This window comes from Hyphomonas johnsonii MHS-2 (assembly GCF_000685275.1).
In the GTDB taxonomy this organism is placed as follows: Bacteria; Pseudomonadota; Alphaproteobacteria; order Caulobacterales; family Hyphomonadaceae; genus Hyphomonas; species Hyphomonas johnsonii.
Window position 1 is genome coordinate 56,157 of sequence record NZ_ARYK01000009.1, and the last position, 57,671, is coordinate 113,827.

Consider the following 57,671-nt stretch of genomic DNA (forward strand, 5'->3'; position numbering starts at 1 on the left):
CCCCCGGCGCCGCCCAGCCCTGGGACGTCAAGGACGGCTGGCGCATGAATGCTTTACCCATGCACAAGGCTGCCGTGGCTGTCGGCGGCGATGCCGACTGGATCGACCCCGACGCCTTCGACCTGCCCGAAGACATCCCGCTGCCCTACGTTACCGACCTCTCCCCCCGCCGCTACGCCGTCACCACGGCAGGCGACAGCGTACTGGTCGAGGTGCCGGACTATGACGCCGATGTTGAAGCGCTGCTTGGCGGCGATGCCGTGAAGGCCCCGATGCCCGGCAAGATCATCGCGATGAACGTGAAAGCGGGCGATACGGTCACCCACGGCCAGACGCTCGCCGTCATGGAAGCCATGAAGATGGAACACTCACTGGCCGCGCCGCGCGACGGCGTGGTGAAATCCGTCTCCGGCACAGTCGGCGAACAGGTCGCCGATGGTGTGGTCCTGGTGCAGCTGGTGGAGGAGGCCTAAGCCGCCTTCAGCCGTTTGAACGCCCGCTCGCGCCCGATCAGCGGCATCAGGCTTGCCATGTCAGGCCCATGTTCCTGACCGGTCAGCGCCTTGCGCAGGGTCATGAAAAGGGCCTTGCCCTTGCGCCCCGTCGCGGCCTTCACGGCATTGGTCCACTCGCTCCAGGTCTCGGCGGTCAGGTCGCCGGCCGGCAACAGGTCAGCCGCCTGCAGCACGAAGTCCCTGTCCTCGGCATCGACCAGCGGTGGCACGTCACCGAACACGGTCCCGACCCAGGCCTTTACCTCCGGCAGCAGGGAACAGTTCTGGCGCACGACGGTCCAGAACGCCTCGTCGGCCGCTTTCGGGTCGATCGCCGTCAACCGGTCCTTCACCGCATCAAATGGCAAGCCGTGCAGAATGGTCGCGTTCAGCGACAGGAGGTCCGCCTCGTCAAACCGGGCTGGCGCCCGGCCGATCTTGGCGAAATCGAATTCCCTGGCCAGTTCGTCGAGGCTCGTGCGCGCCTCGACATTGTCCGACGTGCCGATCTTGGCCAGCAGGCTGGTAATCGCCATCGGCTCATAGCCCTGCGCGCGCAGTTCGCCCATCGACAGCGAGCCAAGCCGTTTCGACAGGCCCTGTCCGTCAGCGCCGATCAGCAGCGGCGTATGCGCCATCTGCGGCGCCGTACCGCCCAGCGCGTGGAAGATCTCGATCTGCGCGCCGGAATTGGTGACATGGTCCTCGCCGCGCACGACATGCGTGATACCGGCGTCAATATCGTCCACCACCGAAGGCAGCGTGTAGAGATAGCTGCCGTCCTCGCGGATCAGCACGGGGTCTGACAGGCTCGATGTGTCGATGCTCTGTGGCCCGCGCACCAGGTCGTCCCAGTCCACCCGGTTGCCGGACAGCTTGAAGCGCCAGTGCGGTTTCACGCCATCGGCTTCCAGCTTGGCTTTCTCGGCGTCGCTCAGGTCCAGCGAAGCGCGGTCATAGACGGGTGGACGCCCGCGCGAGAGGGCGATCTTGCGCTTGCGCTCCAACTCGTCGGCGCTCTCATAGGCTGCATAGAGCAGGCCCATCTCCTTCAGGCGAGCGGCGGCCTTGTCATATTCGGCAAACCGGTCCGACTGGCTGAACGTGTCGGCCCAGACAAGGCCCAGCCATGTCAGGTCCTCGCGCAGGCCGTCTTCATAGGCCTTGGTCGAGCGTTCGACGTCCGTATCGTCGATGCGCAGGATGAATTTCCCACCCTGCGCCTGCGCAAACAGCCAGTTGATCAGGGCCGTTCGCACGTTTCCGACGTGCAGGCGTCCTGTCGGCGATGGGGCAAAGCGGACAATTGGGTGGGTCATGGGCGTTGTTTTCCAGTCAGGTGAAGCCGCTTTCGACATCAAATTACTCAAAAAGCCAAGGCATAGGCGTCACAATCTTGCTATTGTTTATGCTAATCATGGGCCTCCAAGCGAGTCGCCCGAAGGAGCATGGACATGAAATTAGGCTGGTATGCTGCCGCTGCTGTATTGCTGGCCGCCTGTGGGCAGGCAAACAACGCGCCGCAGGAGAGCGATATTGTCGAAATAGACGACGCAACCCTCGACGAAGCGCCGGCGCTGGCCCGCGAATACGTCCCGCCCGACTATTCCAAGATCACGAGCTATGGCGACGACTGGTATCTCAGCCCCGGCTGGCCCGGCGAGTACCCGGCCGGTTTCGTGATCCTCGACGCTGACGTCACGGTCGACGGGCGCACAGCCCCCGACCACACCAAGCCGCAGGACAAGGCCTGCAGCCTGCCGCAATTTGCCAATTACCAGCTCTGGAACAACAAGCGTGTCGCGGCAGACGAACTGGAATTCTTCGTCGCGACGAAGACCTTTCCGGTCACCCTGACCCAGGATGCCAACGTGGAATATGTCAGCGACGCCGGCATGCAGGTGCTGGAAATGAAGCGCGGCGACCAGTTGACCTACCTTCGCTATCTCGGTGAGGGCTTCGCGATCCTGTCACGCGACGGCACTGAATATGACATCAACGAAGCCGAGCTGATGGATATTTCCGATATTCGCGACAGCAAGGGCGAGGAGGATGAGTGGATCCGCGTCACCTGCGGTGACGGCACGCGGGCCTGGCTGCTCTATGATGACGTGATCGCCGAGCCCGGCATCGTGCCTTCGCCGATCACCGGCTATGGCGATGCTGCCGACATCCTGCCCGATCAGGTCGAGGCGATCCGGGCCGAGGCTGAGGCCAATGCGGCTGCGGCGGCCGCCATGGCGGACGAGCCGTTCGAATAGGTTCAGGTGTGCGGCACCGGAACGCGCTCAATCGCAATGGCTGACAGCTGTGGCTGCAGCGCCAGCATCAGTGCGCTGGCCGCTAGGGTGTAGGCGCCCATGAACAGCAGCTGGAGCGGGAATCCAATCCCCAGGTCGATCAGGTATCCGGTGACCAGCGGGGAAACCGCCGACGCCCCCACGACGATGGCAAAGGTCAGCGCGCGAATTTCGCCCAGGAATTTCGGTCCGAACAGTTCCGGCCACAAGGCGCCGGCGATTGCCCCGTCAAACCCGGCGGTGATACCGATCAGGATCATCATCGGAAGCACGATCCAGAAGCCGTCCACCTGTGAAACGCCGATCAGGGCCAGCGCCATCGGGACCAGATAGACAGGCAGCAGACGGTGCGCGCTGAACCGGTCGATCAGGCCGCCGCAGAGCAGCGAAGAGGCGACCTGGACCAGTGCGAAAACCGAGAAGGTCGCCGCATAATTGGCCGAGTCCCAGTGCTTCACGTCCATCAGGTGCAATTGGTGGAACAGCAGGCTGGTCAGCATGAAGGACGGGCAGAGCACGCCCGCCAGCAAGATCCAGAAGGCTGGTGATCGCAGAACCTGTGCGCGTCGCCAGCTCCGCTTTTCGCTTTGCATGTCTGCGTCCGGCGTGCTCGCCACGCCTGACGGCACGCGTTCGTGCGACAACAGCACGAACAGGACCGGCACCGCCACCAGCAGCATCACGGCCGCTGCGAGAATCCACAGCTGGCGATACCCGAACATGGCCATCACCGTCACGGCCAGCGCTGGTGTCGACGCGATACCGGCGGCATAGCCGAGTGAGACGATGCTGATTGCCCGGCCACGCCTGGCTTCGAACCAGCGGCCCGTCGCTGTCATCGCCACCTGGCTCATCATGCCCTGTCCGAACAGGCGCAGCGCCAGGAAGGCAAAGAACAGCATCCACACCGCCTGCACCATGGCCATCAGCAGGCAGGCGGCGGCCAACCCGCATGCCGTGATGATGGCCGCCGTGCGGGTCGTCACCCGGTCCACGATACGCCCGAATTCCAAAAGGATGATCGCGCTCGCGGTTGTCGCCAGCGCATAGACGAGGCCGATGCCGCCATGATTGAGGCCGAACCGCTCCATCAGGTCGGTATTCGACAGCGAGATGAAATAGGTCTGGCCGAAGCTCGATGCCAGCGTCAGCAGGAACCCTGCCAGCAGCCACCGCGCTTCGACGCGCAGGAAATTGAACATGCTCAGGGCACCTTTGATCCGGTGAGTTATAGGCCGGTCAATCCATAGTAGTGAAGGGGGTGCGCTGAAACGGGGGCTTTCAGTCGTCCCGGAACCGGTTCGTGATCGGATAGCGCCGGTCGCGGCCGAAATTCTTGCCGCCGACTTTCACCCCTGGCGGCGCCTGACGCCGCTTGTATTCCGCGATGTAAAGCAGATGCTCGATGCGGCGCACGATTGTCGCGTCATGGCCCCGCGCCACGATGTCGTCGACATCCTCTTCCTGGTCCACGAGCCCACGCAATATGTCGTCCAGGACCTCGTACGGCGGCAGGTTGTCATCGTCGCGCTGGTCTTCGCGCAGTTCGGCCGAGGGGGGCTTGGTGATGATCCGTTCGGGTATGACCTCTCCACCCGGCCCCAGCGCGCCGCGCGGTATGGCCGTGTTGCGCCATTTCGCCAGCTCGAACACTTCGGTCTTGTAGAAATCCTTGAGCGCATTGTAGCCGCCGCACATGTCACCGTACAACGTTGCATAGCCGACCGCCATTTCGCTCTTGTTGCCCGTCGTCACCACCATGTGGCCGAACTTGTTGGACAGTGCCATCAGCGTCACCGCCCGCAGGCGCGACTGGATGTTCTCCTCGGTCGTGTCCGGCTGTGTCCTGGCGAACTGTTCGCTGAGCATTTCGTCCAGCGCATCGACACCTGGACGGATGTTGATGATGTCATACCTGCAGCCCAGCATCTTCGCGCAGGCCTTGGCATCGTCCAGGCTGTCACTGCTGGTGTATTTCGACGGCATCATCACGCACCACACGCGCTCTGCGCCCAGCGCGTCCACCGCCATCGCCGCCGTCAGCGCCGAGTCGATTCCGCCGCTCATGCCCAGCACCACGCCCGGGAACCGGTTCTTGTTGACATAGTCGCCCAGCGCCAGCACCGCCGCGCGATATTCCGCCTCCCAGCCCGTGGTCAGCGTGGCGACGGCATCAGAGCTGAAACGGTGCGTTTTCGCGTCATAGGTCACTAGCGCCGTGCCGGTCTCGAAGTCGCCCATCAGCTGGTGTTCGGTCCCGTCATGGTCGACCGCATAGCTCGATCCGTCGAAGACCAGTTCGTCCTGTCCGCCCACCTGGTTGACGAACAGGTAGGGCACGCCGGTCTTGCGCCAGGCCGAGAAGGTGGTGTGGCGTTCCGTCTGAACCGCGCGGCGCCAGGGTGAGCCATTCGGCACGATCAGCATCTCTGCCCCTGCTTCATGCAGTGCCGACGGCACGCGCGGGAACCAGATGTCCTCGCAGATCGCGACGCCGACGCGGATGCCGTTGAACGTGAACACCGGCATTTCGCCCGTGCCAGGGTCGAAGATCCGCTTTTCGTCGAACACGCCGTAATTTGGCAGTTCGCGCTTGTCATAGCGGCCGGCGATCTGCCCGTCCTGCAACAGGACGCAGGCATTGTGCAGCTTGCCGTCAGCGGCCCAGGGTGACCCGATCAGCACGGCCGGCCCGCCCGCCGTCTCTTCGCCCAGCAATTCCACTGCCGCCATGGACAGTTCAACCGCCGAGGGCTTCAGCACCAGGTCTTCCGCCGGATAGCCAAGGATGAACAGTTCGCTCAGGACCAGCAGGTCGGCCCCCGCTTCCCGCGCCTCGACATAGGCTTGCCGCGCCAGTGCCAGGTTACCCTTGATGTCGCCAACCACGGGGTTCAGCTGCGCCGCGAGAATTTTCAGGTCTTTGCTCATATTGAGCATTTAGGATGGCTCGCCCCTTATGTCATCCGCTTTGAGCCTGCGCCCGCCCTTCCGCATCCCGCAAACGTCGCGCATAGTCCGGGCGGAACAGGCAATTCGGCGCGCGGGTGAGCGGCATGCAGACCACAATTCGCTTCCTCTTCGTCGGCCTTTGCCTCGTGCTCGCCGCTTGCGTGTCGCCGCTGCAGCGCGATCTCAACCCGCCCGAAATGCAGGGCGTGCGCTGGGGCCTGCTCGTCACCGACATGGACGGAAACGAACTTGCCGCCATCAACCCGGACCAGCGCTTCCTGCCGGCTTCCAACACCAAACTGTTCACCACCGCGGCCGCCTTCCGCTGGCAGGCAGACCTCGCGGCCATGCAGCCCCGCCTCGCCACCCATGTCACCCTCGAACCTGCCACAGGCGACGCCCCGCCAAGCCTCGTTCTCCACGGCCGCGGCGACCCGCACCTCAGCGACAGCCCCGATTGCGAGACCCGCTGCCTCGCCACGCTCGCAGACGCGGTTGCGGCCACAGGCCTTGCCGCCATCACCCATGTCATCGGCGACGATACCTGGTTTCCTGACGAGCGCTGGGGCCCCGGCTGGAGCTGGGAAGACCTGCAAAGCGACTTCGGGACCGCCACCTCGGCCCTCAGTATCAATGCCAATGCGGTCACGCTCACCGTCACGCCTGGCGCGACGATCGGTGCCCCGGCAGACGTCGCCTGGGCGGACGCCGACGCAGCCTACATGATCATCAACCAGACCATCACGGCCCCGCTGGAGCCGGCAGGCGGGGATGCAGCGGACGACCCGGAAGACGATTTCGCCATCGTGCATCTTCCCGGCACGGCCACTGTGCGTGTCTCGGGCCATGTGCCGCCGGATGCGGGGCCCCGCACCTATCGCCTCGGCCTTGACGACCCCGCCCTTGCCGCCGCGACGCGCTTCAGCGCCCTGTTGCAGGCGCGCGGCATGCGCGTGGAGGGGGAGGCGCTCGCCCGGCACCGCTCGTCCACCGCCACACCCCCACCAGACGCGGCTCTCACCTCACTCGCCCCCGAAACCCTGCCGCTTGCCGCGCTGCCGCCGCTCTCCCTTGCCGATGCACTGACCGAAATCTCGAAGGACAGCCAGAATCTCTATGCCGAAATCCTGCTGCGTCACCTTGGGCGTATCAGCGAGGACGGGACGGCCAAGGCCGGGCTCGCCCGCGTCGAGGTGCTGCTGGCCGAGGCAGGCGCTGCCCCGAACGGGTACGATTTCTTCGACGGGTCCGGCCTGTCAGTCTACAACCGCGTCAGCCCGCGGACGATCGTTGCGCTGCTGCGCCATGCCGCCACGCAGGACTGGGGCGCGGCGTGGCGCGAGACCTTGCCCATTGGCGGCGTCGACGGTTCGCTGCGTCACCGCTTCCGGGGCACGCTCCTCGAAGGGAAGATTGTCGCCAAGACCGGCACCCTCAAGGGCACCAACGCCCTCTCCGGCTACATGACCGCAGCCAGCGGCCAGACCCTGGTCTTCTCGATCATCGCCAACGACCGGCCACTGGCGGTGCCGTCAGCCGTACTGGTCATGGATGCCGCGCTCGTGAGGATCGCGGAGAGGAACTGAACGTCTTCCCCACTCGCCTGGGAAGGGGGCGACAGGTCCGGACATGAAAAAGCCGGCGGATATCCGCCGGCCTTTGCATGTCTGGCTGGTCAGCCTCAGCTGGGCAGCTTGGCCTTGCGCAGGTAGGGCAGGACCGCATTGAACTTGCCGAACTTGGCCGCCGCGTCGGCGTCGTTGAGGCTCGGCGGAATGATCACGTCTTCGCCGACATTCCAGTTGGCCGGGGTGGCAACCGAATATTTTGCCGCCGTCTGCAATCCGTCGAGGGCCCGCACGACTTCAGCAAAGTTGCGGCCGACATTCATCGGGTAGGTCATCGACAGCTTCAGCTTCTTGTCCGGCCCGATGATGAAAACGACGCGCACGGTCTGGCTGTTCGCCGCCGTGGCATTGTCCGGCAGGTAGGCTTCAGCGGGCAGCATGTCGAGCGCCTTGGAAACTTCCAGGCCACGGTCAGCAATGATCGGGAATCCGGCCTTGGCCCCGGCGACCTTCTCGATGTCGCCCTTCCACTTCTTGTGCTCCTCAACGCCGTCGACGGAAATGCCGATCACCTTGGTGTTGCGCTTGGCCCATTCGTCGGCAAGTTGTGCGACAGCGCCGAATTCGGTGGTGCAGACAGGGGTGAAGTCCTTGGGGTGTGAAAACAGGATGGCCCAGTGGTCGCCAATGAAATCATGCAGCGCAAACGCGCCCTGGTCGGTCTCGACGGTGAGATTTGGAATGGTGTCGTTGAGGCGAAGTGCCATGGAATATTCCCTTCTTCAATTGATTGATCACCCGGTCGCTCCCTCTATTTAGGAACACCTCCGTCAAGTTGAAGTGCAGCAGACGGCGCGCGAGAGAGCAAATAGTCGCAGGCGCAAAGCATGCCATCCCGCACATCCTCCATGCAAGGGCGCGCGCGGTGAGCCATCATGTGGTGGCAGGTCTTTGGATCCGGCTTCCGCCGGGGACGCCGGCAATCAGATATCCAGGTCGTCCACGAAGGCGGCATTGTCCTGGATGAAGCGGAAGCGGAGTTCCGCCTTCTTGCCCATCAACGTGTTGATGAGGTCACCCGGCTTCAACTCCGTCAGTTCGTCGAGCGAATCCGGCAGCGTGATGCGGGCCAGCGTCCGGGTCGCCGGGTTCATCGTGGTCTCTTTCAGCTGCGCCGGGTTCATTTCGCCGAGGCCCTTGAAGCGCGTCATGTCGACCTTCTGGTTCGGTTTGAAATGCTTGGCCAGGACTTCCTGGCGCTGGGCCTCGTCCATGGCATACGCAATCGTGCCCTTGTTCGACAGGCGGAACAGCGGCGGCATTGCCATGAAGAGGCGCCCGCTCTCGATCAGGCCGGGCGTCAAGCGGTAGAAGAACGTGATCAGCAGTGCCGCGATATGCGCGCCGTCGACATCGGCATCGGTCATGATGATGATCCGCTCGTAGCGCAGTTCATCAAGATCGAACTTGCGGCCAAGCTGGGTGCCAAGCGCGAGGGCCAGGTCGTTGAGTTCCTGGTTGCCGGCCAGCTTGTCGGCAGAGGCGCTCTCCACGTTCAGGATCTTGCCGCGCAGGGGCAGGATGGCCTGGGTTTTCCGGTCGCGCGCCTGCTTGGCGCTGCCGCCGGCGGAATCGCCTTCGACGAGGAACAGCTCGGTGCCTTCAGGGCCCTTCGACGAGCAGTCGGCCAGCTTGCCTGGCAGGCGAAGCTTCTTGGTTGCCGACTTGCGGCTGATGTCTTTCTGCTTGCGGCGGTTGGCGCGCTCCTCGGCGCGGTCGATCGCCCAGGTCAGCAGCTTGTCGGATTCCTTGGGGCTGCCGGCCAGCCAGTGGTCAAACCGGTCGCGCACGGCGTTTTCCACAAGGCGGAAGGCTGCCGTGGTCGACAGCTTGTCCTTGGTCTGGCCAACGAATTCCGGATTGCCGATGAACACCGACAGAAGCAGGCCCGAATGGCCCATGATGTCTTCGGCGGTGATGTCGGCGCCCTTCTTCTGGCCGGTCAGGTCGGCGAAGTTGCGCAGGCCCTTGGTGATGGCCGACCGGAACCCGGCTTCGTGCGTGCCGCCTTCGGGCGTCGGGATCGTATTACAGTAGGAGCGTGCAAAGCCGTCCGCTTCGCCGAATCCGGCGCGGGTCCAGGCAATCGCCCATTCGACCTTGCCTTCTTTCCCGAGGTCCACGAGGCCCGTGAACGGCGTCTCGGTGATCGTGGCCTTGTCATCGAACACTTCGCCCAGCTGGTCGGCAAGGCCGTTCGGGTAGGACAGGACTGCCTCGGCTGGAACTTTCGAATCTTCCGGCAACAGCGCCGGATCGCAATTCCAGCGTACTTCGACACCGCGATAGAGGTAGGCTTTCGAGCGCGCCATCTGGAACAGGCGGGCAGGGCGGAAGCGCAACTTCTCGCCGAATATCTGGAAGTCGGGCTTGAATTTCACGCTCGTGCCGCGCCGGTTCGGTGCCGCGCCGACCTTTTCGAGCTTTCCCAGCGGCAATCCGCGGGCAAAGCGTTGGCGGTAGAGCACCTTGTCGCGAGCGACCTCGACCTCGACCAGTTCCGACAGCGCGTTGACGACGGAAATACCCACGCCGTGAAGGCCGCCAGCCGTCGCATAGGCCTTGTCGGTGAACTTGCCGCCGGAATGGAGCGTCGTCATGATCACTTCAAGCGCCGATTTCTTGGGGAATCTCGGGTGGGGATCGACCGGGATGCCCCGGCCATTGTCCGTCACGGTCAGGAAGCCGTCGGTATCCAGCTTGATCTCGATCCGCGTCGCATGGCCTGCAACGGCCTCGTCCATCGAATTGTCCAGTACCTCGGCGAACAGGTGGTGATAGGCGCGCTCATCTGTGCCACCGATATACATGCCCGGCCGTTTGCGAACGGGTTCGAGTCCTTCGAGGACTTCAATATCCTTTGCAGAATAGCCGGAAGAATCTGGTACCATGGTGTCGAACAGCTTTGCTTGATTGGCGGCGGCCATATTTGGTCTCCATTAGAGGGCGCGCGACTCAGTGTCGATATTTGGAGAACATAATGCCTGCCACGATTAACACCCCTTTAACCCTGCCGAGCGCGCTGACGTTCCCGAACCGGTTGGTGAAGGCCGCCATGACAGAGGGACTCGCCGATGCGCGCAACCGTGTCACTGAAGCGCATCTGACACTTTATCGCCGCTGGGCCGAAGGCGGGGCAGGTGGCCTGATCACCGGAAACGTCCAGATCGACCGCCATCACCTGGAGCGTGTCGGCAACGTCGTGATCGATGCCAGCACCGGCGACGACGAGCTGGATGGCCTGTCCCGCTGGGCCGAGGCAGCGAAGTCCAGAGGTGCCGCTTTCATCATGCAGGTCAGCCATGCCGGGCGCCAGACCCCCAAACTGGTCAACCCGCGCCCGGCAGCGCCCAGCCCGGTTGCACTCGGCCTGCCCGGGGGCCAGTTCGGCGAACCGCGCGCCATGACCCGTGACGAGATCCGCAATGTTGTGGAGGGGTTCGGGCGGGCGACGACGCTGGCCAAACGCGCCGGGTTTGACGGTGTCCAGGTCCATGCGGCCCACGGCTACCTGCTCAGTTCCTTTCTCTCGCCGCTCGCCAACCGCCGTGAGGACGACTGGGGTGGCCCGCTCGAAAACAGGGCCCGCCTGCTGGTGGACTGTGTCCGTGAAGCCAAGGTGCAGGGCGGGCCGGGTTTTTCGATATCGGTGAAGCTGAACTCCGCCGATTTCCAGAAAGGCGGATTCAGTCATGAAGACTGTCTCGCCGTGATCGACATCCTCAATGGATTAGGCGTTGATTTCGTGGAGATTTCCGGCGGCAACTATGAACAGCCCAGGATGATGGACATGGAAGGGCTCGAACCGTCATTCGAGGCCCCCGGGCGCGCTTCAACCCGTGAACGGGAGGCTTACTTCCTCTCCTATGCAAAATCGGTCCAGGCCCGCGCCAGCATGCCCCTGATGGTCACAGGTGGATTTCGGACGCTCAAGGGCATGAACGCTGCGCTCGACGCCGGCGAAGCGGACCTTATCGGCATGGGTCGTCCACTTTGCGTCGATACGGCCACCCCGGCCAGGCTGCTGGCGGGTGAAATCGAGACCGCCGATCGCTGGGAAGCGCAGCTGCGCATAGGGCCGGGACTGTTCGGCCCGAACTCTCCGATCAAGCTGATAAAGGCGCTTAACGGTTTTGGAGCGCAAGGCTGGTATTATGAACAGCTACGCATGCTGGCGGCTGGAAAGGCGCCGAACCCCAAACTAGGCGTCCTGAAGGCGTTTATCACCCATCAGAAGCGGGAAACGGACACTGCCAAGGCATGGCGCGCCGCGATGCCCTGATTTCAGGCGGATTTCCAATTCCCCAGAATCTTGCGCATTCTTCGGGTTGAAGCACTCGGCCTGACGATCCACATCTTAGGCAATCGCCCGACTCTCGTCATGATTGACGTGCAGGGTAAAAAGGGTCGCCGCCGTGCGGGGCCCGTATTCCAAGGAGGCATTAAAATGCCAAGAACCAAGAACCTTCCGGTGTTGCCGCTGCGGGACATCGTTGTGTTTCCGGACATGGTTGCTCCGCTCTTCGTGGGCCGCGACAAGTCCGTCCGTGCTCTTGAGATGATCGACGAGGGCGACAATGAAATCATGCTGGTGGCCCAGCGAGACGCTGCGATCGACGATCCAGGCGCTGACGACGTGCACGAGATCGGCACCGTTGCCACCATTCTCCAGCTTCTGAAGCTGCCCGACGGTACGGTGAAAGTGCTTGTCGAGGGCCAGACCCGTGCCCGCCTCAAGACTCTCCATGACCGCGGCGACTATTTCGAAGCCGATATCGAAACCATCCCCGAAGCCGAACATGACGGCGGCGATGTGCAGGCGCTCATGCGTGCCGTGCAGGAGCAGTTCGAGAATTATGTGAAGCTGAACCGCAAGATTCCGCCGGAATCCGTGTCCACGATCGGCCAGCTGGCCGAGCCGGGCAAACTGGCTGATGCGGTCGCTTCGCAGCTTTCGGTGAAGATTTCCGACAAGCAGGAACTGCTCGAACTTTCCGACATCAAGGACCGCCTCGAAAAGGTGTTTGCCCTGATGGAAGGCGAAATGGGCATGCTGCAGATGGAGCGGAAGATCAAGAACCGCGTCAAACGGCAGATGGAGAAGACCCAGCGCGAGTATTATCTCAACGAACAGATGAAGGCGATCCAGCGCGAGCTGGGCGAACAGGGCGGCGACGGCGGCGAACGCGACGAAGTGGCCGAACTGGAACAGAAAATCGCCGACACGCCGTTCAGCGAGGAAGCCCGCACAAAGGCCGAAGCCGAAGTCAAGAAACTGCGCCAGATGTCGCCGATGTCGGCGGAATCCACGGTTGTGCGCAATTACCTCGATTGGCTCCTCGCGCTGCCCTGGGGCAAGCGCAAGGACATCCAGACGGACCTTGCGAAAGCCGAGAAGCAGCTCGATGACGACCATTACGGCCTCGAAAAGGTCAAGGAACGGATCCTTGAATACCTTGCCGTGCAGAAACGCACCGGCAAGCTGAAAGGCCCGATCCTCTGCCTCGTCGGCCCTCCGGGCGTCGGCAAGACCTCACTCGGCAAGTCCATCGCCGAAGCCACGGGACGCGACTTCGTTCGCGTGTCGCTGGGCGGCGTGCGCGACGAATCCGAGATCCGCGGTCACCGGCGCACCTATATCGGCTCGATGCCGGGCCGGATCGTGCAGTCGCTGAAGAAGGCCAAGACGGGCAACCCGCTCTTCCTTCTGGACGAGATCGACAAGATGGGCATGGACCATCGCGGCGATCCTGCCTCGGCCCTGCTCGAAGTGCTCGATCCGGAACAGAACTCGACCTTCAATGACCACTATCTTGAAGTCGACTATGACCTCTCGGACGTGATGTTCGTCACCACGGCGAACTCGCTCAACATGCCCCAGCCCTTGCTGGACCGCATGGAGATCATCCGGATCGCCGGTTATACCGAGGACGAAAAGGTCGAGATCACCAAGCGCCACCTGATCCCTCAGGTGCGTGAGGATCATGGCCTGAAAGCCGACGAATGGATCGTCACTGACGAAGCCGTTCGCGACCTTGCGCGGTACTACACCCGCGAGGCCGGCGTCCGGTCGCTCAAGCGCGAGATTGCGCGGCTCGCCCGCAAGGTCGTGCGCAAGCTGGCCACGGATGAAACGCTGACCACGGTGACCATCACCAGCGAGAACCTGCCTGACTATGCCGGCGTGCGTAAATTCCGTTATGGCCTTGCCGACAAGACGGACCAGGTTGGTGCTGTCACAGGCCTCGCCTGGACGGAATCCGGCGGCGACCTCCTCACCATCGAGGCGGTCAAGATGCCGGGTCGTGGCAACATGAAGGTCACGGGCAACCTGCGCGACGTGATGAAGGAATCGATCCAGGCGGCCAGTTCGCTGGTCCGGTCGCGGTCTGTCATGCTCGGCATCAAACCGACCGTGTTCAGCACCAACGACATCCACGTTCACGTGCCCGATGGTGCAACGCCCAAGGACGGGCCGAGCGCTGGTGCCGCGATGACCACGGCCATCGTCTCGCTGCTGACCGGTATTCCGGTCAATCGTGACGTGGCGATGACCGGTGAAATCTCGCTGCGCGGACATGTCCTGCCGATTGGTGGCCTGAAGGAAAAACTCCTGGCGGCCCTGCGCGGCGGCATCAAGACCGTGCTGATCCCGGAAGAGAACGAGAAAGATCTCGAGGAAATTCCGGAAAACGTGAAGCAGAACCTCCGGATCGTCCCGGTGTCGGACATCAATGAGGTACTGGAGCTGGCACTCAGCCTGCCCCTGAGCCCGATTGTCTGGTCGGAAGCAGACGAGGCCGCCCTCCAGGCCAGCCTGTCCGGCCAGCCAACATCTGCTTCGGACACTGTGCGCACGCACTAACCTGTCCCGCATGAACTGCAGACGGCCACCCTATTGCAGGGCGGCCGTCTTGCTTTTTGAATCCAGTCCCGGCATCTAGCGCCTTCAAGGGCGGTTAGCTCAGTTGGTAGAGCATCTCGTTTACACCGAGAGGGTCAGCGGTTCGAGCCCGTTACCGCCCACCATTCCCGGCGCATGGCGGCGCCTGTGTCGCGGGCATCTGGCCTGCCTTCCTTTGACAAGAGCGGCATGCGCGGTGTTGATTGCGCGCCAGCACATGACAATGAGGAATCCGCCATGACACACGCCCGTTCCATGACCCCCGAAGAGGTCTCCGCCTATATCGCGGACGCCGGCCGCAAAGCGTGGGACGTGCCGGACGTTCCGGCAAGCACACCGCGCCGCGAGATCAGGACCGTCGGCATCATCGGCGCCGGCACCATGGGCGGTGGCATCTCGATGAATTTCACGACCGCCGGTTTCGATGTCCGCATCCTCGAAATGAAGCAGGACGCCCTCGACCGCGGTATCGGTGTGGTCAGGGCCAACTACCAGCGCAGCGCCGACAAGGGCCGCTTCCCGCAGGACGAGGTTGATACGCGCATGGCCCGCCTGCACGGCACGCTCGACATGAACACACTCGCCGATTGCGACCTTGTCATCGAAGCAGTGTTCGAGGACATGGACGTGAAGAAGAAGATATTCACCGATCTCGACCGCATCATTAAGCCGGGCGCGATCCTCGCGACCAACACATCCGCCCTGAACATCGACGAGATTGCCAGCGTCACGTCCCGCCCGGGCGACGTGATCGGCCTGCATTTCTTTTCGCCGGCCAATGTCATGAAGCTGCTGGAGATCGTGCGCGCCGACAAGACCGCCGATGACGTCATCGCAACCTGCATGGACCTCGCGCGCAACATCAACAAGATCGCGGTCCTCGTCGGTGTCTGCCCGGGCTTTGTCGGCAACCGGATCCTGTTTGCGCGCCAGGCCCAGGCGCAGAAACTTGTCTATGCCGGCGCCATGCCGTGGGACGTCGACGCGGCGCTCAACACCTTCGGGTTCCGCATGGGCCCTTACCAGATGTCGGACCTGGCCGGCCTCGACATCGGCTGGAAGAAAGGTGCGACCACAGCCAACCCCATCCGCGACGCCCTCTGCGAACTCGACCGGCGTGGCCAGAAGACCGGTGCCGGCTATTACGACTATGATGCGGACCGCAAGCCGATCCCGTCCGATGTCACTGCCGGCATCATCCGGAAGATCACCGGCATTACGGACGGCAACGCCCCGTCGCAGGACGAGATCATCGCCACCTGCATCCATCCGATGATCAACGAGGGCCTCAAGATTCTCGAGGAGAAGATGGCCCAGCGCGCTTCCGATATCGATGTTGTCTGGCTCAATGGCTACGGCTGGCCCGCCGACAAGGGCGGTCCGATGCTGTACGGCGACATGGTCGGCGCGGACAAGGTGCTGGCCACGATGGAGCGGCTCGGCGCAGAGGATGACCGGTTCAAGCCGGCGCGCACGCTGCAGCGGCTGGCCCGTGACGGCGGCAGGTTCACCGACGTGCAGCCAGGTGAAGCCGTCGCCTGATCGGCCGGGCGGGTCTGGGGCCCGCCTCTGCCGCTGCGACAGCTGTTGACGGGCTTCGTCTCCGTGCCAGTATCTTCCCAACGAGAAGAATGATCTGGGGAGAATACGCGCATGGTTGCGAAGCCATCAAAATCCGACACGCGCATTGCGATACTCGGCGCCGGCATGAGCGGCCTCGGCATGGCGGCCCGGCTCAAGGCGGCCGGATACACCACGTTTGATATTTTCGAGAAGTCGGACGGCGTCGGCGGCACCTGGCGCGACAATACCTATCCGGGCTGCGGTTGCGATGTGCCGAGCCACCTCTATTCCTATTCCTTCGACCTCAATCCCGACTGGGACTACAAATGGTCGCTCCAGCCGCAGATCCTGAAATATTTCGAGGATTTTGCCGACAAGAACGACCTGCGCCCGCATTGCCGCTTCAATACCGAGATCACCGATTGCACCTATGACGAGGCAAGCGCCACATGGACACTGACCGAGCGGTCCGGCGCGAGCCATACGGCCGATGTCGTCGTCTCGGGCCTCGGCCAGCTCAATGTTCCGTCGATCCCGGACTTCAAGGGCAAGGACAGTTTCGCGGGCGCGACCTTCCACTCGGCCCGGTGGGACCATTCGGTCGATCTCGACGGCAAGACGGTCTGCGTCATCGGTAACGGGCCCAGCGCCGTCCAGTTCGTTCCGGAAATCCAGAAGCGTGTCGGCAAGCTGATCAACTTCCAGCGCTCGCCGGCCTGGTGTCGCCCGCGCGGACAGCGCGAATACACCGCCAGCGACAAGAAGGCATTCCGCTCCCAGCCCTGGCGCATCAACTGGTATCGCTGGCGCATCCGGGCCTATGCCGATTTCGGATTCGGCGCCTTCATGCAGAAATCGCCGATGGGCATGTCGAGATCGCTGAAGAAAATGTGCGCCGATCACCTCGAGGACCAGGTCAAGGACGAAGGCCTGCGAGCCCTGCTGACACCGGACTTCGAACCGGGCTGCAAGCGGATTCTCATCTCGGACGACTATTACCCCGCGCTCTGCCAGCCGAATGTCGAGGTCATCCGGCAGGGCGTCCGCGAGATCACGCCGGAAGGCGTCGTCGGTGAGGATGGCGTGCTGCGCAAGTGTGATGTCATCATCTTCGCCACCGGCTTCCAGTCGACGGAATTCCTGACACCGATGACGGTTCATGGCCGGGGGTCTGTCAGTCTCGACGCAGCATGGCAGGATGGCGCGGAAGCGTTCAAGGGCGTCGCCGTTGCCGGTTTTCCCAACCTGTTCCTGCTCTACGGCCCGAACACCAATCTCGGGCACAATTCGATCATCCTGATGGTGGAGCGCCAGATCGATTACATCATCCAGTGTATCGACAAGATTTCCGAACCCGGGATCGCAAGCGTCGATGTCACGCCATCATCCATGCGTGCCTATAATGACGCCCTGCAGGCGGACCTGTCGAAGACGGTCTGGGCGGGAGACTGCGCCAGCTGGTACAAGACCGAGAGCGGCAAGGTCACCAATAACTGGTCGGGCAAGACGACAGCCTATGCAGCCGAAATGAAAGCGCCTGACTGGGCCGACTTCCAGATCGTGCGGGCGAACTGATCGCGCAGCCTATTCAGCTGCCGGAAGCACACGGTGGTCGTCGTCGTCCTTTTTGCCGCCGGCCTGGGCCTGCGCGGCAGCGGCGGGCCGTTGGCCGAACATGCCGCTCCGCATCCGGCGCATCCACCGACCAACGCGGTAGGGCACCAGCAGCCAGACGGGCGTGACCAGCAGGATCATCGCGGTCGAGAAGGCCAGGCCGAACACGACCGCCGTTGCCAGCTGGACCCACCATTCCGACGACGCGCTGCCGAAATTGATTGCGCCATGGGCGAAGTCCACATTGAGCTGGAACACCATCGGCAGCAGGCCGCAGATCGTTGTGCCTGTGGTCAGTAGGATGGGGCGGATACGCTGGGCGGCTGTGGCGATTGCCGCATATTCCGGCGTGCGTCCGTCGCTGCGCAGGCGATTATAGGTATCGATGAGAACGATATTGTTGTTCACTACAATCCCGGCGAGGGCGACGACACCTGTCCCAATCATCAGTATGGAAACATAAGGCAGCATCAGTTGGATGCCGACCAGGACACCAGCGGTCGAAATGATCACGGCGGTGAGTGTCAGGATGACCTGCCAGAAATTATTGAACTCCCACAGCAGGATGACGGCCATCATGAACAGGGCCGACAAGGCGGCGCCTGCGAAGAATGCGCTGGCTTCGGCGGCATCTTCATCTGCGCCCTCGAACCGGACTTCCACGGTGTCGGGAATATCCTGCTGCGCGAGCCAGTCCTTCAGGTCCGCAACGATGGCGGCGCCTGCGCCTTGCTCGATCGCATTGGCGCGTACATCGATCACGCGCCTGCCGTCGCGGCGTTCAATCTGGCTGACCCGCGGTGCGGGAATGCGTGTCACGAACAGGGACAGCGGCACATTGCCGACAGGGGTTGCGACGCGAAGCTGGTCGATCGCGGTTGCACTCCGGTCGCTCTGCGGGAACCGCACGCGGATATCGACTTCATCGGGCGCATCATCTGGGCGGTAGCGACCGACAAGGATGCCATTGGTGATCAGCTGGACAGCCGCGCCGACCTGCGAGATGTCCACGCCGAACTTGCCGGCTTCCGACCGATCCACTTCCAGCTGGTATTCGATGCCGGGAAGGGGGCGCGTATCGTCAATCTCGTGCAGTGAACTCAAGCTTTCGAGCTTGGTGCGCAAAAGCGCTGCGGTCGCATTCAGGGCGGCGCCGTCTTCCGACAGCAGCGCGATCTGGACGTCCTTGCCAGCCGGCGGTCCCTGTTCGCGGGCCTGTATCTGGTATCTGAGACCGGGAACGGCGTCGAGCAGTTCGCGGACATGAACAAGGGTCTCGCGCCCGTCATGCACGCCGTCATCTGTCGCGAGATCGAGGAGAATCTGGCCAATCGTATCAACGGGCGGGGACGCGCTGCCAAAGCTGATCCCGCCTTCATTCGAATTGCCTGACCGGGTCGAAATGTCTTCGATACCGTCGACATGGTTGATGGCGGCTTCGGCGCGCCGGACAAGTGTTGCTTCTTCCGCAGCCGACAGACTGCCCTGGGCCTGGACGAACACGTAGGCTTGCTCAGGCTCGATATCGAGGAAGAGTTCGGATTTGTGTGGCGTCGAACCGAACCACACGAATATGAGGATCACCGAGCCGAGTGCACCGGCCGTCACCATCAGGGGACGGGCGATCAGGCCCTTGATGAGTTTGACATACGCCCCCAGCCAGCCCTTGGCCTGTCCCGGATCGGCGTCGGCGGCGAGGGCTGCGAGGTCTTCGTTCGTGCCACTCGGGCGCGCACCGATCACAGAGCCCAGCACGGGCAGGAAGATCAGCGCCATCACGAGCGATGCCGACAACACGAAGATCAGCGTGATGGGCAGGTAGGCCATGAACTTGCCGGGCATGGAATTCCAGAACAGGAACGGCACGAACGCCGCGAGCGTGGTCGCATTTGATGCCACCACCGGCCAGAACATGCGCTTGCCGGCCAGGGCATAGGCCTCCTTGCGGTTCAGTCCTTCCGCCATCTTCCGGTCGGCATATTCCGTCACGACAATCGCGCCATCGACGAGGATGCCGACAGCGATCACCATGCCGAACATGACCATCATGTTGATGGTGTAGCCAAAGGCACCAAGGATCAGGAAGGCCATCACGAACGAGGACGGCACTGAAATGCCGACCAGCAGGGCAGAGCGCCAACCCAGCGCGGCAACACAGATGATCATCACCAGCAACACGGCCGTGACAATCGAGCTCTGCAACTGGCCAAGCTGTTCACCAATCAGTTCGGATGCGTCGGACGTGATCTGCGCCTTGACGGTCGACGGCCAGCTTTTTTCGGATTCGTCGATGGTCGCCCGCACGAAATTGGCCGTATCGAGAATATTGGCCCCTGTGCGCTTGACCACTTCGATCAGCAGCGCTGGCTGGCCGTTGAAGGTCGCATACCCGGTCGCGTCCTTGTATGTGCGGCGGACTTCGGCCACGTCCGACAGCGTCACGACCGAGTTTTCCGTGCGCCGGATCGGCAGGCTCAACGCATCGTTTGCCGTCCGGATCAGGCCCGACACCTTGACCGCAAAACTGCCTTCGCCCGTATCGATCTGGCCGGCCGGCACGAGCTGGTTGTTTGCCGAAACGACCTGGAAGATTTCCTGGTAGGAGATGTTGTAGGTTTCCAGCTTTACCGGATCGATGATGATCTCCAGCACGTCTTCGCGCCGGCCAACGATGCGGGCCTCGAGAATGCCTGCGTCTCGCTCCAGGCGATCCTGGAGGGCCTCGGCGATGGCGTTCAGGCCGCGCTCCGGCGCATCGCCATACAGGTTCACCACCATCACCGGGAACTGGGCGGCGTTGACTTCAGTAATGATCGGCTCGCGCGCATCGGCCGGAAAATAACGCTTGGCCATGTCCACCTTGTCTTTCACGTCAAGGATGGCCTGGTCGATATCGGACGTCAGCTCGAATTCAAGGACAAGCTGGCCTGCACCCTCGGCGCCATAGCCGCTGAAGGTTTTCAGGCCCTCCAGGGACTGGATTTCCTGTTCGATCGGCTTGACCAGGAGGCGTTCGGCATCTTCCGGCGTCACGCCTGCCAGCGGTACGGTGATGCCGACAAAGGGAATCTGGATGTCGGGGTCAGCTTCCTTGGGCAGACCGATATAGGTGGCTGTGCCGGCAATGATCGCGCACACGAGAATGGCGAGCACCATGCGGGCCCGGCCAATGGCGCCATCGATCAAACTGTTCATTGTACGGCCCCACCAGCCGGAACGGGTTTCACTTTCACCCCTTCGCTGAGATAGTCCTGTCCCATCGAGATTACGCGCGCGGTCTCCGGCAGGCCGGTTACCCAGGCACCGCCGACACCCTCGTCGATCACCTTCACGGGCGCGAACTGGACCGTGTCATCCGCATCAAGATAGCGCAGGCCTAGCTCTCCCGCGTCCGACAGGGTCAGCAGCGCCGGTGAGATCAATGTCGCCGGAACGGTGTCCACCGGCAGGATCAGGGAAGCAGAAACGCCTGCGGGAACCACGGCCTCACCCGTGTCGAGTTCAGCTTCGATCAGGAACGTGCGGGTCTGCCCGTTTGCGGTACGTGAAATATAGCGGATTTTCGCCGGAAAGGTCTCGCCGCTGGCCAGGCGTGCGGTTGCCGCCATCCCGGTCTTCAGGCGGCCGGCATATGCCTCGGACACTTCGGCTGCCAGGATCACCGGCGTCATGTCGACCAGCACGCCGCAGGCGGAGCCGGGCGCCAGGAAGTCGCCTGCTTCAGCCAGCCGGGTTTCGAACACGCCGTCGAACGGCGCACGGATCTGCGTCTTGGAGAGTTCCACCTTCGCCGCGTTTACCGCCGCGTTCGTCGCGTCCAGTGTGGCCTTGGCAGCCGCTTCGCGATTGGCCGGTGTCAGGCCTTTCGCGGCGAGCTGGCGTGCAGCGTCATAGTCGACCTGAGCAGAGTCGCGCTGGGCGACGGCTTCGCTCACCCGTGCATTGCGGGCCTCGACATCAAGACCGCAGAGAAGGGTGCCCTTGCGAACGAAACTCCCTTCTTTCGCAGGCGTCGCGATGACGGTGCCGGTTGTGCCCGATTTGACCGTCACGGTCCTGTCAGGCGCCGTCCGGCCTTTCGCTTCGAGCAGGACTTCGTGCATCGAACTTGTCACATTTTCGATAATGGCGTCCGGAAGCGCGTTGGTTGTCTCAGTCACCTGAACCTCGCTCTGGGAACTGATGCTTCCGCGCAGCAGGCTGCGAATGCCGAAATAGGCAAGGATAACAAGTAGCAAGCTGAGTGCGATGTAGACTGAACGGTTCACGAGAGAAGACTTTCCGGGAGAAGATTGTAGTCATTATAGATCACATCGTCGCCGGTTTAAGCGCCGCGGGTTTCTTTACCTAACGGGTTGGCATTGAATTATGGCAAACATGCTGCGTCGTTTTCGCGCCGCACGGTAAGTTATGGTTAATCCCTGGCGCTCGGCGGGTGGGATTACATCCAGCGGCGCCAGCGGAAAATGGCGAGCATCAGCCCGGTGGTGCCCAGCAGAACAAGACTGAGGATGGCAAATGCCATCGGCGAGTTGATACCTGGCATGCCGCCCAGGTTGACGCCGAACAGGCCCGTCACGAAACTGATCGGCAGGAACACGGCCGAGAGGAGCGACAACACGAACAGGCGCTGGTTCGTCAGGTCCGTGCGCTCTTCCATGATCTGCTCCTGCAGGACGACCGAGCGTTCACGGATCGCGTCCAGGTCTTCAGCCAGCCGGGTAACGCGGTCGACCGATTCCCTGAGTTGCAGCGCAATCGATTCCGGGAACAATCCATCCGCACTGCCTTCACGCAGTAACTGGGACAGCGCCTCGCGTTGCGGAACCAGGTAGCGGCGCAGGCCCAGCACCGTACGCCGGAATTCAGCGAGTTCGGCGCGCGGCATGCGAACGTCCGGGTCAAGGACCTGATCTTCGAACGTGTCGGCGCGGGAGTCGAGATTGGCGACCTCCGGCTCCATGCGATTGGTCAGCGCGCTGGCGAGCGCCGCCACAAGGCCGCCATTCGAATTCGGTGCGTCGCCGGCCAGTATCCATGCCTCGACGTCCCGTGTCGCCTGGACAGGCCGCGCACGCACCGTGATGAGAACCGTGTCGCTCGCCCACATCCGCAGCGCCACCATGTCTTCCGGGTCGGCGCCTTCGTTCTGGTTCACCGCACGCAGGTTGATCAGGAAGCCGCGGCCATGGTGCTGCGACCGTGGCCGCGTTTCTTCCTGGACCAGCGCATGTGCGACGACCCGGTCCAGGCCGCTCTTCCGGAAGATCCAGCCGTGTGCCTGTTTTGACAGGCGATTGAGATGGACCCAGTAACGCGGATATTCCGCCGCCTTGCCCGAGATCAGGTCTTCCCAGGTGAGACGTGTCGGCGCCCCGTCCGCCGCGAACCCGTAGCCGAAAATGAAGGGATCGACCCCGAGAAGGTCATCTTCAGCGGTCGGGTTCACGAGGGCCGGTTCGATGATCATCTAGCTGGCGACCACGCCCGGCAGCCTGTCGGCCCAGGGGCGCGCAGCTTCCAGTTCCAGCGCGAGTTCGAACAGGAGCCCATCGTCGCCCCGTTTGCCCGAGAACATCGACCCGATCGGCAGGCCCGATGGCGACCAGGACAGCGGCACGCTCATCGACGCCGCACCTGACACGTTCATCGGTGCCGTGAAGGCGGCGAACGTGACGACACGGTCATACAGCGTGTCAAAGTCCACTGTCGGGGCCTGTTCGCCCAGCTTCACGGCCGGGCTGCCTGTCACTGGCGTCAGCAGCACGTCAATGCCCTGGTCGGTGAAGCCGGAATCGTAGGCGGCCTCGAACGCCTTTAGCCAGGCGACAGTTGCGTCCATCTCGCCCCTGCGGGTCATGAACATGTTGGTCAGGCCAAGCGTCCAGGGCTCGACAATGTCAGGACCGATCGGCTTGCCGGAAAAGTCACTCGCCTGTTGGGCGAATTCGGCTGCGCCGGCAGCCCAGTAGAGCAGGAACTTGTCGAGGAATTCCAGCCCGGAGAAGGACGGCGTGTAGGCGACGATTTCATGCCCCAGCCCGGTGCAGAGTTTCGCAACATCTTCGAGCGCGGCCTTCGTTTCTGCCGCCACCGGCGTGCCGGCAAAGGCATCGGTCGAAAAGCCGATCTTCAGCCGTCGCTTCAGCGGCGAGAGGTCTGCGGCGAGGGGCTGGTACGTGCCGTCATTCGTCTGCGTATCGCGGAAAAGGTTCGCCGAGTCGCGCACCGAAATCGTCACGGCGTGCTGTACCGAGATGTCCACGGGCGGAGCCTCGGCGGCGCCGTGGGCGGGCAGCTGGCCGCGCGAAGGCTTCAGGCCGAACACGCCGCAGGTGCTGGCCGGGATCCGGATCGAGCCACCGCCATCGCTGGCATGGGCGAACGGGACAACGCGAGCCGCCACCAGTGCGGCCGATCCACCGGACGAGCCACCGACAATGCGGGTTGTGTCCCATGGATTGCGCGTGTCGCCGGTCACCAGCGGCTCGGTCGAGGCCATCAGGCCCATCTCGGGCGAAGTGGTCTTGCCCAGCACCACCACGCCTTCGGCGCGCCATTTCGCCGGCAGCGGGTCATCCTTGCCGGGCATGTACCCCTTGAAGGCACGGCTGCCATAATAGGTCGGCGCACCGTTCCAGTTGTGCAGGTCCTTGATGAAGGTCGGCACACCCTGGAACGGGCCAGCCGGCGTTTGGCCGGCGTCGGCGCGGGCAATGTCGTAGATGTCGGAGGCGATGGCGTTGAGCTGGCCGTTTACGGCCTGCGCCCGGGCGATCGCTGCGTTGACCTGCTCCAGCGCCGTGGTTTCCCCGGAGGCTATCGCGGCGGCCATGGCCGTGCCGTCCATGCGCGTCGTTGCGGCAGGTGCCGGAGCGGTGTCCGTTTCCGGCGTGGCTGCCGATACGCTGGGCTTCTGTCCGCAGGCGGCCAGTGCTGCAAGGGCGCTGCCGCCCAGGAGTGTCCCGCGCCGTGTTAGTTTGACCATGATGTATGTTCTCCCGACTCTTTTTCTTATGTGCGCTACCGTGTATCGGTCCGGCGGCCAGTGCAAGAGGACGCGCCAATGAGTGCCGACGCCCAATCCAGCCCCGCCGCAGACGTGGATATCACCCCGGCGCTGGTTCATGCGCTGATCGCGGCCCAGCACCCGGACCTTGCAGACCGTCCGGTCCGCCTGCTCGATGCCGGATGGGACAATGTCATGTACCGGCTGGGAGACGACCTGCTGGTGCGCCTGCCGCGGCGGGCCGTGGCCGATGCGCCATTGCGCAAGGAACAGGTCTGGCTGCCGCACCTCGCCCCCCACCTGCCGCTTCCCGTTCCGGTGCCGCTCCGCATCGGCGTGGCGGCCCTGGGCTATCCCTTCACGTGGAGCATCATCCCGTGGATTCCGGGCGAGACGGCTGACATCACCCCGCCTGATCCGTCCGAGGCGCCCGTGCTGGCGGCTTTCCTGAAAGCGGTGCATCAGCCGGCACCGGCCGATGCACCATCGAATTCGGTCCGTGATTGCCCCCTCAGCGGCAAGCAGGAAGACACCGAACGCCGCATGGCGATCCTGCGCCAGCAAACCGGCGCCATCACGCCGGGGGTCGAGCGCCTGTGGCAGGTGGCCCTCGCCACGCCCATCGACCTGCCGCGCACCTGGATCGCGGGAGACGTCCACGCCCGCAACGTTCTCGTCCATGACCGGAAGCTCGCTGGCTTCATCGATTGGGGCGACATGTGTGTCGCAGATGCAGCAACCGACCTGTCGTCCATCTGGGGACTGTTCGATGATCCCTCCGCGCGGGATGCTGCGATCGCAGCCTATGGCATGACGCCCGCCACGCAGGCCCGCGCGATGGGCTGGTCCGTCTTCTATGGTGTGATCCTGCTCGAGACCGGCCGCCACGACACGCCGCGCCATGCTGCCATGGGCGAGGCGATCCTGCGCCGGCTCACCCATGATTCTGCGCGGTTCGCCTGACGCGGTTCTACCTGATCACGCCACAGGCAACGCGGGCACCGGCGCCGCCGATTGGTTGGCTCAGTGCGTCGTCCTCACCCGTGTGGATCAGGATTGCCGATCCGTCCGCGTCAGTCAGGTCCGACATCTGGGTCAAATTCGTGAAGGCCTCATAGCCACCGGACCCATCGGCCGCGATCCAGATATTGGGAATGTCGCCGCCCTCGGGCCCTTTCGGGTTGAGCAGGCCGTGGCCCCCGTCGATCTTGCCGACATGGCCGCCAGAGGCCTTGAACGTGCCGACATCCGAGCAGTCACCCACCGTGTGCAGGTGCAGCCCGTGCCATCCCGGCGTTAGGCCGCCCGGCGCGATTTCGACGCGGATCAGGATACCGTTCGGCCCGCCAATCAGGTTGGCCGTGCCGATATCGCTTCCGTCGACGCCCACAATTGCTGCGGTTGACCGCATCATGGATGGAATCACGCCGTCCGCAGGGCCCGGCAGGTCCGCAGGCGCGGGCGGCGGTGTTTCAGGCATCTCCTGGGGCTGGGCTGCCTCCTGGCTGCAGGCAGCCAGGGCAAGGGCGAAGGCGGCGAGGGAAAGGCGCTCGAGCATGGTGGGTCTCCTGTCGATCTTGTTCCTGTTATAGGGCACAACGTGAGGATTGCAGGAGGAGTTTCAATAATTGCGCGACCGGGCCGATAAAATTCTTGTGTCGCTCGGCCATTTTGACAGTCGGGCGAGCGCCCGCGCCGCCATCGAGGCCGGATTGGTCACGGCTGATGGCGCGCTCGTGTCAAAACCTGCGCAGATATTGTCTGCCGACCAGGCGATTCTCGCCGCGCCGGTTCATCCCTACGTCTCGCGGGGTGGCCTGAAACTGTCCCACGCGCTTGATGCCTTCGGGGTCGCCCCGGCGGGCCGGTACTGCCTCGACATCGGCGCCTCCACAGGCGGGTTCACGCAAGTGCTGCTGGAGCGCGGCGCGGCGCACGTGACAGCCGTGGATGTCGGTCGCGGGCAGTTGCACGCCTCCCTCCACGCCGATCCGCGCATCACGTCGCTGGAGGCGACCGATGCCCGCGCACTCTTGCCAACAATGCTGGCGCGCGCGCCAGACCTGCTGGTGTGCGATGCCAGCTTCATCGCGTTGGAAAAACTGCTGGACGTCCCGCTCGGCCTCGCCGCGCCGCAGGCCGTGTTTGTCGGCTTGTTCAAGCCGCAATTCCAGGTCGGCCGCACACATGTCGGCAAGGGCGGCGTCGTTACTGATACCGAGGCATCAGACCGCGCTGCCGAAGCGTTCGGTGTGTGGATGAACGAAAAAGGCTGGCCCATCCATGCCTGGACGGCCAGCCCGATTTCCGGCGGTGACGGCAACGCCGAGCGCCTGTTTTACGCGATCAGGGCCTAGTACCCGTAAAGCTCTTCGCCCTGCGCGCGGTCATCGACGACGCGCCATGTTTCGGTCGGGCTGTTGCGACAGGCGGGTACGTGGCCACCGCCCTGGTAGATCATCCGGCATTCCTGCTGGGAATAGGCAGCGTTGGCCTGGTAGCCGGCGTCGTAATTGCCCTGGTCGGGATAATATCCCTGGTCATCATAGCCTGGGCCCGGATAACCGGATGCCGGGTAGGACGAGGCCGGATACGTGCGCGCAGGCGGCGACGAGTACGGATAGCCAGGCTGTTGCATGACACCCGGTCCGCCATAGAGCCCGTCAGTCGTGCGCGGAATGGAGTCGCCCTGGTAGGCACCGCCATTATAGGTGTTTCCGCGATAGCCACCCGCTGGCTGGTAAGGCGTCGGGCCGGCCGACCGGCAATTCGCGCTGGAGCTTGCGGCCATTTCGCTGCCTGCCAGGCCGCCGACGACAGCGCCGAGCAGGGCACCGACCACGACCTGGTCGCTATTGTCGCTGCTGCGGTGGCGGTTGTAGCCGCGATAATGCCCGCGGTGCCTGCGGTGGCCGCGACGATAATCATCGCCGCTGTCGATATTGTTGCCGATGGCGCCGCCGATCAGGCCACCGATGAGTGCGCCCGCGACGCCGCCTGCAAGCTTGTCGTCGCTGCGCTGGCGCTCGCACGCTGAATTTTGGGATTCGTAGCCATAGCCGTAGCTATTGTCATAGCCCTGTGCGGCTGCGGTGCCGGGGATCGCCAGCGCCAATGCGGCGGCAGCTCCCGCGAGAAGCGATCGTTTCATCATCGCGTGTCTCCTCTATGGCAGGCACGATGCCGCCAGTCTGACCCGCAACATGGCAGGGCCTACCTGAACCGAACCTGAAGGCTGGACGGTCCTTCGGCAGCGCCCCATATTGGGGGCATGGGACTATTGGACATCGCCTCGAAGACTGCTGCCCGTGCGCGCTATGCTGCAGAACAGGGCATCCGTTCGGCCTGGTATGGGGCCCAGATGTCGGCAGCGCGCCGCAAGGCATCCGGCTTCAACCGCCCGGGCGAACCCACATTCAGCCCGACACGCGGCACGCCGGACATGGCGGCGCTGCGCAAGGCCTGGTTTGATCTCTTCATCCAGGACCGGCTGAACGCCGAAGCCGGGCTTTATCCGCCGCCTCACGACCTGCGCGTGCGCGACCTGCCGCGCGCGCTCAAGTCTGCGCGGGCTTTCCGGGAAGACGTCGCGGAGGTCGACCGGCGCCGGCTGGAGCGCAATGGCACCGAAATCCGCGAAACCCTGCCGGAAGGCTCCAACCGCTATCCGGACTATTACCGCCAGAACTTCCATTTCCAGTCCGGCGGCTGGTTCACCGACGAAAGCGCACAGCTCTACGACACACAGGTCGAGGCGCTGTTCACGGGCACTGCCGACGCCATGCGCCGGGCCGCCCTGGCCGAGATTTCGCGGGAATTGAAGGGCAGGGACCAGCGCGGCGTGCAATTGCTGGACCTCGCCTGCGGAAACGGTCGTTTCCTGTCGCGCGTCATGGGCATCTATCCACGCCTTCAGGCACGCGGCCTCGACCTGTCACCAAGCTATACCGAGGCCGCTCGCAAGCGCCTTGCGCGCTGGCCCCAGGTCGAGGTGCTGCACGAGGCAGCCGAAGCCATGCCGCTCGCCGATTCCAGCCTGGATATCGTCGTCTCGATCTTCCTGTTCCATGAATTGCCGCCGGAGATCCGCACCCGGGTGCTGTCCGAAACCGCTCGCGTGCTGAAGCCGGGTGGCCTGTTCATCCTTGCCGACAGCACGCAGTTCGGGGATTACCCGGAAATGGACGGCCTGCTCGAATATTTCCCGCACGGTTTTCACGAGCCGTATTATGAAACCTACCTGGCCTGGGACAAGGCAGCAGCCTGCGAAACGGCCGGGCTCGTGAAAGAGCGCGAAACACTCGCCTTCCTCACCAAGGTCACCACCTGGCGCAAGCCCGGCTAGCGCCCCGTCTGGCCCCGGTGGCGCAGCTTGGCGTCGGCCAGCACACAGGCCATCATCGCTTCGGCCACGGGCACTGCACGGATACCGACACAAGGATCGTGACGGCCCTTGGTGCGCACATCCACGTCCTCGCCTTCACGGGTTACGGACTTCACTTCGTTGAGGATGGAAGACGTCGGCTTCACGGCAATCCGCACGACCAGGTCCTGGCCGGTCGAAATGCCGCCTGCGACACCGCCATTATTGTTGGCAAGGAACCGCACGCCTTCATTGCCGCTGCGCATCTCGTCGGCATTCTGCTCGCCGCTGAAAGCAGCTGCCGCAAAACCCGCGCCGATCTCGACACCCTTGACCGCGTTGATGCTCATCATCGCCTCGGCGAGTTCCGCGTCGAGCTTGCCATAGACGGGCGCGCCCCAGCCGGCCGGAACCCCGCTGGCCTGCACTTCGACAATCGCGCCGGCCGAACTGCCGGCCTTGCGCGTGGCGTCGAGGAAGGCCTCCCATTGCGCCGCCATGTCCTTGTCAGGGCACCAGAACGGATTTTGACCAACCTGATCCCAGTCCCATTTCGCGCGGTCGATCGCGTGCGGCCCGATCTGCACCACGGCGCCGCGGATGGTCACACCACCCCCCAGCGCACACCTTGCCACCGCCCCCGCTGCAACCCTGGCAGCGGTCTCCCGCGCACTCGACCGGCCGCCGCCGCGATAGTCCCGCACGCCATATTTGGCATCATAGGAGAAATCGGCATGGCCGGGCCGGTAACGGTCGCGGATTTCGGAATAGTCCTTGGAGCGCTGGTCGGTGTTCTCGATCATCAGCGAAATCGGTGTCCCGGTCGTCACCGGCCCACCGGTGCGGTCATCCTCGAACACGCCGGACAGGATCTTCACCGCATCCGCCTCCTGGCGCTGCGTCACGAAACGTGACGTGCCGGGGCGGCGCTTGTCCAGAAAGCCCTGAATCCATTCGGGAGTCAGCGCCAATCCGGGCGGGCAGCCATCGATCACGCAGCCGAGCGCCGGCCCGTGGCTTTCCCCCCAGGTCGTGACGCGGAACAAATGGCCGAATGTGTTGTGTGACATGAAGTGTCGCAGCCCTCGTATAATCTCGCTGCGTCCTATATGAAAACGTGAAGCCTAACAAATCCGCAAAAGGGCCTGATATGTCGTCAACCATCATTCCGCCCACCCCGAGCGCCGCCGACTATTCCGCAGGCCATGACCGCCCGCTGATCCCCGTGCACGATGATCCCATTGCCTTCTTCCAGCAATGGATGACCGAAGCGCGTGCCGAAGAGTTGAATGATTCCAATGCGATGTCGCTGGCGACGGTCGATTCGAATGGCATGCCGGACGTCAGGATCGTTCTGCTCAAGGGCGTGTCGGACGCGGGCTTTTCCTTCTTCACGAACCTCGAGAGCCAGAAAGGCGTGCAGCTCGCCGCCAATCCCCGCGCGGCACTCTGCCTGCACTGGAAAAGCCTGCGCCGGCAGGTCCGCATTCGCGGTACCATTACCCGCGTGTCCGACGCCGAAGCCGACGCCTATTTCGCCTCCCGCGCCGCCCAGAGCCGGATCAGCGCCATCGCCTCGGACCAGTCGCGGCCCCTGCCGGACCGCGCCATGTTCGAACAACGCATCGCCGAAGTCTCCGAAGTCTACGGCGACGGCCCGGACATTCCCCGCCCGGACTTCTGGGGCGGGTTCCGCCTGGCGCCGACCGAGATCGAGTTCTGGCAGGACCAGGCCTTCCGCATGCACGACCGGCTGCGCTACATGCGCGACGACGCAGGCTGGACGACGGTGCGCCTCTACCCCTGAGGCGCCACCACCTTGAGCGGCAGGAGGCGCGAGTCCTCAATGGCGGCCGTGCGATGCCCTGTGCCCGCCATGTAGGCTCCGTCCTGCTCGAAGGAGAGGAAGGTTTCCGTGTCTTTCTGGCGCACCAGCATGACCAGGTCCCAGCGTTCGTCAGGCGGGCCGATCAGAAACGCACCGCCTTCCGCGACCAGGTCGAGATGTCCGCCGCTTGCGGCCAGGAAGGGCCGGGTATGGGCGATGTAGCGGTCATAGGCTTCGCGGCCAGAGATCGGTGTTTCCGGCGCCAGTTCAGGTGCGCCGGAATAATCCGCCGTTTCGCGCAGCCGCAGGAGGTTGAGCATCACCACCTCGCCGTCGATGCCACGCAGGATGAAGTCGCGGCCAGCCGCCATCGTCGGAGCGAGACAGGCTGGCCGCGGGGTGGTGCTTGAAACAGTCATCTCAGACGATCCCGTTCATGACCGACAGCAACCGCATGTGCGGATGGCCATCGCTCGTCTTTGACCACGAGCTGCCATCGTCGGCGATCGTGGCCCTGACGCGCTGGCGGTAGGCCGAGAAGGACTCGAATTCGACGACATCCACGGGCTCGTCGAAATGCAGGGTCACTTCAAAGGCCGAGCCGCCACCAATGTCGCGCACCGCGAGAACGACGCCCTCGAACGGCTTCTTGAGGTAGAGGCCGCTGACCCGGTCGCCGACCTGCACGGGCACTTCCGGCAGGTTGGACAGGCGGGCCGAGGCGGTGTTCCAGTCACGGTAGCCGAGTTCGGCTGCGACACGTTCAAGCGCGGCGGAGTGGGAGATTGCATGTCCGGCAAGTGTTTCCACTGCACGGATTTCGCGCGCCCGGGCTTTCGCCTGTTCGCGCGTATTGATCGAGGGTGACATGAGATAGATCCTTTACCGTCATCCAGAAGCGGTCACGTCAACGCGGGAGCTCGCCTTGCCGCAGGACCGCTGGAAGAGGGTTCAGCATCCTGTAAGTACAGCCGCCCGGGGGCGCCTGTGAGATCTTCACCATCGGGAACGGGCCCCGGCGAGCGGCAGGTGTCTCAAACCGGTGCCGCACATACGCCCGGATCAGGCTTTCGTCAACGCCCGCATTTCTCACGCGCCAGGTCATCCGACGTCAGCGCGGCCGCAACCCGGTAGGGCTCGTCGGTGGCGAGGAGCACGAGTCCGTCGTCGACGAGGTCCTGGTACTCGCTGGCATCGCCATCAGCCCAATACTGGTCGTCGAGCCGCTCGCCCTTGCGGCCCAGCGTTCCGAACGCCGACTCGACGCCTTGCTGGGTGTTGCGTGCCCACGCGGCCGCGTCAGGTGAGCCCGTACCGGTCCAGGCGACCAGCCGCGTGCGGTCGACGCCCCGGTCTTCCAGACGGGCGATGTCCCGCGATCCCCTGGCCGAAGCGGTCAACATGAGATCCGGGTCGGCAGCCGCAATGGCGGCGGCTTCGTCGTCGGAATAGGAAATCAGCAACACATTGTCGCCCGCGCCGGCCGCGCGTACTGCCGAAGCGATATTGCGGAAACTGGTCGTCGGCTTGCGGTCGAGTTCGAGGATCGCGCCCGACTGCTTCGCCCAGATCAGGACGTCCGTCAGCTTCGGTGGCGAGAAACGCGTGCGCTTGCCGTCATTGTCGACCAGCGAAAGGTCGGCCAGGTCAGCCCAGTCCATATCGGCGACATAGCCATTGCCGGTCGTCGTCCGGTTGACGCGGTTATCGTGCATCAGCACCATCACGCCGTCACGGCTTTCAGCGATGTCGATCTCGAACACCCGGATGCCCTCGGCAAACCCGTGCTGCAACGTCTCAAGGGCGTTTTCCGGATAGCCCGGTGCCGGACCGCCCCGATGCGCCGCAATCAGCACGCCCCTGTTCTCGCGCACGCAATCGAAATAGGCGGGAAGCGCCAGGGTGGCCTGCGCCTGTGCCTGCGCGGTCGAGGCCTGGTCGCCGGGTGCCTCGCTGGTGGGCGGCACCCCGCATGCCCCGAGAAGCCATACCGACACTATCAAAGCCGCCGTCCGCACCATCTTCGCGCTCCTCTTCCTTGCGCTGCAGCAATACCGCGAATACACCAGACCACAACGGAGAAAAGCGGCAGCCTTCGGGGGCCGCACAAAGGAGGAATTCGGATGCTGGGCATCATGCAGGACTGGCCACTGACGGTCGACAAGATACTTGAACACGCGAACCAGCAGCACGGCGCGCGCGAAATCATCACGCGCCGCGTGGAAGGCAACATCGTCCGCACCACGTACGCAGAGCTCTACACGCATGCCAAGCAGGTCTCCAACGCGCTGAAGGACATGAACATCGGTCTCGGTGACCGGGTGGCGACGCTGGGCTGGAATTCCGAGCGGCACATGGCGTCCTGGTATGGCACGATGGGTATCGGCGCTGTGCTCCACACGATCAATCCGCGCCTGCACCCCGAGCAGATCGCCTGGATCGCCAACCATGCCGAAGACAAGGTCCTGATCTTCGACAAGACCTTCCTGCCGATCGTCGAGTCCATCAAGGGCCTGCTCGAGACCGTGAAGACATTCGTGATCTATGCTGGCGCCGACACGATGCCCGAGAACTCGCTGGGTGCCATTCCCTTCGACATCTGGATCGACGGACGCTCGACCGAGTGCCGCTGGGGCGATTTCCCGGAAGAGACCGCCTGCGGCCTGTGCTACACGTCTGGCACCACCGGTGATCCGAAGGGCGTTCTGTATTCGCACCGCTCCAACGTCCTGCACACGCTGGTCACCATGTCGAAGGACGCCATGGGCATGGGGTGCGCGGATGTCGTCCTGCCGGTCGTGCCGATGTTCCACGCCAATGCATGGGGCCTGGCCCTCAGCTGTCCGGCCACCGGCGCCAACATGGTCATGCCCGGCGCGCAGATGGACGGCGCCTCGATCTATGAACTGCTCGATACCGAGAAGGTCACGATCACGGCAGCGGTGCCGACGGTGTGGCTGATGCTGCTGAACTACCTCGAGGAAAACAATCTGAAGCTGCCGTACCTCAATCGGGTGATCATCGGCGGTTCGGCTATCCCCGAGAAGATCCTCCGGGCCTTCGAACAGGACTTCGAGGTCGATGTTGTCCACGCCTGGGGCATGACCGAAACGTCGCCGCTGGGCACGCTGGGCACGCTGCCGCCGCATCTTGTCGACGCCGATGTCGATACACGCATGGCGCAGAAGATGAAGCAGGGCCGCCCGCCCTTCGGTGTCGAACTGCGCATTGTCGATGACGCAGGCAATGTCCTGCCGCGCGACGGTGTAACGTCGGGCCGCCTCCTGGTTCGCGGCGCGGCGATTGCGGCCGGCTATTTCAAGGGTGCCGGCGGCGACGTGCTTGACGCCGACGGTTTCTTCGACACGGGCGATGTCGCCAATCTCGACCAGTACGGCACGATGACGATCACCGACCGGGCCAAGGACGTCATCAAGTCTGGCGGTGAATGGATTTCCTCGATCGATATCGAGAATATTGCAGTCGGCCATGACAAGGTCGCCAATGCAGCGGCGATCGGTGTCTACCACCCGAAATGGGACGAACGCCCGCTGCTGGTCATCCAGCCGATGCCGGGCGAGACGCCGACCAAGGAAGAGATCCTGAAGTCTCTCGAAGGCAAGATCGCCAAATGGTGGACGCCCGATGACGTCGCCTTTGTTGACGAGATCCCGCTCGGCGCAACTGGCAAGATCAACAAGCTGGCCCTTCGCAAGACGTTCAAGGACTACAAACTACCTACAGCCTGAATCACGCAATCCCCCTCGCCGGAAAGGCACCTGCTATGGACTCTCAAGACTCTGGATGGCGCGGCAAGTTTGCCGGTTTTGCGCTCGGCCTGTCGATTTTTGCGGTCCTGTGGTTCGCCGTGGCGGCCCTGGGAACCAAGTTCGGCGTCTGGGATTACGGTTTCGGACTTGGCAAGATGATGGGAAATGTCACCGCGGGATATGGCCGGTTCGTGATCGGCGCCGCAGCCCTTGCATCGATCACGGCCATTGTGGTGTCGCTGGTCGCGGCGCCTCGCAAACGTGCGCTCATGCTGTCGCTTGGGGCGCTTCTGATCATCGCCCTGGTCGGGTTCCGCTGGATGGGGTTTCAACTCAACGCGTTGCGCCTGCCTCCAATCCATGAGGCGCAGACTGACTGGAGCATGCCGATTCAACCAAGCCAGGCTTTGCTGGACGTACGCACCGCTGCAAAGGCATCGAATGCCGTGGAAGACGCGCCGACGGTGCCTCAGGCGCCCGGCATTGAAAAGAACTGGCCCGGCACAGGCGGCCGCCTTGTTTCGGAACTGCAGGAGGAAGCCGAATACGATCCGGCAAGGCAAAAATCACCCAAGGATGCGCTCTATCCCGCGATCGCCCCGCTGATCGAGCCGGCCGTTTCCTACGACATGGCCTACAATGCCGTGCTGGAAACCGTGAAGGCGCATGGCTGGGAGATCGTCACGGCGGACATCGAGTCCGGACGCATCGAAGCGACGCATACGTCTGGCTGGTTCGGCTTCAAGGATGATATCCTGTTCCGCATCGCGCCCGAAGGGGACGGGTCGCGCATCGACATTCGCTCGATCAGCCGGGTCGGCCTGTCCGATCTGGGCATGAACGCCAGGCGCGTGGGCGGATTGCTGACCGAGATCGACGGCCGGCTGAAGTAGCCCCGGCCCTAGCGTTCCTTGGGGTCCAGCGCGTCGCGCAGGCCGTCACCGATGAAGTTCAGGCACAGCAGCGTGACCGCCATGGTGATGGCAGGCGCAAGCAGCATCCAGGGCTTCTCTTCCATCGTCTTGGCACCTTCGGAGATCAGCACGCCGAGGGACGTCAGCGGCTCGTTCACGCCGAGGCCCAGGAAGGACAGGAAGCTCTCCGCCAGGATCACGACCGGAATGGTGAGCGTCACGTAGACTGCCACCGGGCCGATCACGTTCGGCAGGATGTGGCGGATGATGATCGCGCGGCGCGACACGCCGGCGGCCCGTGCCGCCTCGATGAATTCCTTGCCCTTGATGGCCAGTGTCTGTCCGCGCACGATACGCGCCATGGTCAGCCATTCGATGGCACCAATCGCCGCGAAGATCAGCACGATGTTCCGCTCGAACACCGTCAGCAGCAGGATGACAAAGAAGATGAAGGGCAGGGCGTAGAGCACGTCGACGATGCGCATCATGAAATTGTCGACCCGCCCGCCGAGATAGCCGGCAGTGGCGCCCCAGGTGACCCCGATCACGAGGCTGACGGCCGTGGCGACAACGCCCACCATGAGCGAGATGCGCAGGCCGATCATCAGGCGCGCCAGCAGGTCACGGCCCTGGATGTCGGTGCCCAGCACATGCCAGCCGTCCAGCGTGGGCGCGATGGTCCTCAGATCCGAGATCTGCTTGTAGTCGTTCACCCACACCATCGGGCCGAAGACGGCGATCAGCACGATCACGCCGAGAATCCACATCGAGATGACGGCGGCCTTGTTGCGGAACAGACGCGCGCGCGCGTCTTCCCACAGGGAGCGTCCGCCGACGAAGGCCTGGGTGACCGGTTCGATGCGGCCGGTCGGGTCGAGCATGGGGTCGATATCGGTCATCAGTCGTACTTCACTTTCGGGTCAAGCACTGCATAGAGCACGTCAGCGACCAGGTTCAGGATCACGATCAGGCCGGCGTAGACGATGATGGCCCCCATCACGAGCGTGTAGTCGCGGTTGAGCGCCCCGTTCACGAAGTACGAGCCGAGGCCGGGCAGGCCGAAGATCTTCTCGATCACCACCGAGCCGGTCATCACGCCGGCCATGGCGGGGCCGGCATAGGAAATCAGCGGCAGCAGGGCGGCGGGCAGGGCGTGGCGCATGATCACCTGGCGCTCTGACAGGCCCTTGGAACGCGCAGTGCGGATATGGTTGGAGCGCATCGTCTCGATGATCGAGGCGCGCATCAGCCGCGAGATGATCGCGATCTGGGGCAGTGCCAGCGTCACCACCGGCAGGGTCATGTTGTACCAATTCATCCCGATATTCGGGTACTGGCCCAGGCCGCCCACCGCGAATATGCCGGCGCCCAGTGACAGCAGCAGGATCAGGATCGGGCCGGTCACAAAGGTCGGGATCGAGATGCCGGCCATCGCGATGCCCATGACGCTGAAATCAGCCGCCGTGTTTTGCCTCAGCCCCGCAAAGACACCCAGCAACGTGCCAAGCCCGATTCCCAGCAGCATGGCGAGCGAGCCGATTGCCAGTGAAATGGGCAGGCCATCGGCGATCAGGTCATTCACGCTCTTGCCGAGCGTCTTGTAGGAGGGGCCGAAATCGCCTTGCAGCACGCCGCCCACATAGTTGAAATACTGTTCGTGCAGTGGCTTGTCGAAGCCGAATTTCGCCGCGATCGCCTGTTCGGTGGCGGCCGGCAACTTGCGGTCTCCGTCGAACGGGCCACCCGGCGCGGCGCGCATCATCAGGAACGCCATCGTGATGATGGCCAGCATGGTTGGAATTGCAATCAACAGGCGCCGGAACGTGTAGGCCCACGGAACGCGGCTAAGGGCTCGCTGGATTGATGACAAAGGGAACGGGCTTTCTGTAACGGTTTCTGACTGTTGCGCGAAAGGCGACCACTGCCGGTTGGCAGGTTGCATCATCCTCCTTAGCTTGTGTACAGAGCCGATCAAGACCGTGCCAACACTTCAGGATATATCACATGGCAGACATTCGACGCGTCACAGACGCTTTTTCCGTTGCCCCGCAGATCTCCGAAGCCGATGTCGAGGCGATCGCCGCGGCGGGCTACAAGACGATCGTCGCCAACCGTCCGGACGGCGAGGGAGGCGTTGACCAGCCCCGCATGGGCGCTATCCGCGCCAAGGCCGAGTCGCTTGGTCTCAGCTTCGCGGCATTGCCGTTTTCCGGCGCCCCGACACCGGAAATCGTCGAACGGATGTCGAATATACTGAATGAAGCCCCACAACCTGTGCTGGCGTATTGCCGCACCGGCACCCGCTGCATCACCGCCTGGGCGCTGACTCAGGCCGGGCAGGGCGCCAGCGACGATATTCTCGATGCTGCAGCAGGTGCGGGATATGATCTGTCGAGTATACAAGACCTTCTATAGCGGCAGGCGCGTTAACCGATAAAGCAATTGTGAGCAATTATTCACAATTTCGCCGCATTAAGTGAGTTGTCAGTGAACTATCAGCGTGCGAGGCAAGGCGAGTGAGGGCGCCGTGAGTCTTCGGACCCGCTGCAGGAGTTGACAATATGTCAGAACGTCTTTGGATCACGGACTTCAAATACGACGAAGGCACGATCCTGGTTAAGAAGACCGGGCACCGCATCGTTCCAGACCTCTCCCTTCTGCAGAGCATTTTCACCTGGTTCTGCTTTTACTTTTTCGCCCAGACTTGGCGCACATGGCGGCGCGTGACCGGTCACAAGCGCCCGACGATCGCCTTCTACCCCGACAAGCCGCGCCCCTGGTACTTCATCTGGCCGGTCATGCATGTATCCGGCGCCAAGCTGATCGATGATGTGTCTACCGCCGACATCGTGTTCCAGTTCGACGATTCGACAGAAACCAACAATGCCGTTCCCCAGACCCGTGACGGCGTGCGCCTGGTCAATTTCGACTGCCAGGACGTGTCGAAATCCACTGTCGCGGCCGCATTCGAAAGCGCCGCCGGCTATTCGCTCACGGTCGACCCGACAACCTATATGGGCCGCATGGTCGAGAAGTCCGAACTGAACGCGGCGCATGATGGCCGTATCCTCGAAGGCCCTCTCGACGCGCCGCTCGCCGGCAAGGTCTACCAGGCGCTGATCGACAACGAGATCGAAGGCGGCCTCGTCGAGGACCTGCGGTGCTGCATTGTTGGCGGAACCCCGATCGTCGTGTTCCGCAAGCGTCGCCCGCTGGCGCGCCGGTTCCTCAACGAGAATGTGGAAGTCCTGCTCGACGAGCCCCGCAATTGTTATTCGCCGGAAGAAATTGCGGTGATCGAGCGATTCGCAGCCGGTGTCGGCCTGGACTGGGGCGGCGTGGATGTCCTGCGGGATCGCGTGTCCGGACAAATCTATATCGTTGATGCGAACAAGACCGACATGGGCCCGCCAGTGGCCCTGAGGCTGGGTGCCAAATTGCGCGCTACCCGCCGAATGGCACAGGCTTTCGCCGGCGCATTCGCACCGAAGAAGCGCTGACGAATCCCGCCAAGGCAACAAGCTCGAGAGTGATCCAGTCATGGCAATTCCATACGTCCGCGGAATAGAATTCGAGTACGGCGTGGTACAGCAGGTCTCCCCGCTGATCCGCCGTGTCATCGCGAACAATCCGGGCCCGTTCACCTATGTCGGCACCGGCGTCTACATCGTCGGCAAGGGCGAAGTCGCAGTGATCGATCCCGGCCCGATGGACGAGACTCATTTCGACGCGCTGAAGGCCGCGCTGGAAGGCGAGACCGTCACGCACGTGCTGGTCAGTCACGGCCATTCCGACCATTCCCCGCTCGCGGCGCCGCTCGCCGAATGGGCCGGCTGCAAGACATATGCGAAGAATTGCGGCGTGCTGACCGCCAAGGGCGAACTCGGCAGCGCTGACGATCTCGGCTTCGTTCCTGACGTCCGGGTTGGCGACGGCGACTCGTTTTCCGGCCCCGGCTGGACACTGGATGCCATCGAAACACCGGGGCACACGTGCAACCATCTCTGTTTCGCCCTGCGCGAAGAGAATGCCTGCTTTTCCGGCGATCACATCATGGGGTGGTCCACCACCGTCGTTGCCCCGCCGGACGGCGACATGGCCGACTATATGGCAAGCCTCGAAAAGATCCGCATGCGCGGCTTCGAGACACTCTGGCCCACGCATGGCGACCCTGTCCGCGGCAAGGCCTTCGTCGAGGAGTTCATCACCGAATACGCCAACCACCGGCGCGCCCGCGAAGCGTCGATCCTCGAGCACCTGGGCAAAGGCGAAACGTCGATCCCGGCCATGGTCGAGATCATGTACGCCAATGTCGAAAAGCGCCTGCATCCAGCTGCCGCCATGTCCGTGCTCGGACACATGATGGCGCTGATCCGGGAAGGCCGGGTCTACAGCCCTGATGCTGCGCCGACCGTCCGTTCCAGGTTCGAGCTTGTCCGCTCTGCATCCTGACGGCTTATTCCACCGCTAGCGGGTCGAACCCGGCATACCAGATGGGCGACGACCAAGCGCGCTCCTGCACGGTTTCCGGCAGTTCGGGGTTTGGTGGTGTGCCGTTGCGCACCGCATCCCAGGTTGACCAGCGGCAGGTCGGGTTCTCCAGCACACGCACATAGTACGCGGCTTCGCGCGCGGCGTCGAAATCCGGGTCCTGCCAATAGGCCTTCAGCTCGTTGGCGCCTGTCCCCGCCGCAGTGCTGCAATCGGAAATATCCACGCTGGCGCCATTGTCGGGGCAGCGCTGGGTCGCTGCGTCCGGCAGGGCGCCGCCCGAACAGGCGACATCGTGCACGGCCTCGTGCGTTTCGCCCTTGTCTGACCAGACCTTGATAACCTGTGCCCGCTGCAGGGGGGCGCCAAGCGGGTCGCGGATCGCCCAGACAACGAAGCCGGGCGCGGTCTCTCCCGTCACCCGCTCCAGCTGTCCGCCCATCGGCACACCCTGATCATAGGCGCGCACCAGCAGGTCGGTATCGTCCAGCATGGCCGGCTCATAATCCATGCCGGCAAAGAAGCGCACCTTCATGCGCGGACCCGACGTGCCGAACGTCTCCTTGCGCTGCATGGCATCGAAGATGGCCTCGCGCGTATTGGATTCCGCCCAGACGCCCGCCAGGCCGCTGGAGCTGAACTGGGTTGCCGTTATCTCTCTGCGTGTCCTGGGATCTTCCGCGCCGTCCCATGTCTTGCGGCCATTCGGCGGAACGGATCGGCGGGCCTCGGGGCTGGCGCCGTCCTGCGCGGTCTTGCCCCAGTGGTATTGCTCCACCAGCGACGCTGCGCCGACATGCGTGTCGCTCGAACTGATCAGGCCGAACTTGTACGGATTGAATCCTTCGGTCTCCTGCAAGGCAAGGCCGCGCTGGTAGGCCGAGCGGACAAAGTCACCCGCCCCGGGCGTCAGTTTCAGCGAGCTGCCGATGAAATATTCGTACTGTTCAAAACCGGCCCATTCGTCATTCGGCGACAAGGTCGGCATTGTTTCCGACGTGCCCTTGACCTGCGACACCTCGACAAGCGGCTCGTTCCGCATGCGCTTGTCGGCATAGGCCGCGGTCAGCGGCTCGCCATCATAGGTCTGCAGGGCGAACATCTCGCCGTTGGAGGCATTCGAATTGTGCGGAATGGCCAGCACGTTGCGGCCTTCGCTGCGCTGGGTTTCCATCCACGTCCACAAGTCCTCCGGATTGGTGGAGTCCAGCGTCGAGAACAGGCGCTCGGGCGCGTCCCCCCTGAAGATGACATTGCGGTGCAGGTTGCCGGCCGCCGGCGGGCCGTCGCCGGGGACTTGCCGCATCGCCGTGAATTCATAGCCTGAAAAGGCCGTGAACTTGCCAGGCTCGTTGTTGCGGTCTGCGGAATCGATCGTGGCCGCCCAGACGGAATCGATGAGGTCGCGGTCATAGATTTCCGCGATCTCCTCGCCCGTGACGACAGTGATGCCGACGCGCAGGAAAGAGGCGCCGGGATCCGTTGCATCGGCGCCGAACACCGATTGTGCGAGGGCGGTCTGCGACAAGGGGGAAGACGGCGTGTTCATCGCCGGCACAACGCCCAGGTATTCACCATGGTCCGTAACGGCCAGGAAATCGAGCGGCGGGCCCGCCAGCTGCATGTCATACCCGGCAGGGTGGCGAATGGCTTCGCCCTTGGCGAACCGGTAGGCATCGTCCGGTGTCGCCCGCACGCCGAAGATATAGGCGTCGAACGAATTGCCGGTGTGGACGTGCACGTCGCCGAAATAGGCGTTGCGGGTCGGCGCCGCAGTCGGCTGGGGGGCCGCCGCCAGCGGCGTTGCCGCGCCAAGGTCAGCTTCGATCTGTTCGCTGGGGGCGCAAGCCGCCAGCAGGAGGGCAGGAAGCGCCCAGCCAATATGCCTCGTCATGTCGTTCCCTCTCCCGGTTTTTTGGGGAGAGTGCCGAAACCAGCTTCGCCTGCCAAGCGAATTCGGGTTTGCGCCCTATTGTTCCCGGCGCACCTTGAAGGCGACCCTGCCGTCCAGCTTCATCTTGTAGCTGCCGAGCATGGCCTGGTAGATGTGGGCTTCCTTGGCGTCCTTCGCGCGCATGCTCCTGTCGTCAGTCTGCACCCAGACCTGTCCGTCTTCCAGCGTGACGCGCAACCGGCCCGCACCGTCCATCCGCACAGACCGCACCGGCGCCGTGATGTCTTCCAGCTCCTTGTCCGGTGTGCCGCTCTTGCGCAACGCCAGCGACGGCAGGGACGGAATGGAGAAACCAAATGACTCACGCTTGACCTTTTCCACTTCGGTCCGCGAGATCGTCGTGACCTCGCCTGCCTCTTCGGCTGCCTTCAGCCTGCCGACAGCTGAGTCGTAGCAGGCGAGCCGCGCAGCATCGTCGCTGGTTTCCGCGCAGGCATAGACGTCGCTTGTGGAAATATCCTGCGCCAGCGCGGGCAGGGATATGACGCAGATCGCGGCGATCGCGCTCAAAAATCGGGTCATGGCAGGGCATCCTTCGGTCCACATGTCGGGCACAGGCTTCCCAAAGCCGTGCCACTCTGGCAGCACTGTGGCAAATCCGGCCCGCGCCGGAAAGCCATTGGAGACAGGAAACATGATGCTGACCCCCTTGAAGAGTTTGACTCTGGCCGCTGCCCTCATGCTGGGCCTTGCCGGCTGCGGGAGCGGTGGCCAGTCGTCCGATGATGTGCCGACGCTGCGTCGGGGCATTTCGGCGAAGGTCGACACGCTCGACCCGCACAAGTCGTCGGCCCAGTGGGAGAACATCATCATCGGCGACATGTTCATCGGCCTGATGACCCATGACCAGGCCGGCAAGCCGGAACTCGGCATGGCGACCAGCTATGAAACCGACCCGATGGGCCTCGTCTGGACATTCAAGCTGGGAGACTATGTCTGGTCCGACGGCGAGCCGGTGACCGCCGACGATTTCGTGTATGCCATGCGCCGCATCCAGAAGCCGGAAACCGCGTCGCAATATGCCTCGCTGCTCTACGTCATCAAGAATGCGGCAGAGGTGAACGCCGGCGAGATGCCCGGCGACGCACTCGGCGTTCGGGCGATTGACGCCAAGACACTCGAGATCACGCTTGAATACCCGGCGCCCTACCTGCCGGGCCTGCTGACCCACTACACGACCTATCCCGTGCCGCGTCACATCGTCGAGCAGTATGGCGATGCCTGGATCCAGCCGGAGAACATCGTCACCAATGGGCCGTACAAACTGGTCTACTGGCGCACCGGCGACCAGCTCGTGTCGGAGAAAAGCCCGACCGGCTTCCATGCCGACCAGGTCTGCTTCGACAGGGTCGTCTATTACGAACTTGAAGACCCGACCGCTGTCGAGAACAAGATTGCGGCGGGCAAGCTCGACATCAACAACGCGTTCGATGGTGCCCGGCAGGCCGAGCTGGAACAGAAATTCGTCGGCTGGCCGCGCACGACGCCGTCCCTCAACACCACCTACTGGACGTTCAATTCCCAGAACGCGCCGTTCAAGGATGTCCGTGTCCGAAAGGCGCTGGCCATGGCGCTCGACCGGGAATTCATCATCCGCAACGTCCTGACGCCGGGCTTCCTGCCCGCTTATTCGATGGTTCCTCCGGGAATCAGCAATTACAACGTGGAACGTCCTTCCGTCGACTGGAAGGACGCGCCCCGCGCAGACCGGCTGGCGGAAGCCCGGCGCCTGCTTGAAGAGGCTGGCTTCGGCCCGGACAATCCGCTGAAATTCGAGTTCATCCACCGCTCGACGGACGACAACCCGAAAGTCGCGCCTGTTGCCCAGGCGAACTGGGCCGAAATCGCGCCCTGGGTCGAACCGACGATCATCAAGCAGGACACGAAAGTGCTCTATGCGCGGCTGCGCCAGTCGGATTTCCAGGTCGCCGACGGTGCCTGGGTCGCAGACTATGATGATCCGCTGAACTTCCTCTACCTGCTGGAATCGAACACCGGCCAGCAGAATTACGGGCGCTATTCGAACAAGGAATATGATGCGCTGCTGGCCCTCTCGAATTCCGAGCTCGATCTCAAGACGCGGGCCGAGACCTTCGCGAAGGCGGAACAGGTCATGCTCAGCGATTATCCGATCACGCCCATGTGGTACCAGGTCACCAAGAACCTGGTCGATCCGACCCTGACAGGCTGGACCGACAACGCCGTCGACCAACACCGCTCGCGTTTCCTCTGCCGGGAGGGTATGAAGACCGAATAGGTTTCTGCGTCGCGGGAGGGCGACATGGAGCATGACATCGAAGCGGCCGGTGCGGCCTCGGTCAGCGGGCTGACATCCGGGTCGCATCACCCGGTCCAGTCCGGCCTGCCATGCACCAATTGCGGTGAAGTGGTCCCTGACCGTTTCTGCTCCACCTGCGGCCAGCTGGCATCGGACTTCCACCGCCCTGTCTGGGACCTCATCTCGGGCAGCCTGGGCGACATGTTCGCGCTCGACGGCAGGCTGCTGCGCTCGCTGCCGCTATTGCTGTTCCGCCCGGGACGCCTCACCCGCAACTATCTCGACGGCCAGCGGGCCCGCTACGTGCCGCCGTTCCGCATGTTCCTGCTGGCGTCGGTGATATTCTTCCTGACGATCTTCTCGCTCGGCGACCGGATGGGCTGGTTCGGCGGCTTGAGGTTCGACCAACCGTCGGAAAGCGGTTTGGAAGTCGGCCTGACACTGCCGGCAGACCGCGCCGCCCGCGATGCGCTCAACCAGGCGCTGGCCGATCCTGGTCTCGACGACGCGACCCGTGCGCAACTCGCGGACAGCCAGGTTGTCATCGGCAGCGGCATTCAAATGTCTGAAATCCTTCTGCCGGACGGCAAGATCGACCGTGTCGCGTTGCGCACCCTGATCGAGGAGCGGGCGGACCCGGACACGACTCCGGCCGAGATCGAGGTGGCATACCGCACAATCGACCATGCTGCGACCGTGTTCGAGAATCAGGATCGATTCGGCGCGCGCCTGCGCCAGTGGGCACCGCGGTTCAGCCTGCTCTTCCTGCCTGTCTTCTCGCTGCTGCTCGCCTTGCTGTATGCCTGGCACCGCCAGGTGTACATGTACGACCACCTGATCACGGGCCTGCATTTCCAGACGTTTCTCTATGTTCTCGGCACAGCGCTACTAATAGTTGTAGCTGCGATTCCTTCCACGACAGGTTGGGCTATTGGGCTGGGTTTCGCCCTGGTACTGGCCTACCTCTATCGTCTTGTCAGGGTAACCTATGGGTCGGGACGCCTGCTTTCGGGCCTCAGGGCCGTATTATTGCTTATTCTCAGTATGATATTGCTGGCAATGCTGGCGATTGGTCTCGTCGTGCTCAGTTTCTTCCTGACTTGAGGCACAACTTGCCTGCCACTGAGGCAAATAAACCACACCGCCTCGGTTTTGGTGACAGAAACGTAACGGCGCGTTGACGTTTCAGTGATGAAAGCCCTATCGATAGCAGCAAGTCCCGGATTCAGGGGTTCGGGCCAGCGTCGATTCAGGGCGCATCTGTAAAAACCATTGGAGGTACCAACGTGAACGGGAATACCATAAAATCCCGCCTGCTTGCCTCGTCCGTATTTGCGGGCGTAGCATTCATGGCGTCGGCGAGCATGCTCGCCACCGCACAGGAGGCGGAAGACACCGTCGATACCGTCGAGGCGCCCGCCGCCGAAGATGCGACAGCCCGCCAGGCAACAGTCTACGTCACTGGTTCGCGCATTGCTTCGCCGAACCTCGTGACAACCAGCCCGGTGTCGACGGTTACGGCCGCTGATATCAAGCTGCAGGGTGCAACCAAGGTCGAAGACCTGATCACCCAACTGCCACAAGCGTTTGCTGCTCAGAACTCGACCGTGTCAAACGGCGCGTCCGGTACGGCAACGGTTTCGCTTCGTAACCTCGACCTCGGCGGTTCGGCGACACGTACGCTCGTCCTGATCGACGGCAAGCGCATGCCTTACGGTTCGCCGAACGATGCGGCTGCCGACCTCAACCTGATCCCGGGTGCCCTCGTCGAGCGCGTTGACGTGCTGACCGGTGGTGCATCGGCTGTGTACGGTTCCGACGCTGTTGCAGGTGTTGTCAACTTCATCATGAAGGACAACTTCGAAGGCGTTCAGCTGGACGCACAATACGGCTTCTTCCAGCACAACAACGACTATGACACGAACGGTAACCTTCGCAGCGTGATCGCTGATCGCGCCGCAACCAACCCGTCGCAGTTCCAGTTGCCTGATGACAATGTCATCGACGGCTACTCGAAAGAGATCACTGCGATCATGGGTGTCAACACGGACGACGGCCGCGGCAACCTGACCGGCTACATCTCGTTCCGCGACAACGACGAAGTCCTCGGCGGCGACCGTGACTATTCTGCATGTGCCATCGGTTCCGCTACGGCGACCGGCTTCACCTGCGGTGGTTCGGCAACGTCCGTTCCGGGTTACTTCCTGACCCAGAACAATGACGAGTTCACGCTGGATTCGGCGACCGGAAACACATTCCGTCCGTTCGATTCCGACTCGGATCTCTACAACTTCGGACCGCTGAACTTCTACCAGCGTCCTGACCAACGTTATTCGGTCGGCTTCATGGGTCACTATGAGCTGAACCCGAATGTCGAAGCCTACACGCAGTTCATGTTCATGGACTACGAGTCGCGCGCACAAATCGCGCCAACCGGCAACTTCTTCAGCACCAACTCCATCAACTGCGACAACCCGCTTCTGTCAGGTTCGCAAGTGACGGATCTCGGCTGTACGCCGGCAAACGTTGCCAATGGCGACTCTGTGACGATGTACGTTGCCCGCCGCAACGTTGAAGGTGGCGGACGTACGGATAACCTCGGTTACCAGACGTACCGTGGTGTCGTTGGCCTTCGCGGCGATCTCTTCGACGCAGCAGGCTGGACGTATGACGTCTCGGCGCAATACTCGCAGGTCACCCTGTCGCGTGCCTACACCAATGAATTCTCGGTCACGCGTCTGAACCGTGCCCTGAACGTCGTTGATGACGGCACTGGCACGCCAGTTTGTGCCAGCGTTCTTGACGGTACAGATCCGAACTGTGTGCCGTGGGATATCTTCACGATCGGCAACGTCTCGCAGGCTTCGCTTGATTACCTTCAGGTTCCGCTCCTGCAGAACGGTACGACGACCCAGAACATCGTTTCGGCCGTCGTCTCGGGTGATCTGGGCCAGTATGGCTTCAAGAGCCCGGCTGCTGACGAAGGCATGAAAGTCGCTGCCGGTGTCGAATACCGCCGTGATTCGCTTGAGTCGGTTACTGACAACTCCTTCGCCACTGGCGACGGTGCTGGTCAGGGCGGACCAACGATCGGTCTCTCCGGTGCCATTGACTCGTATGAAGCCTTTGGTGAATTCCAGATGCCGCTCGTGACGGGTCAGCCAGGTGTCGAGCTTCTCTCGATCGAAGGTGCTTATCGTTACTCTGACTACTCGACTGGTTCGAGCTCGGAAGCCTACAAGCTTGGCGGTGACTACGCTCCGACCCAGGACATCCGCTTCCGCGCCAGCTACCAGCAGGCGGTTCGCGCACCGAACGTCATCGACCTCTTCCAGGCACAGGGCTTCAACCTGTTCGACCTTGACGATGACCTCTGTGACTTCACGGATCCGGAAAACGACGGCACCGGTGGTGCAGCTTGTATCGGTTCCAATCCTTGGCAGGTGACCCAGGCGCAAGCCGACGGTGGTTTGCTGGACAGCCCTGCTGGTCAGTACAACTTCCTGCAAGGTGGCAACCCGAACCTCGAGCCTGAAGAAGCGAAAACCTTCACGATCGGTTTCGTGGCAACTCCGACCTTCATTCCGGGTCTGAGCCTGTCGCTGGACTACTATGACATCGATATCGAGAAGGCCATTTCGACTGTTGGCGCATCCGTGACGATGCAGCTCTGCTACCTTGAAGGTGACGCAGATGCCTGTAGCCGCATCAACCGTAACGCTAACGGCCAACTTTGGGTCGGTACGGGTAACGTGGTCGACACGAACATCAACATCGGTGGCGTTTCGACCTCCGGTTACGATGTCAGCGCTGCCTACGGCTTCGATGCTGGAACGGCTGGTTCGTTCAACCTGTCCATGAACGGCACGTACCTCGACAGCTTCGATGTTGACCCGATCGGTCAGTCCTTCGCTGAGTACGACTGTGTCGGCGAATACGGCAACGACTGCTTCACTCCAACGCCAGAATGGCGCCACCGCGCCCGTCTGAGCTGGTCAACGCCGGTTGATGCTCTCGAGCTCAACGCAACATGGCGCTACATTGGTGAAGTCGATCTCGACACCGGTGCAACTGGCCGCGTCGACTCCACGCTGGACGCTCAGAACTACTTCGATCTCGCCGGTACTTGGGGCGCGACGGATTACGCGACGTTCCGCTTCGGCGTTAACAACGTTCTGGACGATGATCCGCCACTGTCGGCTTCGGTCGGTACGACGGGTAACAACAACACCTACCCGCAGTCGTATGATGCGCTGGGTCGTTACATCTTCGTTGGTGCGACGCTGGACTTCTAGTCCAACGCCTCACGGCAAACATTCGGGAACGGCGGTCCTTCGGGGCCGCCGTTTTCTTTTGGGGTTTCATTCGTGCAAACGGGTTCCTGTCCGGGCATCATCCGGGCACGTTCCGTGCTTTTTCCGTGCAGGTGTCCGTGCAACGCCAGATGAAACAATCCGGCCGACCGGCTTCGTCGAATCCCCCTGGATTCCGCGTCAGTCGCCGGCGTGCCAGCGGGCATAGATGGCTGTCGGCAGCAGGCGGTCAGCCCCTGTCTGCGGCAACGCCATTTCGCCCGTTTCCATGATGCCGCCAAGGGCAGATACCCGGTCGCCCAGGGCCTGCGACAAGGCGATGTACGACAGGCGTACGGCATAGGCGGTCAGGATGACAAAGCGGGGCCGGTCGCTCAGCAGCGTGCGAATTCCGTCCAGCAATTCCGGCAGGTCCTCTTCGAATCGCCAGGTTTCATTCTTGGGTCCGCGGCCGAATTTCGGCGGGTCGAGCACGATGGCGTCATAGCGGTTCCCGCGCCGGATCTCGCGCGCCACGAACTTCATCGCATCGTCGGCGATCCACCTTATGGGCCGGTCGGCAAGCCCGCTCTGGGCCTGGTTATCCTTGCCATATCCGTTCGACTTCGGGCTCGCATCGAGATGCGTCACCTCTGCGCCTGCCGCGGCGCAGGCCAGCGACATCATTCCGGTGTAGCCGAACAGGTTCAACACTTTGACGGGTGCCTTCGCCGCCCGGATCTGCGCCTGGGCGAACGCCCAGTGGACCGAATGCTCCTGGAAAACCCCCATATGCCGAAACGCCGTCCGGCGGGCCGTAAAGCGCAGGTTGTTCCATTGCATCGGCCACGCATCCACTGCGCGGGGAGAGCGGACTTCCCACTGCCCGCCACCGTCTTCGTCGCTGTGTTTGCTGGAAAAAATGGCATCGGCTTTCCACGTGTCCACCGGCCGTGCGGGTTCCCAGAAAGCCTGCGGGTCGGGCCGGATGACGGTCTGGTCACCAAAGCGCTCCAGCTTCATCAGGTGGCCACTGTCGAGCAGGGCATAGTCCGTCCAGTCGTCGGCGATGAGCAGCCTGGTCTCGGTAATCATCGGAAGTCACCCTGGCGCCAGGCTTCGTAGGTCATGATGGCGGTAGCCTGGGCAAGGTTGAGGCTGTCCGCGCCGCCGCGCATCGGGATCAGCGCGAGCGTGTCACACTGCGCCTCGATTTCGGCGGGCAGGCCGGCCTGTTCGTTCCCCATGATGATGGCCGACCGGGCGCCGTACGCCGCCTTGTCATGGCGCACCGTGCCATTGACCGAGGCAGCCGTCAGGCTGAGCGTGTTCTCTGTTCGCCAGGCCTGGAATGCGGCGAACGAGGCTTGCGCGAATGGCATGTCGAAGATCGACCCCATGGACGCGCGAACGGCTTCGAAACTGTAAGGGTCACAACAGGTTTCGAGAAGGATGACCCCCCTGGCGCCGGCGCAGTCCGCGGTGCGCAGGATGGTCCCCAGATTGCCCGGGTCGCGCACTTCATAAAGGGCAATCCAGATGCCGGAACCGGGCGCCGCCAGCGCCTCAAGGGGCGTTGATTTCTGGCGGAATGCCGCAATCACGCTTTGGGCATTGTCCTTGTGGGTGATGCGCGACATCAGGTTTTCGGCGGCCAGCGCCACCCTGGCGCCGCTGGCTTCGGCGCGGGCGGCCAGCGCGGCCAGATGGGGACGATCCGCCATGGTCGCCGCGATCATCAGGGTCTCGGCTTGCCAGCCTCGCTCCAGGCCCTGTTCAACCAGGCGCGCGCCCTCGGCCAGGAACAGGCCGGTCTCCTGACGGCCTTTCTTCCTTTCAAGGCTTTTCAAGGTCTTGACCAGTGTGTTCGATGTGCTGGTGATGGTTTCGATGGGCTGGCTCATGGCGAAATCCGGGCGTGTGGTGTGCATCTTGCGGTGAATGACTGAATAGGGCATCCCTGAAGACAGGGAAGTGTGTTCAGGGAGTAAGCGGGGTCCCGATGAGGCTACTCGATCACCTGTTTGCGCTGGTCGCGCTCGCCGGTCTCATACTGGCGGGCTGGTGGGGCGTTTACCAGTCACCACAGAACGCTGTAAACCTGCAATCCCGCCTCCAGCAGAAAACCGCTGCTGCCCTCACCGCAGCTGGAATGGACTGGGCCAGCGTCCGGCTCGATGGCCAGACGGCAATCCTCTCCGGAAAAGCGCCTTCGCCCGACGCCGTCGTCGACGCCGCGAATGCTGTGCTGACGGCAGACGGCAAGGGCGGCCTGATCTTTGGCGGCGTGACCCAGGTGCTGAGCCTGGCCGATGGCGCGCCACCGGTATCGCCCTATGTGTGGCGGGCCACGAAGCAGCCTGACGGCGTGTTCATCCTGTCCGGCCATGTCCCCAGCAAGGCGATCCGCTCGGCCCTGGTGGCCGAGGCTGCGATCGCCGCGGATGGTGCGGCCGTCGTGGATGAAATGCGCCTTGCTTCCGGTGTTCCGGCCGGAAACTGGCAGGGTGTCGCGCGGTTGGGGATTCGCCAGCTCAGCCGTCTGGACTCCGGTGAAGTGCGCCTCGCCGACACGGCCCTCAGATTGCGGGCAGTTTCAACCGACGAGGCCGTAGGTGCCCGGGTGGCATCGGAGATTTCAAGCATCGCCGCGCCGTTCAGCGGCGCATCCCTGGTGCGGGGCGAGACGGTCTGGTTCGCGCGGGTCGGCGAAGACGGGCTTGTGCTTGGCGGCAAGGTGTCCAGCCAGTCTGAACGGGGTGAAATACTGTCGATCGCCCGCGCCGCCTATGACGGTGACGTGCGCGACGAGATGGAAGTGGCCGACCAGGACTATGTTGGCTGGATGCACGGTGTTCGCATGGCGCTGCCGCATCTCGCCCGTTTCCGGTCGGGCGAGATGGCGTTCGACCCCGCAGGCGGGGGCTTCAGCATCGATGGTTTGGCAGGTGCCGCCCAGCTCGCATACCTGCAGGAAGACGCGGCGAACCTGTCCGGTCCCTACACCGCCAAGGTGTTCGTGGAGGCCATCCCGGTCAGCGTTCCGGAAATCAGCGGCATCGATTTTACGACGGACCCGCTCGGGGCCTGTGAGACAGGCTTTGCGACGGTTCTCGGCACCAACAGGATCATCTTCGAAGACACCACCGCCCGCTTCCGCCGGGAAAGCGCGCCGGCGCTCGACAAGCTCGCGGTTGTTGCTGGCAAGTGCGATCCGGCCCTGATGTTCGAACTTGGCGGCCATACGGACAACCAGACAAACCGCAGTGCGGCGATCGCCCTCAGCGAAGCCCGCGCACAGGCCGTCGCAGACTACCTGGTAGGGACGGGCATCGATGCAGGGCGAATGTCTGCGATTGGCTATGGCCCGGACGTGCCGGTACGGGGTAATGAAACGAGGGAAGGTCGGGCGGCGAATCGCCGGATTGAATTCAAGGTTCTCGAACGGAGCGAATGATGGCCTGGCTTCTGACGCATATGTGGATGGCGCTGGCCGCTGTCGGTTTCTTCGGCCTGATGCTCGGCTGGTCTGTTCGTGGCATCCTCCTCGTTGGGAAATTGCGCACGGCGCGCGTGGATCGCGACGTCGCCCAGACAGAGCTGGAGCAGGCGCGAGGCGAGATTGAAGGCCTCTACGCGGCCCAGAGAGGCGCTTCGCCGGGCGCAGCAGGTGGCACTGACCCGTCGCTTCGGGCCGAATTGAAAGTGCGGGAACAGCGTGTCGCCGAGCTGTCCGCTGAACTGTCTCGATCGAAATCCGAACTCCAGGCCCTGAAGGCAGCCGGCACCCGTCCGGCTGTTGCCACGCAGGCGGTGTCAGCCCAGCCAGCGGCGGGCAAGGGTGAGGCGGAAGACGCCTCGCTCGTCTGGCGCAACCGGCACCTTGAAAGCCGCGTGCGCCACCTTGAGACGACGTTGCACGAGGTATCGTCCGGCCGCCCTGTCGCGTCCGTGGGCACTGCGGCGGTTGTGAGCCAGGCGCTGGCTCCCGCTGCAGACACCGCTGAATATGACAAGCTGAAATGGCGGGCAGATTTCCTGAAACAGCGTGTGGACGCGCTGGAGGCCGAACTCACCGCGCAACCAACCGTATCGCCGGCCGCGACGCAGGGGGTTCCGGAAGACGTCAACGAAGAACTGGCGCGCCTGCGGTGGCGCAACAGGTTCCTTGAAGGCCGTATCGCTTATTTCGAAGGGGATGGCGCGCCAGCGGCAGCGGAAGTCCAAACCGCAATGTCCGCAACGGTCGAGGACGAGGCTCCAGAGGAGACAGAGGGGGACGCTGGTCCTGCCGCGCTGGCTGGCGCCTCCATGTCCGACGCCATTCTCTCCCGGCTGGAAGAGGCCGACGCTGCTGCTGATCTGGAAGACGACCATTCGTCCGACGATGCGGAAGCCGGCACCGAGGCCTGGGACGATCCTGATGCCCATGACGAAGCAACCGAAGATTCGGATGCCGAAAGTGACGCCGCACAAATGGCGGTCGACTCCGATGATATGTCGGGGGCCGAGGATGACGAAGAAGAGCACGAATACGCTGAGGAAGACGATGAATCAGACGGCGACGACCCGGACGAGGAATTTGACGACGAGGGCGATGACCTGGACGAATCCGACACCGACGAAGACGAATTTGAAGATGTCGACGAGGTGGACGATGACGATGGCGAGGCAGGCTATGATGAAGAAGCGGACGAAGATGAGGATGAAGCAGACGAAGATGAAGACGGAGATGAGGACGAAGTAGACGAAGACGAAGACGAAGATGCATCGCTGGAAGTTGACGCCGAGCAACCGCTGTCACTCGAGCGGCCGGTCGCTGGCATGCCGGATGACCTGACGATGGTCGGTGGCATTGGCCCGAAAATTCAGGAAGTCCTGAATGAGCTCGGTATTTTCCATTTTGACCAGATCGCGGCTTGGACGCCCGAAAATGTCGTGTGGGTCGACAATCACCTCAATTTTTCAGGCCGGATCTCACGTGAGGGCTGGGTGGAGCAGGCGGCCATCCTGTCTGGCGACGTTGCTGACGAAGACTAGTTTCCCGGTTCGCCTGTTCACGCGCAGTTCAGCGCACGGGCCTCACCCTGGGATGGATAGCGGCCGCGTCGATTGCTTTTTCGCACTGCGGGGTTACCCTCAAATCGCACAGGTGAGTTGGAGAAGCAGATGACCGAACGAATTGAATTTGACGGCAGGATTCTAGACGGCGCGCCGAGAATAAACATGTCGCGCCGCGCGATCATCACGGGCATCGCTGCGGGAACAGTGTTTCCCTTTGTCTCGAGTTGCACCACCAACCCCGCGACCGGAACGAACCAGCTCGTATTCTTCGGGGACGATCAGGTTGCCAGCATGGCAGCCTCTGCCTGGACCGACATGAAGGCGCAGACCCCGGTTACGGCGAATACAGGCCTCAAGAACCGCGTGCTCAACGTCTGGAGCCGCACCATCCAGGGCGCCGAAAAGGAAGGGCATGTCCCGCAGGGCGCCAGCTGGGACGTTGCCGTCTTCGACACGGACGATGTCAACGCGTTCGTCATGCCGGGAAACCGTGTGGGCGTGTACCGCGGTATTACGGAACTGACGGAGAATGACGACCAGCTGTCTTCGGTTCTCGGCCACGAGACGGGCCATGTCGTCGGGCGGCATGCTGCCGAGCGCCTGTCGGTTTCCACTTTGGCCCAGGTCTCGCTGACGGCCAGCCAGATCGCGATCGCGTCCAATGATGAGCTCAGCAAGTATGGCACGGCGATCGGCGCGCTCGGTGGCGCGGCAATGCAGTTCGGCGTGATCCTGCCCTATAGCCGCCGGCACGAACTGGAAGCGGACAGGTTGGGCGTCGATTACATGCACCAGGCCGGCTATGACGTGACCCAGTCGGTCCGCCTGTGGGAGCTGATGGATGCGAATTCCTCCGGGCAGCGCCAGCCGGAATTCCTGTCGACCCACCCTGACCCGGCCAACCGGGCGGCAGCCTTGCGCCAATACATCAATGCCAAGGGATACGCCCTGATGTAGCGGGCCGCCTGGAACGGGTATTGGTCGGGCGTTATCACCTGTCCCGCTTGACCAAACCCGGCCAATGATCCATACGCGCGCATCTGCGGAAGGCCAGCCAGCCGGACCGCGGACCCTCGATACCAATCGGGGCGGATCGAAAGACCACCGCCCCCTAGACATAATTGTGAGGACACAATGGCTAAGAAACTGCTGGGGCAGATCAAGCTCCAGATTCCCGCAGGCAAGGCAAACCCTTCCCCGCCCGTCGGCCCGGCGCTCGGTCAGCGCGGCATCAACATCATGGAATTCTGCAAGGCGTTCAACGCCAAGACGCAGAGCATGGAAGAAGGCCTGCCGATCCCGGTCGTCATCCAGTATTATCAGGACAAGTCCTTCACCTTCGTCACGAAGACGCCTCCGGCGACCGTGCTGCTGAAGAAGGCTGCCGGCCTGAAGCTGGGCAAGAAGCCAGCTTCCGGCTCGAAAAAGCCCGGCTACGACACGGTTGGCAAGGTGACCATGAAGCAGATCCGCGAGATCGCGGAAATGAAGATGGAAGACCTCAACGCGACTGACCTCGATTCGGCGTCGAAAATCATTGCCGGCTCTGCCCGCGCAATGGGCCTGAGCGTGGTGGAGTAAGAGACATGACGAAACCAGGAAAACGTACTCGCGCAATTGCAGAAACGATTGATCGCGACAAAGCCTACACCGTCAGTGAAGCTGTTGCGCTCGTGAAGGGCAATGCGACGGCCAAGTTTGACGAGACGATCGATATCTCCGTCAATCTCGGTGTCGATCCGAAATATGCCGACCAGATGGTCCGCGGCGTGGTCAACCTGCCATCGGGCACAGGCAAGGACGTTCGCGTCGCCGTGTTCGCAAAGGACGCAAAGGCCGACGAGGCCAAAGCGGCCGGCGCAGACTTTGTCGGTGCAGAAGACCTGATGGAGAAAATCCAGGGCGGCTTCATGGACTTCGACCGGGTTATCGCGTCGCCGGACATGATGGCAATCGTTGGCCGCCTCGGTAAGGTGCTTGGTCCGCGCGGCCTGATGCCAAACCCGAAAGTCGGCACCGTGACGCCAAACGTCGCCCAGGCCGTCAAGGACGCAAAAAGCGGCTCGGTCGAGTTCCGTGTCGAAAAAGCCGGCATCATCCATGCCGGTATCGGCAAGGCGAGCTTCAGCCAGGCAGACATCGAGAAGAACGTTACGGCGTTCCTCGGCGCGCTGGTCAAGTCGCGTCCGTCGGGTGCGAAAGGGCAGTTCGTTCGCAAGATTTCGCTGTCGTCGACCATGGGCGCCGGCATCATGATCGATACGGCCGAGGCCAAATAATCCAGCCTCTTTTGAGGCTTGAAGACAATCAGGAAGGCCCGGATCTGATGGATCCGGGCTTTTTCCGTGATTCGCGGCTTTTTCTCACAAGAAGGGGTTGCGGGGCTTTGGATAAAGCGTTAACAGACCTCTCTTGACGGGAGATCACCGATGTGCATCGGCGGCCTCCCGTTTTCCTGTCCAAGACCATAGGTCCGACTCTCGGGTTGGATAAAGGCATTTCAGCCACCTATGCAGACGGGGTGAGGCGTTGAAACGGTTCGGATATATCGGGATGTTCCCGGTATGGCTTTACCGGGCAGGCCAATCCCTGGGCAGGCGCTGGAAGCCCCTCGCGGGCAGAAGGCGATTACCAGGGCGGCCGGATGGTCCGGGCGCCTCTACTGGAGACCCGCTATGGATAAAGCTGGAAAAACAGTGGCTCTCGACACCCTGAAAGGGGTGTTTGCTGAGTCCGGTGCGGTCATCGTGACCCACTATTCCGGAATGACCGTTGCGGAAATGTCAAAGCTGCGCGTCGCCCTTCGTAAGGATGGCGGTCAGCTTAAGGTGGTCAAGAATCGTCTGGCGAAAATTGCGCTCGACGGTCAAGGCGGCGACGATGCCCAAGCCCTGTTCAAGGGGCCAGTGGCAATTGCCTATGCGCCAGACCCGGTGTCGGCTGCGAAAGCGGCAGATGAATTTGCGAAAGACAACGCCAAGTTCATCATCATCGGCGGGTTCATGGGTGACGTGGTTCTGGATGCCAGTGGCGTCCAGGCTCTCGCGAAGCTTCCGTCTCTCGACCAGCTCCGTGGCAAAATTGTTGGCCTCCTGCAGGCACCGGCAACGAAAGTTGCAGGCGTCATCCAGGCTCCGGCCAGCCAGCTTGCCCGTGTGGTGTCGGCATACGCATCGAAAGATGCAGCCTAAGGCGCCCGTTTTCGCAACAAACTGACTCTAACAACCGAACCAAATAGGAAATCAAACAATGGCAAATCTCGAAAAGATTGTCGAAGACCTCTCCGCCCTTACCGTTCTTGAGGCTGCTGAGCTGGCGAAACTGCTTGAAGAAAAGTGGGGCGTTTCCGCTGCTGCGCCAGTGGCTGTTGCCGCTGCTGCGGGTGGTGCTGCTCCGGCCGCTGCTGCGGAAGAGCAGACCGAGTTCGACGTTATCCTGACGTCGGCTGGTGACAAGAAAATCAACGTCATCAAAGCTGTTCGCGACGTCGTGCCGGCTCTCGGCCTGAAAGAAGCGAAAGACCTGGTCGAAGCTGCTCCTAAGCCGATCAAGGAAGGCGTCTCGAAAGCTGAAGCTGAAGAGATCAAGAAGAAATTCGAAGAAGCCGGCGCAACTGTCGAGCTTAAGTAGGCTGCGGCTTCTTCAAATCCGGGCAGTGTTCGCGCGAGGCGCTGTCTGACCTATAGAACTGCGCGGCGGGCTCTCAGGAGTCCGCCGCGAACTCGCGTTCTGGTGATAAGGTCTGTGGCCATGTGGTCCGGACGGACAAAATTGGGATCCTGGGATGGCACTCTCCTTCACGGAAAAGAAACGTATCCGCAAGTCCTTCGGGCGCATTCCCGAAGCTATTGAAATGCCGAACCTGATCGAGGTTCAGCGCGATTCTTACGAGAGCTTCCTTCAGATGCACACGCCGCGCGAGAAGCGCACGGACGATGGGCTCGGAGGTGTTTTCAAATCGGTGTTCCCGATCACAGATTTTTCCGAGCGTGCGACGCTCGAGTACGTCAATTATGAATTCGAAACGCCGAAATTCGACGTTGAGGAGTGCATGCAGCGCGATCTGACCTATCAGGCGCCGCTCAAGGTGCGCCTGCAACTGGTCGTGTTCGATATTGACGAAGACACGGGTGCCCGCTCGGTCAAGGAAGTCAAAGAGCAGGAATGCTATCTCGGCGACATCCCGCTGATGACGGACAAGGGTACATTCGTCGTGAACGGCACCGAGCGCGTGATCGTCTCGCAGATGCACC

The 57,671-nt window shown here is 62.8% G+C and carries 48 protein-coding genes and 1 tRNA gene (2 of these 49 cut by a window edge); 28 read left to right on the forward strand and 21 right to left on the reverse strand.

Annotation, left to right across the window (positions count from 1 at the left end; translation table 11 throughout):
• Positions 1-473, forward strand: the 3' end of a protein-coding gene (locus tag HJO_RS15245; protein WP_035618606.1) for an acetyl/propionyl/methylcrotonyl-CoA carboxylase subunit alpha. Its footprint begins 1,432 nt before the window's first position; only the last 473 of its 1,905 coding nucleotides appear in the window; its start codon lies beyond the left edge, outside the window; its stop codon occupies positions 471-473.
• Here the strand turns inward: HJO_RS15245 and gltX are convergent.
• On the reverse strand, positions 470-1,813 hold the full coding sequence (gene gltX / locus HJO_RS15250) for a glutamate--tRNA ligase (RefSeq protein ID WP_035618743.1): 1,344 nt from the start codon (positions 1,811-1,813) through the stop codon (positions 470-472). The two genes, HJO_RS15245 and gltX, sit on opposite strands and share 4 nt — an antisense overlap.
• Before the next feature lie 135 nt (positions 1,814-1,948).
• Here gltX and HJO_RS15255 point away from each other — a divergent pair, with 135 nt between their 5' ends.
• The gene (locus tag HJO_RS15255) at positions 1,949-2,755 is read left to right on the forward strand and encodes a hypothetical protein (protein WP_156945750.1); all 807 of its coding nucleotides are present in this window, start codon (positions 1,949-1,951) and stop codon (positions 2,753-2,755) included.
• A 2-nt stretch (positions 2,756-2,757) separates the two neighbouring features.
• Here HJO_RS15255 and HJO_RS15260 read toward each other — a convergent pair whose 3' ends face one another.
• On the reverse strand, positions 2,758-3,996 hold the full coding sequence (locus tag HJO_RS15260; RefSeq protein WP_051618687.1) for an MFS transporter: 1,239 nt from the start codon (positions 3,994-3,996) through the stop codon (positions 2,758-2,760).
• A gap of 79 nt (positions 3,997-4,075) precedes the next feature.
• On the reverse strand, positions 4,076-5,725 hold the full coding sequence (locus tag HJO_RS15265; RefSeq protein WP_035618612.1) for an NAD+ synthase: 1,650 nt from the start codon (positions 5,723-5,725) through the stop codon (positions 4,076-4,078).
• A 125-nt stretch (positions 5,726-5,850) separates the two neighbouring features.
• On the opposite strand from HJO_RS15265, the gene dacB reads away from it, so the two are divergent.
• Positions 5,851-7,332 carry a D-alanyl-D-alanine carboxypeptidase/D-alanyl-D-alanine endopeptidase gene (gene dacB / locus HJO_RS15270; protein ID WP_051618688.1) on the forward strand — a complete coding sequence of 494 codons (1,482 nt, stop codon included), beginning with the start codon at positions 5,851-5,853 and terminating at the stop codon, positions 7,330-7,332.
• A 95-nt stretch (positions 7,333-7,427) separates the two neighbouring features.
• On the opposite strand, the gene HJO_RS15275 is transcribed toward dacB, so the two are convergent.
• Positions 7,428-8,081 (reverse strand): peroxiredoxin, encoded by a 654-nt coding sequence (locus tag HJO_RS15275; RefSeq protein WP_035618615.1) that lies wholly within the window; start codon positions 8,079-8,081, stop codon positions 7,428-7,430.
• A gap of 216 nt (positions 8,082-8,297) precedes the next feature.
• Positions 8,298-10,301 (reverse strand): DNA topoisomerase IV subunit B, encoded by a 2,004-nt coding sequence (gene parE / locus HJO_RS15280; RefSeq protein WP_035618617.1) that lies wholly within the window; start codon positions 10,299-10,301, stop codon positions 8,298-8,300.
• Between the two features lie 53 nt (positions 10,302-10,354).
• Between parE and HJO_RS15285 the strand changes: the two genes are divergently transcribed.
• The 5 genes from HJO_RS15285 to HJO_RS15305 all read left to right on the forward strand — a co-directional run bounded on the left by HJO_RS15285 (position 10,355) and on the right by HJO_RS15305 (position 17,416).
• Positions 10,355-11,656, forward strand: coding sequence for an NADH:flavin oxidoreductase/NADH oxidase family protein (locus tag HJO_RS15285; RefSeq protein WP_035618620.1), 1,302 nt, complete (start codon positions 10,355-10,357; stop codon positions 11,654-11,656).
• A 165-nt stretch (positions 11,657-11,821) separates the two neighbouring features.
• Entirely contained in the window at positions 11,822-14,239 is a 2,418-nt protein-coding gene (gene lon, locus HJO_RS15290; protein WP_035618623.1) for an endopeptidase La, read from the forward strand.
• A gap of 88 nt (positions 14,240-14,327) precedes the next feature.
• Positions 14,328-14,403, forward strand: a tRNA-Val gene (locus tag HJO_RS15295).
• Between the two features lie 112 nt (positions 14,404-14,515).
• Complete coding sequence (locus HJO_RS15300) at positions 14,516-15,820, forward strand: 3-hydroxyacyl-CoA dehydrogenase (protein WP_035618750.1); 1,305 nt, start codon at positions 14,516-14,518, stop codon at positions 15,818-15,820.
• Between the two features lie 111 nt (positions 15,821-15,931).
• Positions 15,932-17,416, forward strand: a complete 1,485-nt coding sequence (locus HJO_RS15305) for a flavin-containing monooxygenase (protein WP_035618626.1) — start codon at positions 15,932-15,934, stop codon at positions 17,414-17,416.
• A gap of 9 nt (positions 17,417-17,425) precedes the next feature.
• Here the strand turns inward: HJO_RS15305 and HJO_RS15310 are convergent, their stop codons facing one another.
• The 4 genes from HJO_RS15310 to HJO_RS15325 form a co-directional block, all read right to left on the reverse strand.
• On the reverse strand, positions 17,426-20,650 hold the full coding sequence (locus HJO_RS15310; protein ID WP_084142084.1) for an efflux RND transporter permease subunit: 3,225 nt from the start codon (positions 20,648-20,650) through the stop codon (positions 17,426-17,428).
• A complete protein-coding gene (locus HJO_RS15315; RefSeq protein ID WP_035618628.1) occupies positions 20,647-21,723 on the reverse strand; it encodes an efflux RND transporter periplasmic adaptor subunit in 1,077 nt (358 codons plus the stop codon). The genes HJO_RS15310 and HJO_RS15315 overlap by 4 nt, the downstream gene beginning before the upstream one ends.
• 173 nt (positions 21,724-21,896) lie before the next feature.
• On the reverse strand, positions 21,897-22,925 hold the full coding sequence (locus HJO_RS15320; RefSeq protein ID WP_051618689.1) for a zinc transporter ZntB: 1,029 nt from the start codon (positions 22,923-22,925) through the stop codon (positions 21,897-21,899).
• On the reverse strand, positions 22,926-24,443 hold the full coding sequence (locus HJO_RS15325; protein ID WP_035618630.1) for an amidase family protein: 1,518 nt from the start codon (positions 24,441-24,443) through the stop codon (positions 22,926-22,928).
• Between the two features lie 78 nt (positions 24,444-24,521).
• Here HJO_RS15325 and HJO_RS15330 point away from each other — a divergent pair, with 78 nt between their 5' ends.
• Complete coding sequence (locus tag HJO_RS15330; RefSeq protein ID WP_051618690.1) at positions 24,522-25,427, forward strand: aminoglycoside phosphotransferase family protein; 906 nt, start codon at positions 24,522-24,524, stop codon at positions 25,425-25,427.
• Between the two features lie 7 nt (positions 25,428-25,434).
• On the opposite strand, the gene HJO_RS15335 is transcribed toward HJO_RS15330, so the two are convergent.
• The gene (locus HJO_RS15335) at positions 25,435-26,022 is read right to left on the reverse strand and encodes a superoxide dismutase family protein (protein ID WP_051618691.1); all 588 of its coding nucleotides are present in this window, start codon (positions 26,020-26,022) and stop codon (positions 25,435-25,437) included.
• A 70-nt stretch (positions 26,023-26,092) separates the two neighbouring features.
• Here HJO_RS15335 and HJO_RS15340 point away from each other — a divergent pair, with 70 nt between their 5' ends.
• Positions 26,093-26,821, forward strand: coding sequence for a TlyA family RNA methyltransferase (locus HJO_RS15340; protein ID WP_035618632.1), 729 nt, complete (start codon positions 26,093-26,095; stop codon positions 26,819-26,821).
• Here the strand turns inward: HJO_RS15340 and HJO_RS15345 are convergent.
• Positions 26,818-27,618 (reverse strand): hypothetical protein, encoded by an 801-nt coding sequence (locus HJO_RS15345; protein WP_035618634.1) that lies wholly within the window; start codon positions 27,616-27,618, stop codon positions 26,818-26,820. The genes HJO_RS15340 and HJO_RS15345 overlap by 4 nt on opposite strands.
• A 117-nt stretch (positions 27,619-27,735) precedes the next feature.
• Between HJO_RS15345 and HJO_RS15350 the strand changes: the two genes are divergently transcribed.
• Positions 27,736-28,809, forward strand: a complete 1,074-nt coding sequence (locus HJO_RS15350) for a class I SAM-dependent methyltransferase (protein ID WP_035618637.1) — start codon at positions 27,736-27,738, stop codon at positions 28,807-28,809.
• Here HJO_RS15350 and aroC read toward each other — a convergent pair.
• Positions 28,806-29,897, reverse strand: coding sequence for a chorismate synthase (gene aroC, locus HJO_RS15355; protein WP_035618638.1), 1,092 nt, complete (start codon positions 29,895-29,897; stop codon positions 28,806-28,808). The two genes, HJO_RS15350 and aroC, sit on opposite strands and share 4 nt — an antisense overlap.
• Before the next feature lie 80 nt (positions 29,898-29,977).
• On the opposite strand from aroC, the gene pdxH reads away from it, so the two are divergent.
• Positions 29,978-30,634, forward strand: a complete 657-nt coding sequence (gene pdxH / locus HJO_RS15360) for a pyridoxamine 5'-phosphate oxidase (protein ID WP_035618642.1) — start codon at positions 29,978-29,980, stop codon at positions 30,632-30,634.
• Here pdxH and HJO_RS15365 read toward each other — a convergent pair.
• The 3 genes from HJO_RS15365 to HJO_RS15375 all read right to left on the reverse strand — a co-directional run bounded on the left by HJO_RS15365 (position 30,625) and on the right by HJO_RS15375 (position 32,676).
• Positions 30,625-31,074 carry a hypothetical protein gene (locus tag HJO_RS15365; RefSeq protein ID WP_035618646.1) on the reverse strand — a complete coding sequence of 150 codons (450 nt, stop codon included), beginning with the start codon at positions 31,072-31,074 and terminating at the stop codon, positions 30,625-30,627. The genes pdxH and HJO_RS15365 overlap by 10 nt on opposite strands.
• 1 nt (position 31,075) lies before the next feature.
• The gene (locus tag HJO_RS15370) at positions 31,076-31,525 is read right to left on the reverse strand and encodes a glyoxalase superfamily protein (RefSeq protein WP_035618649.1); all 450 of its coding nucleotides are present in this window, start codon (positions 31,523-31,525) and stop codon (positions 31,076-31,078) included.
• 203 nt (positions 31,526-31,728) lie between these two features.
• The gene (locus tag HJO_RS15375) at positions 31,729-32,676 is read right to left on the reverse strand and encodes a glycerophosphodiester phosphodiesterase family protein (protein ID WP_084142086.1); all 948 of its coding nucleotides are present in this window, start codon (positions 32,674-32,676) and stop codon (positions 31,729-31,731) included.
• 102 nt (positions 32,677-32,778) lie between these two features.
• On the opposite strand from HJO_RS15375, the gene HJO_RS15380 reads away from it, so the two are divergent.
• Both HJO_RS15380 and HJO_RS15385 read left to right on the forward strand, forming a co-directional pair.
• Complete coding sequence (locus tag HJO_RS15380; protein WP_035618652.1) at positions 32,779-34,404, forward strand: long-chain-fatty-acid--CoA ligase; 1,626 nt, start codon at positions 32,779-32,781, stop codon at positions 34,402-34,404.
• 35 nt (positions 34,405-34,439) lie between these two features.
• Complete coding sequence (locus HJO_RS15385; RefSeq protein WP_035618655.1) at positions 34,440-35,318, forward strand: DUF1499 domain-containing protein; 879 nt, start codon at positions 34,440-34,442, stop codon at positions 35,316-35,318.
• 8 nt (positions 35,319-35,326) lie between these two features.
• Here the strand turns inward: HJO_RS15385 and HJO_RS15390 are convergent, their stop codons facing one another.
• Positions 35,327-36,238, reverse strand: coding sequence for an ABC transporter permease subunit (locus tag HJO_RS15390; RefSeq protein WP_051618692.1), 912 nt, complete (start codon positions 36,236-36,238; stop codon positions 35,327-35,329).
• Positions 36,238-37,209, reverse strand: coding sequence for an ABC transporter permease subunit (locus HJO_RS15395; protein WP_084142093.1), 972 nt, complete (start codon positions 37,207-37,209; stop codon positions 36,238-36,240). Before HJO_RS15395 ends, HJO_RS15390 begins: the two co-directional genes overlap by 1 nt.
• Positions 37,210-37,343: 134 nt before the next feature.
• Here HJO_RS15395 and HJO_RS15400 point away from each other — a divergent pair, with 134 nt between their 5' ends.
• From HJO_RS15400 to HJO_RS15410, 3 genes are all read left to right on the forward strand, one after another.
• The gene (locus HJO_RS15400) at positions 37,344-37,754 is read left to right on the forward strand and encodes a protein tyrosine phosphatase family protein (protein WP_035618658.1); all 411 of its coding nucleotides are present in this window, start codon (positions 37,344-37,346) and stop codon (positions 37,752-37,754) included.
• 146 nt (positions 37,755-37,900) lie between these two features.
• Positions 37,901-38,839, forward strand: coding sequence for an ATP-grasp domain-containing protein (locus HJO_RS15405; protein ID WP_035618661.1), 939 nt, complete (start codon positions 37,901-37,903; stop codon positions 38,837-38,839).
• A gap of 40 nt (positions 38,840-38,879) precedes the next feature.
• Entirely contained in the window at positions 38,880-39,791 is a 912-nt protein-coding gene (locus HJO_RS15410) for an MBL fold metallo-hydrolase (RefSeq protein WP_035618663.1), read from the forward strand.
• Positions 39,792-39,795: 4 nt separating this feature from the next.
• Here HJO_RS15410 and HJO_RS15415 read toward each other — a convergent pair whose 3' ends face one another.
• Both HJO_RS15415 and HJO_RS15420 read right to left on the reverse strand, forming a co-directional pair.
• Complete coding sequence (locus HJO_RS15415; protein ID WP_035618664.1) at positions 39,796-41,724, reverse strand: DUF3604 domain-containing protein; 1,929 nt, start codon at positions 41,722-41,724, stop codon at positions 39,796-39,798.
• 75 nt (positions 41,725-41,799) lie between these two features.
• Positions 41,800-42,306 carry a hypothetical protein gene (locus HJO_RS15420; RefSeq protein ID WP_156945753.1) on the reverse strand — a complete coding sequence of 169 codons (507 nt, stop codon included), beginning with the start codon at positions 42,304-42,306 and terminating at the stop codon, positions 41,800-41,802.
• Between the two features lie 112 nt (positions 42,307-42,418).
• Between HJO_RS15420 and HJO_RS15425 the strand changes: the two genes are divergently transcribed.
• From HJO_RS15425 to HJO_RS15435, 3 genes are all read left to right on the forward strand, one after another.
• Positions 42,419-44,041 (forward strand): peptide ABC transporter substrate-binding protein, encoded by a 1,623-nt coding sequence (locus HJO_RS15425; RefSeq protein WP_035618667.1) that lies wholly within the window; start codon positions 42,419-42,421, stop codon positions 44,039-44,041.
• Between the two features lie 24 nt (positions 44,042-44,065).
• Positions 44,066-45,166, forward strand: coding sequence for a DUF3667 domain-containing protein (locus HJO_RS15430; RefSeq protein WP_035618668.1), 1,101 nt, complete (start codon positions 44,066-44,068; stop codon positions 45,164-45,166).
• A gap of 182 nt (positions 45,167-45,348) precedes the next feature.
• Positions 45,349-48,357 carry a TonB-dependent receptor domain-containing protein gene (locus HJO_RS15435; protein WP_035618670.1) on the forward strand — a complete coding sequence of 1,003 codons (3,009 nt, stop codon included), beginning with the start codon at positions 45,349-45,351 and terminating at the stop codon, positions 48,355-48,357.
• Positions 48,358-48,555: 198 nt separating this feature from the next.
• Here the strand turns inward: HJO_RS15435 and HJO_RS15440 are convergent, their stop codons facing one another.
• Both HJO_RS15440 and HJO_RS15445 read right to left on the reverse strand, forming a co-directional pair.
• The gene (locus HJO_RS15440) at positions 48,556-49,449 is read right to left on the reverse strand and encodes a class I SAM-dependent methyltransferase (RefSeq protein WP_035618671.1); all 894 of its coding nucleotides are present in this window, start codon (positions 49,447-49,449) and stop codon (positions 48,556-48,558) included.
• Positions 49,446-50,258, reverse strand: coding sequence for a TrmH family RNA methyltransferase (locus tag HJO_RS15445; protein ID WP_051618698.1), 813 nt, complete (start codon positions 50,256-50,258; stop codon positions 49,446-49,448). Before HJO_RS15445 ends, HJO_RS15440 begins: the two co-directional genes overlap by 4 nt.
• A gap of 98 nt (positions 50,259-50,356) precedes the next feature.
• Between HJO_RS15445 and HJO_RS15450 the strand changes: the two genes are divergently transcribed.
• From HJO_RS15450 to rpoB, 8 genes are all read left to right on the forward strand, one after another.
• A complete protein-coding gene (locus HJO_RS15450; RefSeq protein WP_035618677.1) occupies positions 50,357-51,811 on the forward strand; it encodes an OmpA family protein in 1,455 nt (484 codons plus the stop codon).
• Positions 51,811-53,394 (forward strand): hypothetical protein, encoded by a 1,584-nt coding sequence (locus HJO_RS18470; protein WP_156945756.1) that lies wholly within the window; start codon positions 51,811-51,813, stop codon positions 53,392-53,394. Before HJO_RS15450 ends, HJO_RS18470 begins: the two co-directional genes overlap by 1 nt.
• 129 nt (positions 53,395-53,523) lie before the next feature.
• Positions 53,524-54,375 carry a M48 family metallopeptidase gene (locus HJO_RS15460; protein WP_084142087.1) on the forward strand — a complete coding sequence of 284 codons (852 nt, stop codon included), beginning with the start codon at positions 53,524-53,526 and terminating at the stop codon, positions 54,373-54,375.
• Between the two features lie 177 nt (positions 54,376-54,552).
• Positions 54,553-54,999, forward strand: coding sequence for a 50S ribosomal protein L11 (gene rplK / locus HJO_RS15465; protein ID WP_035618681.1), 447 nt, complete (start codon positions 54,553-54,555; stop codon positions 54,997-54,999).
• A gap of 5 nt (positions 55,000-55,004) precedes the next feature.
• The gene (rplA, locus tag HJO_RS15470) at positions 55,005-55,697 is read left to right on the forward strand and encodes a 50S ribosomal protein L1 (protein WP_035618683.1); all 693 of its coding nucleotides are present in this window, start codon (positions 55,005-55,007) and stop codon (positions 55,695-55,697) included.
• Positions 55,698-56,093: 396 nt separating this feature from the next.
• On the forward strand, positions 56,094-56,609 hold the full coding sequence (rplJ, locus tag HJO_RS15475; RefSeq protein WP_035618685.1) for a 50S ribosomal protein L10: 516 nt from the start codon (positions 56,094-56,096) through the stop codon (positions 56,607-56,609).
• 58 nt (positions 56,610-56,667) lie between these two features.
• The gene (gene rplL, locus HJO_RS15480) at positions 56,668-57,048 is read left to right on the forward strand and encodes a 50S ribosomal protein L7/L12 (protein ID WP_035618688.1); all 381 of its coding nucleotides are present in this window, start codon (positions 56,668-56,670) and stop codon (positions 57,046-57,048) included.
• Positions 57,049-57,202: 154 nt separating this feature from the next.
• Positions 57,203-57,671 carry the 5' portion of a DNA-directed RNA polymerase subunit beta gene (rpoB, locus tag HJO_RS15485; protein ID WP_035618690.1) on the forward strand. It continues 3,668 nt past the right edge of the window, so 469 of the gene's 4,137 nt are visible here — the first part of the coding sequence; the start codon lies at positions 57,203-57,205; its stop codon lies off the right edge, out of view.

What these genes read in the sequence shown, in the direction of transcription:
- HJO_RS15275 (WP_035618615.1), bottom strand. Translation starts at nt 8,081, where the DNA reads ATGGCACTTCGCCTCAACGACACCATTCCAAATCTCACCGTCGAGACC.
- HJO_RS15285 (WP_035618620.1), top strand. Translation starts at nt 10,355, where the DNA reads ATGCCTGCCACGATTAACACCCCTTTAACCCTGCCGAGCGCGCTGACG.
- HJO_RS15440 (WP_035618671.1), bottom strand. Translation starts at nt 49,449, where the DNA reads ATGATTACCGAGACCAGGCTGCTCATCGCCGACGACTGGACGGACTAT.
- HJO_RS15320 (WP_051618689.1), bottom strand. Translation starts at nt 22,925, where the DNA reads ATGATCATCGAACCGGCCCTCGTGAACCCGACCGCTGAAGATGACCTT.
- HJO_RS15460 (WP_084142087.1), top strand. Translation starts at nt 53,524, where the DNA reads ATGACCGAACGAATTGAATTTGACGGCAGGATTCTAGACGGCGCGCCG.
- HJO_RS15350 (WP_035618637.1), top strand. Translation starts at nt 27,736, where the DNA reads ATGGGACTATTGGACATCGCCTCGAAGACTGCTGCCCGTGCGCGCTAT.
- HJO_RS15405 (WP_035618661.1), top strand. Translation starts at nt 37,901, where the DNA reads ATGTCAGAACGTCTTTGGATCACGGACTTCAAATACGACGAAGGCACG.
- HJO_RS15420 (WP_156945753.1), bottom strand. Translation starts at nt 42,306, where the DNA reads ATGACCCGATTTTTGAGCGCGATCGCCGCGATCTGCGTCATATCCCTG.
- dacB (WP_051618688.1), top strand. Translation starts at nt 5,851, where the DNA reads ATGCAGACCACAATTCGCTTCCTCTTCGTCGGCCTTTGCCTCGTGCTC.
- HJO_RS15450 (WP_035618677.1), top strand. Translation starts at nt 50,357, where the DNA reads ATGAGGCTACTCGATCACCTGTTTGCGCTGGTCGCGCTCGCCGGTCTC.
- HJO_RS15335 (WP_051618691.1), bottom strand. Translation starts at nt 26,022, where the DNA reads ATGCTCGAGCGCCTTTCCCTCGCCGCCTTCGCCCTTGCCCTGGCTGCC.
- HJO_RS15425 (WP_035618667.1), top strand. Translation starts at nt 42,419, where the DNA reads ATGATGCTGACCCCCTTGAAGAGTTTGACTCTGGCCGCTGCCCTCATG.
- HJO_RS15345 (WP_035618634.1), bottom strand. Translation starts at nt 27,618, where the DNA reads ATGATGAAACGATCGCTTCTCGCGGGAGCTGCCGCCGCATTGGCGCTG.
- HJO_RS15445 (WP_051618698.1), bottom strand. Translation starts at nt 50,258, where the DNA reads ATGAGCCAGCCCATCGAAACCATCACCAGCACATCGAACACACTGGTC.
- HJO_RS15300 (WP_035618750.1), top strand. Translation starts at nt 14,516, where the DNA reads ATGACACACGCCCGTTCCATGACCCCCGAAGAGGTCTCCGCCTATATC.
- HJO_RS15380 (WP_035618652.1), top strand. Translation starts at nt 32,779, where the DNA reads ATGCTGGGCATCATGCAGGACTGGCCACTGACGGTCGACAAGATACTT.
- HJO_RS15325 (WP_035618630.1), bottom strand. Translation starts at nt 24,443, where the DNA reads ATGGTCAAACTAACACGGCGCGGGACACTCCTGGGCGGCAGCGCCCTT.
- HJO_RS15375 (WP_084142086.1), bottom strand. Translation starts at nt 32,676, where the DNA reads ATGGTGCGGACGGCGGCTTTGATAGTGTCGGTATGGCTTCTCGGGGCA.
- HJO_RS15330 (WP_051618690.1), top strand. Translation starts at nt 24,522, where the DNA reads ATGAGTGCCGACGCCCAATCCAGCCCCGCCGCAGACGTGGATATCACC.
- rplL (WP_035618688.1), top strand. Translation starts at nt 56,668, where the DNA reads ATGGCAAATCTCGAAAAGATTGTCGAAGACCTCTCCGCCCTTACCGTT.
- HJO_RS15265 (WP_035618612.1), bottom strand. Translation starts at nt 5,725, where the DNA reads ATGAGCAAAGACCTGAAAATTCTCGCGGCGCAGCTGAACCCCGTGGTT.
- HJO_RS15415 (WP_035618664.1), bottom strand. Translation starts at nt 41,724, where the DNA reads ATGACGAGGCATATTGGCTGGGCGCTTCCTGCCCTCCTGCTGGCGGCT.
- lon (WP_035618623.1), top strand. Translation starts at nt 11,822, where the DNA reads ATGCCAAGAACCAAGAACCTTCCGGTGTTGCCGCTGCGGGACATCGTT.
- HJO_RS15410 (WP_035618663.1), top strand. Translation starts at nt 38,880, where the DNA reads ATGGCAATTCCATACGTCCGCGGAATAGAATTCGAGTACGGCGTGGTA.
- HJO_RS15370 (WP_035618649.1), bottom strand. Translation starts at nt 31,525, where the DNA reads ATGTCACCCTCGATCAATACGCGCGAACAGGCGAAAGCCCGGGCGCGC.
- HJO_RS15260 (WP_051618687.1), bottom strand. Translation starts at nt 3,996, where the DNA reads ATGTTCAATTTCCTGCGCGTCGAAGCGCGGTGGCTGCTGGCAGGGTTC.
- parE (WP_035618617.1), bottom strand. Translation starts at nt 10,301, where the DNA reads ATGGCCGCCGCCAATCAAGCAAAGCTGTTCGACACCATGGTACCAGAT.
- HJO_RS15400 (WP_035618658.1), top strand. Translation starts at nt 37,344, where the DNA reads ATGGCAGACATTCGACGCGTCACAGACGCTTTTTCCGTTGCCCCGCAG.
- HJO_RS15390 (WP_051618692.1), bottom strand. Translation starts at nt 36,238, where the DNA reads ATGACCGATATCGACCCCATGCTCGACCCGACCGGCCGCATCGAACCG.
- HJO_RS15305 (WP_035618626.1), top strand. Translation starts at nt 15,932, where the DNA reads ATGGTTGCGAAGCCATCAAAATCCGACACGCGCATTGCGATACTCGGC.
- HJO_RS18470 (WP_156945756.1), top strand. Translation starts at nt 51,811, where the DNA reads ATGGCCTGGCTTCTGACGCATATGTGGATGGCGCTGGCCGCTGTCGGT.
- rplA (WP_035618683.1), top strand. Translation starts at nt 55,005, where the DNA reads ATGACGAAACCAGGAAAACGTACTCGCGCAATTGCAGAAACGATTGAT.
- HJO_RS15365 (WP_035618646.1), bottom strand. Translation starts at nt 31,074, where the DNA reads ATGACTGTTTCAAGCACCACCCCGCGGCCAGCCTGTCTCGCTCCGACG.
- pdxH (WP_035618642.1), top strand. Translation starts at nt 29,978, where the DNA reads ATGTCGTCAACCATCATTCCGCCCACCCCGAGCGCCGCCGACTATTCC.
- HJO_RS15310 (WP_084142084.1), bottom strand. Translation starts at nt 20,650, where the DNA reads ATGAACAGTTTGATCGATGGCGCCATTGGCCGGGCCCGCATGGTGCTC.
- rplJ (WP_035618685.1), top strand. Translation starts at nt 56,094, where the DNA reads ATGGATAAAGCTGGAAAAACAGTGGCTCTCGACACCCTGAAAGGGGTG.
- HJO_RS15255 (WP_156945750.1), top strand. Translation starts at nt 1,949, where the DNA reads ATGAAATTAGGCTGGTATGCTGCCGCTGCTGTATTGCTGGCCGCCTGT.
- gltX (WP_035618743.1), bottom strand. Translation starts at nt 1,813, where the DNA reads ATGACCCACCCAATTGTCCGCTTTGCCCCATCGCCGACAGGACGCCTG.
- aroC (WP_035618638.1), bottom strand. Translation starts at nt 29,897, where the DNA reads ATGTCACACAACACATTCGGCCATTTGTTCCGCGTCACGACCTGGGGG.
- rplK (WP_035618681.1), top strand. Translation starts at nt 54,553, where the DNA reads ATGGCTAAGAAACTGCTGGGGCAGATCAAGCTCCAGATTCCCGCAGGC.
- HJO_RS15430 (WP_035618668.1), top strand. Translation starts at nt 44,066, where the DNA reads ATGGAGCATGACATCGAAGCGGCCGGTGCGGCCTCGGTCAGCGGGCTG.
- HJO_RS15385 (WP_035618655.1), top strand. Translation starts at nt 34,440, where the DNA reads ATGGACTCTCAAGACTCTGGATGGCGCGGCAAGTTTGCCGGTTTTGCG.